Annotated in this window: 38 protein-coding genes, 2 tRNA genes, 3 rRNA genes and 1 pseudogene (2 of these 44 running past the window's edge); 14 read left to right on the forward strand and 30 right to left on the reverse strand. The window is 64.8% G+C overall.

Annotated elements, in window-relative coordinates; genetic code table 11:
• Both ACCQ12_RS19900 and ACCQ12_RS19905 read right to left on the reverse strand, forming a co-directional pair.
• Positions 1 to 707 carry the 5' portion of an endo-1,4-beta-xylanase gene (locus ACCQ12_RS19900; protein WP_372382547.1) on the reverse strand. It extends 286 nt beyond the left edge of the window, so 707 of the gene's 993 nt are visible here — the first part of the coding sequence; the start codon lies at positions 705 to 707; the stop codon falls past the left edge of the window.
• A gap of 9 nt (positions 708 to 716) precedes the next feature.
• Positions 717 to 2,033: an MFS transporter gene (locus tag ACCQ12_RS19905; protein WP_039408948.1), complete on the reverse strand. Its 1,317-nt coding sequence runs from the start codon at positions 2,031 to 2,033 to the stop codon at positions 717 to 719.
• A gap of 462 nt (positions 2,034 to 2,495) precedes the next feature.
• On the opposite strand from ACCQ12_RS19905, the gene ACCQ12_RS19910 reads away from it, so the two are divergent.
• From ACCQ12_RS19910 to ACCQ12_RS19925, 4 genes are all read left to right on the forward strand, one after another.
• A complete protein-coding gene (locus ACCQ12_RS19910; RefSeq protein WP_372382548.1) occupies positions 2,496 to 5,426 on the forward strand; it encodes a TonB-dependent receptor in 2,931 nt (976 codons plus the stop codon).
• 241 nt (positions 5,427 to 5,667) lie between these two features.
• Complete coding sequence (locus tag ACCQ12_RS19915; RefSeq protein WP_372382549.1) at positions 5,668 to 7,155, forward strand: MFS transporter; 1,488 nt, start codon at positions 5,668 to 5,670, stop codon at positions 7,153 to 7,155.
• A gap of 33 nt (positions 7,156 to 7,188) precedes the next feature.
• Complete coding sequence (locus ACCQ12_RS19920; protein WP_372382550.1) at positions 7,189 to 8,223, forward strand: glycoside hydrolase family 43 protein; 1,035 nt, start codon at positions 7,189 to 7,191, stop codon at positions 8,221 to 8,223.
• A gap of 347 nt (positions 8,224 to 8,570) precedes the next feature.
• A complete protein-coding gene (locus ACCQ12_RS19925) occupies positions 8,571 to 9,104 on the forward strand; it encodes a lipocalin family protein (protein WP_372382551.1) in 534 nt (177 codons plus the stop codon).
• Positions 9,105 to 9,347: 243 nt separating this feature from the next.
• Here the strand turns inward: ACCQ12_RS19925 and ACCQ12_RS19930 are convergent, their stop codons facing one another.
• The 4 genes from ACCQ12_RS19930 to ACCQ12_RS19945 all read right to left on the reverse strand — a co-directional run bounded on the left by ACCQ12_RS19930 (position 9,348) and on the right by ACCQ12_RS19945 (position 11,327).
• Positions 9,348 to 9,731, reverse strand: coding sequence for a YbjQ family protein (locus ACCQ12_RS19930; protein ID WP_372382552.1), 384 nt, complete (start codon positions 9,729 to 9,731; stop codon positions 9,348 to 9,350).
• Positions 9,732 to 9,815: 84 nt separating this feature from the next.
• Entirely contained in the window at positions 9,816 to 10,157 is a 342-nt protein-coding gene (locus tag ACCQ12_RS19935) for a ribonuclease E inhibitor RraB (RefSeq protein ID WP_166750848.1), read from the reverse strand.
• A 209-nt stretch (positions 10,158 to 10,366) separates the two neighbouring features.
• Positions 10,367 to 10,666, reverse strand: a complete 300-nt coding sequence (locus ACCQ12_RS19940; RefSeq protein ID WP_081422367.1) for a DUF5076 domain-containing protein — start codon at positions 10,664 to 10,666, stop codon at positions 10,367 to 10,369.
• An 88-nt stretch (positions 10,667 to 10,754) separates the two neighbouring features.
• Positions 10,755 to 11,327 (reverse strand): hypothetical protein, encoded by a 573-nt coding sequence (locus tag ACCQ12_RS19945; RefSeq protein WP_104581700.1) that lies wholly within the window; start codon positions 11,325 to 11,327, stop codon positions 10,755 to 10,757.
• Positions 11,328 to 11,481: 154 nt separating this feature from the next.
• On the opposite strand from ACCQ12_RS19945, the gene ACCQ12_RS19950 reads away from it, so the two are divergent.
• Complete coding sequence (locus ACCQ12_RS19950) at positions 11,482 to 11,685, forward strand: YdcH family protein (protein WP_039408929.1); 204 nt, start codon at positions 11,482 to 11,484, stop codon at positions 11,683 to 11,685.
• 771 nt (positions 11,686 to 12,456) lie between these two features.
• On the opposite strand, the gene ACCQ12_RS19955 is transcribed toward ACCQ12_RS19950, so the two are convergent.
• The 3 genes from ACCQ12_RS19955 to ACCQ12_RS19965 all read right to left on the reverse strand — a co-directional run bounded on the left by ACCQ12_RS19955 (position 12,457) and on the right by ACCQ12_RS19965 (position 17,382).
• Positions 12,457 to 13,437, reverse strand: a complete 981-nt coding sequence (locus ACCQ12_RS19955; protein WP_372382553.1) for a zinc-binding dehydrogenase — start codon at positions 13,435 to 13,437, stop codon at positions 12,457 to 12,459.
• Positions 13,438 to 13,744: 307 nt separating this feature from the next.
• Positions 13,745 to 16,408 (reverse strand): glycerol-3-phosphate 1-O-acyltransferase PlsB, encoded by a 2,664-nt coding sequence (gene plsB, locus ACCQ12_RS19960; RefSeq protein ID WP_372382554.1) that lies wholly within the window; start codon positions 16,406 to 16,408, stop codon positions 13,745 to 13,747.
• A complete protein-coding gene (locus ACCQ12_RS19965; RefSeq protein ID WP_184372370.1) occupies positions 16,408 to 17,382 on the reverse strand; it encodes a hypothetical protein in 975 nt (324 codons plus the stop codon). Before ACCQ12_RS19965 ends, plsB begins: the two co-directional genes overlap by 1 nt.
• Positions 17,383 to 17,788: 406 nt before the next feature.
• On the opposite strand from ACCQ12_RS19965, the gene ACCQ12_RS19970 reads away from it, so the two are divergent.
• The 4 genes from ACCQ12_RS19970 (at position 17,789) to ACCQ12_RS19985 (ending at position 27,031) form a co-directional block, all read left to right on the forward strand.
• Positions 17,789 to 18,841, forward strand: coding sequence for a LacI family DNA-binding transcriptional regulator (locus ACCQ12_RS19970; RefSeq protein WP_047694035.1), 1,053 nt, complete (start codon positions 17,789 to 17,791; stop codon positions 18,839 to 18,841).
• 164 nt (positions 18,842 to 19,005) lie between these two features.
• The gene (locus tag ACCQ12_RS19975; RefSeq protein ID WP_184376282.1) at positions 19,006 to 22,044 is read left to right on the forward strand and encodes a TonB-dependent receptor; all 3,039 of its coding nucleotides are present in this window, start codon (positions 19,006 to 19,008) and stop codon (positions 22,042 to 22,044) included.
• A 325-nt stretch (positions 22,045 to 22,369) separates the two neighbouring features.
• A complete protein-coding gene (locus ACCQ12_RS19980; RefSeq protein WP_372382555.1) occupies positions 22,370 to 25,405 on the forward strand; it encodes a TonB-dependent receptor in 3,036 nt (1,011 codons plus the stop codon).
• A 105-nt stretch (positions 25,406 to 25,510) separates the two neighbouring features.
• The gene (locus tag ACCQ12_RS19985; protein ID WP_372382556.1) at positions 25,511 to 27,031 is read left to right on the forward strand and encodes a tryptophan halogenase family protein; all 1,521 of its coding nucleotides are present in this window, start codon (positions 25,511 to 25,513) and stop codon (positions 27,029 to 27,031) included.
• 296 nt (positions 27,032 to 27,327) lie between these two features.
• Here ACCQ12_RS19985 and pyrF read toward each other — a convergent pair whose 3' ends face one another.
• A complete protein-coding gene (gene pyrF, locus ACCQ12_RS19990) occupies positions 27,328 to 28,059 on the reverse strand; it encodes an orotidine-5'-phosphate decarboxylase (RefSeq protein WP_372382557.1) in 732 nt (243 codons plus the stop codon).
• Complete coding sequence (locus ACCQ12_RS19995) at positions 28,056 to 29,015, reverse strand: HAD family acid phosphatase (protein WP_338121489.1); 960 nt, start codon at positions 29,013 to 29,015, stop codon at positions 28,056 to 28,058. Before ACCQ12_RS19995 ends, pyrF begins: the two co-directional genes overlap by 4 nt.
• 320 nt (positions 29,016 to 29,335) lie before the next feature.
• Here ACCQ12_RS19995 and ACCQ12_RS20000 point away from each other — a divergent pair, with 320 nt between their 5' ends.
• A complete protein-coding gene (locus ACCQ12_RS20000; RefSeq protein ID WP_166752916.1) occupies positions 29,336 to 30,004 on the forward strand; it encodes a YceH family protein in 669 nt (222 codons plus the stop codon).
• Between the two features lie 157 nt (positions 30,005 to 30,161).
• On the opposite strand, the pseudogene ACCQ12_RS20005 reads toward ACCQ12_RS20000, so the two are convergent.
• The 3 genes and pseudogenes from ACCQ12_RS20005 to rep all read right to left on the reverse strand — a co-directional run.
• Positions 30,162 to 30,236: pseudogene (locus tag ACCQ12_RS20005) on the reverse strand (DUF4272 domain-containing protein); the annotation flags it as partial.
• A gap of 376 nt (positions 30,237 to 30,612) precedes the next feature.
• Entirely contained in the window at positions 30,613 to 31,164 is a 552-nt protein-coding gene (locus ACCQ12_RS20010) for a GNAT family N-acetyltransferase (RefSeq protein ID WP_047693879.1), read from the reverse strand.
• Between the two features lie 87 nt (positions 31,165 to 31,251).
• Positions 31,252 to 33,228, reverse strand: a complete 1,977-nt coding sequence (gene rep, locus ACCQ12_RS20015; RefSeq protein WP_104581689.1) for a DNA helicase Rep — start codon at positions 33,226 to 33,228, stop codon at positions 31,252 to 31,254.
• Positions 33,229 to 33,440: 212 nt separating this feature from the next.
• On the opposite strand from rep, the gene ACCQ12_RS20020 reads away from it, so the two are divergent.
• Together ACCQ12_RS20020 and ACCQ12_RS20025 are read left to right on the forward strand one after the other, a co-directional pair.
• Entirely contained in the window at positions 33,441 to 34,070 is a 630-nt protein-coding gene (locus ACCQ12_RS20020; protein WP_372382558.1) for a thymidine kinase, read from the forward strand.
• Positions 34,071 to 34,511: 441 nt separating this feature from the next.
• The gene (locus ACCQ12_RS20025) at positions 34,512 to 35,756 is read left to right on the forward strand and encodes a GAF domain-containing sensor histidine kinase (RefSeq protein WP_039413568.1); all 1,245 of its coding nucleotides are present in this window, start codon (positions 34,512 to 34,514) and stop codon (positions 35,754 to 35,756) included.
• 381 nt (positions 35,757 to 36,137) lie between these two features.
• Here ACCQ12_RS20025 and ACCQ12_RS20030 read toward each other — a convergent pair whose 3' ends face one another.
• The 8 genes from ACCQ12_RS20030 to ACCQ12_RS20065 all read right to left on the reverse strand — a co-directional run bounded on the left by ACCQ12_RS20030 (position 36,138) and on the right by ACCQ12_RS20065 (position 45,630).
• Positions 36,138 to 37,739 (reverse strand): OpgD/OpgG family glucan biosynthesis protein, encoded by a 1,602-nt coding sequence (locus ACCQ12_RS20030; protein WP_104581716.1) that lies wholly within the window; start codon positions 37,737 to 37,739, stop codon positions 36,138 to 36,140.
• 68 nt (positions 37,740 to 37,807) lie between these two features.
• On the reverse strand, positions 37,808 to 38,911 hold the full coding sequence (locus tag ACCQ12_RS20035; RefSeq protein ID WP_372382559.1) for a DUF4380 domain-containing protein: 1,104 nt from the start codon (positions 38,909 to 38,911) through the stop codon (positions 37,808 to 37,810).
• 282 nt (positions 38,912 to 39,193) lie between these two features.
• Positions 39,194 to 40,009: a bifunctional DNA-formamidopyrimidine glycosylase/DNA-(apurinic or apyrimidinic site) lyase gene (gene mutM / locus ACCQ12_RS20040; RefSeq protein ID WP_372382560.1), complete on the reverse strand. Its 816-nt coding sequence runs from the start codon at positions 40,007 to 40,009 to the stop codon at positions 39,194 to 39,196.
• A gap of 457 nt (positions 40,010 to 40,466) precedes the next feature.
• Positions 40,467 to 40,581: ribosomal RNA gene (rrf, locus tag ACCQ12_RS20045) — 5S ribosomal RNA — on the reverse strand.
• A gap of 127 nt (positions 40,582 to 40,708) precedes the next feature.
• Positions 40,709 to 43,589, reverse strand: a 23S ribosomal RNA gene (locus tag ACCQ12_RS20050).
• Positions 43,590 to 43,817: 228 nt separating this feature from the next.
• A tRNA-Ile gene (locus ACCQ12_RS20055) sits at positions 43,818 to 43,894 on the reverse strand.
• Positions 43,895 to 43,913: 19 nt separating this feature from the next.
• Positions 43,914 to 43,989 (reverse strand) — tRNA-Ala (locus ACCQ12_RS20060).
• 94 nt (positions 43,990 to 44,083) lie between these two features.
• Positions 44,084 to 45,630, reverse strand: a 16S ribosomal RNA gene (locus tag ACCQ12_RS20065).
• Together the 16S, 23S and 5S rRNA genes with 2 tRNA genes alongside form the textbook arrangement of a ribosomal RNA operon.
• A gap of 713 nt (positions 45,631 to 46,343) precedes the next feature.
• Here ACCQ12_RS20065 and ACCQ12_RS20070 point away from each other — a divergent pair.
• The gene (locus ACCQ12_RS20070; protein WP_372382561.1) at positions 46,344 to 47,519 is read left to right on the forward strand and encodes a benzoate/H(+) symporter BenE family transporter; all 1,176 of its coding nucleotides are present in this window, start codon (positions 46,344 to 46,346) and stop codon (positions 47,517 to 47,519) included.
• 321 nt (positions 47,520 to 47,840) lie between these two features.
• Here ACCQ12_RS20070 and bphP read toward each other — a convergent pair whose 3' ends face one another.
• The 6 genes from bphP to ACCQ12_RS20100 form a co-directional block, all read right to left on the reverse strand.
• Entirely contained in the window at positions 47,841 to 49,745 is a 1,905-nt protein-coding gene (gene bphP, locus ACCQ12_RS20075; RefSeq protein ID WP_047696398.1) for a bacteriophytochrome BphP, read from the reverse strand.
• Entirely contained in the window at positions 49,742 to 50,335 is a 594-nt protein-coding gene (locus ACCQ12_RS20080) for a biliverdin-producing heme oxygenase (protein ID WP_104581848.1), read from the reverse strand. The genes bphP and ACCQ12_RS20080 overlap by 4 nt, the downstream gene beginning before the upstream one ends.
• A 99-nt stretch (positions 50,336 to 50,434) precedes the next feature.
• Positions 50,435 to 51,700, reverse strand: a complete 1,266-nt coding sequence (locus ACCQ12_RS20085; RefSeq protein WP_104581847.1) for a TCR/Tet family MFS transporter — start codon at positions 51,698 to 51,700, stop codon at positions 50,435 to 50,437.
• A 385-nt stretch (positions 51,701 to 52,085) separates the two neighbouring features.
• Positions 52,086 to 54,248 carry a lytic murein transglycosylase gene (locus tag ACCQ12_RS20090; RefSeq protein WP_372382562.1) on the reverse strand — a complete coding sequence of 721 codons (2,163 nt, stop codon included), beginning with the start codon at positions 54,246 to 54,248 and terminating at the stop codon, positions 52,086 to 52,088.
• A 180-nt stretch (positions 54,249 to 54,428) separates the two neighbouring features.
• Positions 54,429 to 54,635: a hypothetical protein gene (locus ACCQ12_RS20095; protein WP_166744647.1), complete on the reverse strand. Its 207-nt coding sequence runs from the start codon at positions 54,633 to 54,635 to the stop codon at positions 54,429 to 54,431.
• A 219-nt stretch (positions 54,636 to 54,854) separates the two neighbouring features.
• Positions 54,855 to 55,244, reverse strand: a complete 390-nt coding sequence (locus tag ACCQ12_RS20100) for a YchJ family protein (protein ID WP_372382563.1) — start codon at positions 55,242 to 55,244, stop codon at positions 54,855 to 54,857.
• Between the two features lie 313 nt (positions 55,245 to 55,557).
• On the opposite strand from ACCQ12_RS20100, the gene ACCQ12_RS20105 reads away from it, so the two are divergent.
• Positions 55,558 to 56,337 (forward strand): sulfite exporter TauE/SafE family protein, encoded by a 780-nt coding sequence (locus ACCQ12_RS20105; protein WP_372383668.1) that lies wholly within the window; start codon positions 55,558 to 55,560, stop codon positions 56,335 to 56,337.
• Between the two features lie 17 nt (positions 56,338 to 56,354).
• Here ACCQ12_RS20105 and ACCQ12_RS20110 read toward each other — a convergent pair whose 3' ends face one another.
• Together ACCQ12_RS20110 and ACCQ12_RS20115 are read right to left on the reverse strand one after the other, a co-directional pair.
• The gene (locus tag ACCQ12_RS20110) at positions 56,355 to 57,548 is read right to left on the reverse strand and encodes a Wadjet anti-phage system protein JetD domain-containing protein (protein ID WP_372382564.1); all 1,194 of its coding nucleotides are present in this window, start codon (positions 57,546 to 57,548) and stop codon (positions 56,355 to 56,357) included.
• A 4-nt stretch (positions 57,549 to 57,552) separates the two neighbouring features.
• Positions 57,553 to 57,671: the 3' portion of an ATP-binding protein gene (locus ACCQ12_RS20115; protein ID WP_184374345.1), read on the reverse strand. It continues 3,271 nt past the right edge of the window; 119 of the gene's 3,390 nt are visible here — the last part of the coding sequence; the start codon falls outside the window, past its right edge; it ends in the stop codon at positions 57,553 to 57,555.

The following is a 57,671-nucleotide window of genomic DNA, read 5'->3' on the forward strand; positions in this document are numbered from 1 at the left end:
TGCACCGACATCGCCACGTTCGGCGTGGTCTCGAAGGCGTGCTCCTGGATGCCGATCGCATCCACCAGGCGCTCGCGCTGCAGCAGCTGCACGATGTGCAGGTACTTCTGCGTGGCCTGCGCGCTGTTGGTGATGCTGTAGTCATTGATCATCAGCTTGGTCTGCGGAAAGTGCTGGCGCGCAAGCCGGAACGACTGCAGCACCCATTCCCAGCCGCTGTCGCCAGTGCCGCCGAGCGCCTGCAGATAATTGCCGCCGCCGGTATCGGCCTTGCTTGGCGGGTCGTTGAGCGGCTCATTGACCACTTCCAGCAGATCGATCTCCGGGTAGCGCTGCGCCACGGCGGCAAACCACTGCTCGATCTCGCGCCGCTGTTCGGCCGGGCGCAGGGTCTTGATCCATTCCGGCTGCTGGTTGCCCCACACCATCACATGCATCTGGAATGGCAGGCCGTTGGCCTTTGCGAACCGGTACGCGGTGTCCAGTGCACTCCAGTCCATCTGGTCGCGCACCGCTTCCACCGTGCCCCATTTACCGCCGTTCTCCGGAGTGAGCTTGTTCCAGTACTGTGCAAACCCCGCAGCCTGTTGCGGCCCATAGGCGCTGCCCAGAAACTTGGATGCACCGGCCGCCAATGGCGCGGCCTGCGCGGTCGGTGCGAGGCTTGCCGCCAACAACAGGGCCAGGGTGAACGGGCGCAGATGCATGATGATTCCTCAGGACGAAGAAGGCGTGGCAGTGGTCGCCGGCAGCTGCGCCGGGTCCAGTCGCGGTACCAGAGAGTGCACCACTGCCAGCGCCAGCAGATAGGCCGACCCTGCCATCAGGAACACCGGCACATAACTTCCGGTCGCCTGTAGCAAAAAGCCGATGAAGGTGGCAATGAGCATGCCGCCCACCGCGCCGGCAAACCCGCCGATGCCCACCACGGTGGCCACCGCATGCCGCGGAAACATGTCCGAGGGCAGCGTGAACAGATTGGCCGACCAGCCCTGGTGCGCAGCGGTTGCCAGGCCGATCAACGCTACCGCCAGCCACAGGTTGTCGGCACGTGCGGCAAACACGATCGGCACCACTGACACCGCGCAGATCAGCATGGCGGTCTTGCGCGCGCGATTGACGCTCCAGCCGCGCGCGATGAAGCGCCCGGCCACCCATCCGCCGGCGATGCTGCCGATATCGGCCAGCACGAAGATCACGATCAATGGCGCGCCCAGTTGCAGCAGGCTCAAACCATATTCGGCATGCAGGAACTTGGGCAGCCAGAACAGGAAGAACCACCAGATCGGGTCGGTGATGAACTTGCCCAGCACGAACGCCCAGGCCTGCCGATGCCGCAGCACCTGCAACCACGACAGCCGTGCCTGCACCGGCTCGTGGACATCGCTGCGGATATGCGCCAGTTCCGCTGGCGACAGGCCGGGCTGCTGTTCGGGCGGGTGATAGGTGAGCCACCACACCACCAGCCAGGTGGCACTCAACACGCCGGTGAACAGGAACGCTGCCTGCCAGCCCCACGCGGTGGCGATCACCGGCACCAGCAATGGCGCAACGATGGCACCGATGTTGGAGCCGGAATTGAAGATGCCGGTGGCCAGCGCGCGTTCGCGCCGGGGGAACCATTCGGCCACCGTCTTGAGCGCAGCAGGAAAATTGCCCGACTCCCCCAACCCCAGGAAAAACCGCGCAATCGCAAAGCCCACCACGCTGGTCGCCAATGCATGGCCCATTGCCGCCAGGCTCCACACCCCGATCGCCAACGCATACCCGAGCCGCGTGCCGAAACGGTCGATCACCGCGCCGCTGCACAACAGCCCCAACGCATAGGCAGCCTGGAACGCGGTGACGATGTAGCCGTACTGGATCTCGTTCCAGCCGATCTGGGTCTGCAAGAATGGCGCCAGCACGCCCAGCACCTGGCGATCCACATAGTTGATGGTGGTGGCCGCCAGCAGCAAGGCGCACACGCGCCAGCGCACCCGGCCCAGCCGTGCCGACGCAGTGACAGGCGCAACGGTGGGCAGCTCGCTCATGCGTGTGGCCTGCACCACCGCAGCGGACCGCCTGCGGCCTGCACAGGGTGCAGGGCGCTGTGCATGCGTAAGCCAGCCAGCTGCCAGCCGGGCGTATCGCTGCCGCGTTCTTCGGTTCGATTCATCGGCCACTGCACCTGCACGAAGGTGGCCTTGCGCCACCGGTGATAGCGCTACCATTACCACGGCATTGCGATAAATCCATCGCGCAGTGCAGCACTGCGCCACCGTATGCATGCGCCTGGGCGCTGGCTTTCGTGCGCGCGCGGGCTGCTTGCGGCCATGCCCCCGCAACTATGCTGCCCTGCAGCGTGATGTTCTGAATTTGGTAGCGCTAACATCCAGCGCCACTGATCGCCCGTCTCCCCACCGCACCATCGCCGCGCCGATTCCAGGCAGCGGCACTCCCTGCGCCGGGGCGATGCGTGGGACATCTGCTCACCTGTTAGGGAAGGGATTACGGTGAAGAACAGCTACGCACATACCGCGTTGTCCTGCGCGTTGGGGTCCATCCTGCTGGGCATGACCAGCGCTGCCGCCTGGGCACAATCCACCGATGCCACCGCCGCGTCACCGCCGCCGGACCCGGCAGGCAGCAACGACGCGGTGACCCAGCTCGACACCGTCACCGTCTCCGGCTACCGACGCAGCATCCAGTTTTCCACCGACGCCAAGCGCGATTCGGTTGGCTTTGCCGATACCGTGTTTGCCGAAGACATCGGCAAATTTCCGGACATGAACATCGCCGAGTCGCTCAACCGTATTCCCGGTGTGCAGCTGGCGCGCGACGTCAACGGCGAAGGCCTCAATATCGCCATCCGCGGCCTGGGCACCAGCTTCACCAAGACCACGCTCAACGGCTCCAGCATCGCCACCGCCTCGATCGGCCTGAACGCGCAGAACCAAAATCGCGAAGTCGATCTGAACCTGTTTCCCACCGAATTCTTCACCCAGCTCACCGTGAGCAAGACGCCCACCGCGAGCATGCTCGAAGGCGGCGTCTCCGGTGTGGTGGACATGCGCAGCGCGCGCCCGTTCGATCGCCCCGGTGTGCACTTCACCTACCAGGCGCAGGCCGACTGGAACAGCACCAGCGAGAAGACCACCCCGCGTGGCGCCTTCATGGGCAGTTGGACCAACGAGGCAGGCACGCTCGGCGCGTTGTTCGGCGTGGCCTCGGTGCGCAGCAAGCTCGGCGTGCGCGGCTTCGAGAGCGTGGGCTGGACCAACCCCGGCCTGACCTACACCCAGTGCGGCCTCACCCCGCCGGCGGGCACGCCGGCCACCAATCAACCGGCCGCCTGCAACGTCAACGGCGGCGGCAACTGGCGCATTCCCGACCGCGTGCCGGCCACCGCCGGCAACGGCCTCACCACCGGCGAAACCATCGATGCCGCGTGGCTGCTGGCACGCAACCCGGGCCTGAGCATCGACCAGATCAGCGATGCCTTGATTCCGCGGTTGGGCCGCCAGGTCTACATGGATGGCGATCGCGACCGCGATGCCTCGGTGATGTCGCTGGAATGGCGCCCTTCCGACAGCATGCATTTCTATCTGGACACGCTGTATTCCGAAGCCAAGCGCACCACCGAGCGGATCAGCATGAATCTGATCGGCCGCAACGGCAACATGATTCCGCTGGGCATGCAGCTGGACCAGAACAACGTGGTCACCAGCGCCACCTTTGCCAATGCGCAGTACTTTCTGGAAGCGCGCCCGTATCGCGAGAACGTCAAGTTCTGGAGCGTCAATCCCGGCGCAGAGCTGCTGTTCGGTGCCGAGCAGGACATCAAGCTCAACGTGCAGGCCAACGCCACGCGCAGCTGGCTGGACCGCGAATCGCCCAGCATCCTGGTCACCTCGCCGTTCACCACCGTGGACTATCGCAACCAGGGCGGCGACCGCCCCTCGATCAGCAGCCCGCTGGATCTCAACGACCCCAACCTGGGCTGGGGCTGGAGCGGTGGCCGGGTCAATATCCAGAACGAAAAACGCGTGACCGAAACGCGTGGCGCACGCGCCGACCTGCAGTTCGGCGAAGACAAGCGCAACATCAAGATCGGCGCCGCCTACGACCAGGCCGAGCGCACCATTCGCGGCTTCGACAACAGCGTGGCCTGGGAACAGGTGGTGTGCCGCGGCGGTGGCGGCAATGTCTGCAATGGCGGGCCTGGCTCGGCGGTGCCGAGTTCGGTGCTGGCCACGTATCTGACGCCCGGCCCGGACGGTTTCATCACCGCCGACTTCGACCGCTTCCTGCGCGACACCAACTACTACCCGCTGCGCGATTCCGCACCGGAAACCAACTCTGCCAACACCGGCGCCTCGGCCGGCGGCATCCGCGAGAAGAACCTGGGGTTCTACATCGAAACCAATGCCGAGACCGAAGTGTGGAACCGCACCCTGCGCATCAACGCCGGCGTGCGTTACGTCACCACCGACCAGACCATCACCGGCCCGGTCACCATCAACGGCATCCGCCGTATCCAGGTGCTGGACTCGGATTACAAGGAAACCCTGCCCTCGTTCAACGCGGCCTGGGATGTGGCCGACAATGTGGTGCTGCGCCTGTCCAGCTCGCGCACGCTCACCCGCCCGGACCCGAGCGCGATGTTGCCCAATACCAACTTCAGCGACCCCTCCGCACAGACCGCAACGCAGGGTAATCCAAACCTGGCGCCGTACCTGTCCACCAATGTGGATTTCGGCGGCGAGTGGTACACCGGCGGCGAGGGCTATGTGGGCCTGACGCTGTTCAACAAGCGCATCAGCGGCTTCACCGTCAATGGCGTGCGGCGCATTCCGTTCAACGACCTGGGCGTGCCGTACGAGAGCCTGCTGCCGATCCAGCAGGCCGGCCTGGACCAGCGCGGTGGCCCGAACGCCGCCACGGTGGACGTGCAGACCCAGGTCAATGCCGAGGGCGTGCTCAATATCCGCGGCACCGAGGCGATCTGGGTGCAGCCGCTGGACAAGCTGGTCGATGGCATGGGCTTCAGCGTCAACTACACGCATGTCACCCAATCCTCCGAGGGCGAAGGCATCCCGGCCGTTGCCGTCGGCGTGGCGCCGAACCTGTGGAACGGCACCGTGTACTGGGAAAAGAACGCGGCCTCGGTACGCCTGTCCTACACCTGGAACGACGACATGGTGATCTCCGGCGCCAACCAGAACGGCATTCCGTACGCACGCCTCAACGCCGATGCACGCGGCCAGCTGGATCTGTCGGCCAGCTATGCGCTGGACTGGCTGCCATCCAAGCCGCAGATCACCCTCAACGTCACCAACATCACCGACGAGCCGCTGCGCACCACCTACGCCTGGCCCAACGCAACCTACGATCTGTACGAGCCCGGGCGCACGGTGATGCTCGGCATCCGCGGTACGTTCTGAGCGTGCGCCTCGCCATGACGACGCGGGTGCCGGGCCGGTGCGGCCGCTCCACCGCACGCGCGTGGCCTTGCCGCAGGCTCCGCGCAGCGCCCGCCGTCGCCTCCTCCCTGGCGACGGCGCGTACGGTTTTGCTGGACACTTCAGCCGCCATGCCTGCTGCCGCGATCCGGCTGGATCGCGGCCGGCGGCATCGCGCGCGCCGCGGCGTTTTCCGCAGCACTCTTCGAGCCCGCCTCACCTCATGAACGATCGGTCACAGCAGCTCTCCGTCCGCGAAAAGATCGGCTACAGCCTGGGCGACCTGGCGGCCAATCTGATCTTCCAGACGCTGGTCACCTTCCTGGCGTTCTTCTACACCGATGTGTTCCGCATCCCGGCGAGCGCGGCGGCCACGTTGATCTTCGTGGTCGGCCTGCTCGGCGCGTTCGTGTTCACGCCCATCATCGGCATCCTGGCCGATCGCACCCGTACCCGCTGGGGCAAGTTCCGTCCGTGGATCCTGTGGACGGCACTGCCCTTCGGCGCATTGTCGCTGGCGGCGTTCAACACGCCCGACCTCGGCGAGCACGGCAAGATCACCTACGCGTTCGCCACCTACACCTTGCTGATGCTGGTCTACGTGGCCAACAACCTGCCCTATTCGGCGTTGAGCGGCGTGCTCACCGGCAGCATGGAGCAGCGCAACAGCTTGTCGGCGTATCGTTTTCTGGCGGTGACCTTTGCGCAGTTCGTCATCCAGGTGTTGCTGCTGCCGCTGGTGCTGATCCTGGGCAATGGCGACAAGGCGCAAGGCTTTCGCAACACCATGGCGCTGTTCGCCGCGGTCGGCACGCTGTGCTTTCTGATCACCTTCTTCACCACGCGCGAGCGCGTGCTGCCGATCACCGAACACCGCAGCAGCGTGCGCCAGGACCTGACCGACCTGGTCCGCAACAAACCCTGGCTGGTGATGCTGGCACTCACCATCCTGGTGTTCATCAATCTCGCCATGAAGGGCGGGATGTACATCTACTACTTCAAGTACTACCTCGACGCCGGTGCGCTGACCCACTTTCTCGACGCCGCCGGCTTCAACCGCTTCATCGCTGCCATCAACAGCGTGCTGACCGGCGCCGGCATGAGCGCCTTGCAATGGCCGCAGGACGCACCGACCTCGGCCTTCAGCGTGTTCAGTGCCGGCGGCATCCTGGCGATGATCGTGGGCATCGGCTTTTCCAAGCGCCTGGCGGATCGCTACGGCAAGCGCAACGTCTTCGGCGGCGCGCTGCTGATTTCCACGCTGTTTTTGCTGGCGTTCTACGTGTATCCGCCGGATGCGATTGGCTGGGTATTCGCCTCCTACGTGCTGCACGGATTTTTCTACGGCATCACCATCCCGCTGCTGTGGGCGATGATTGCCGACGTGGCCGACTACTCGGAGTGGAAGAACCACCGCCGCGCCACCGCGATCATCTTTTCGGCGATGTTGTGCGGCCTGAAGATCGGCCTGAGCGTGGGCGGCGCGCTGGTCGCCGGCATCCTGGCGTTTTACGGCTATGACGCAGCACTGCCCCAGCAAAGCGCGGCGGTCACCGACGGCATCCGTCTGGCCATCAGCGTGTATGCCTCCCTCCCGTTCCTGCTCGGCACTGCGCTTCTGGCGCTGTACGAAATCGACAAACCGCTGGAAACCCGCATCGAACACGAGCTGGGCGTGCGCCGCCAGGCCACCCCATCCGTTTCGCCATGATCTCTCTCTCCCACCTCATGCACAGGTACGCGCATGTCCGATGAACTGGAAGCCGCTGCACTGCAGGCGCTGACGCGCACCGCCATTTCCGCACCGCTGGTCACCCACCTCTACACCGCCGACCCGTCTGCGCATGTGTTCGACGGCGCGTTGTATATCTATCCCTCGCACGACATCGATGCCGGCGTGGCCTTCAGCGACGACGGCTCGCATTTCGACATGGCCGACTACCACGTGTTGCGCATGGCGCATCCCGATGCAGCGGTCGAGGACCTGGGCCAAGTGCTGCATGTGCGCGACGTGCCCTGGGCACAGCGCCAGATGTGGGCACCGGATGCCGCGCAACGCAACGGCAAGACCTACCTGTATTTCCCGGCCAAGCGCGCCGACGGCATCTTCCAGATCGGCGTGGCGATAGGCGACCAGCCGCAAGGCCCGTTTGTCGCCGAACCCGAACCGATCGAAGGCACCTACTCGATCGACCCGGCCGTGTTCGCCGACGACGATGGCACGCATTACCTGTATTTCGGCGGCATCTGGGGCGGCCAACTGCAGCACTACCGCAACAACGCCTATGCGGATACGCATCAGGAACCGATGGGCGACGCGCCCGCACTCGGCCCACGCGTGGCGCGCCTCCATGACAGCATGACTGAACTGGCCGAGCCCACCCGCGAGATCGTCATCCTCGACGAGCACGGCGCCCCACTTCGCGCCGACGACCACGCCCACCGCTTCTTCGAAGGCCCCTGGGTCCATCGTCACGCCGGCCGGTATTACCTGTCGTATTCCACCGGCGACACCCACCGGATCTGCTACGCCACCAGCGATTCACCCTATGGCCCATTCGTCTACCAAGGCGTGCTGCTCGCACCGGTGGTCGGCTGGACCACGCATCACTCCATTTGCGCCTTTGACGACCAGTGGTATCTGTTCTATCACGACGCCAGCCTGTCGCAAGGCCAGACGCATCTGCGCAGCATCAAGATGACCCCGCTGCAGCACGACGCCGATGGCAAGATCGCGACAATTTATCCCTACGGCGCCGATGCAGTGTCGCCGTGGTGAGTGCTCCTCGGGAAACCGCGTCCTGCGATTCACTGAGCCCGTCATCGCTCGACACCAGCAGCGGAGGACGGTCTCTTCACCTCGACGGCTTCACGGTGCTTGGTGGTCCTCACTGCGGCTGGTCGTCGAATCCAGCGCTCGCCGCCTCAGATCGCGCGTTTCTTGCGCTCTGCACGACGCTTCGGTTTCGCCCCTCAACGCTGTCGTGACTTCTTGACCAGTACCGTCGTGTCACTGGCACAGAGAGCCGTCTTGCACCTTGGGGCGGAACTGCATCGCATGGGATTGCATCCGGACGCATTGCAGCTACGTAGCCTGTTTTACGTGCTCTTCTGGTGGAGGTTTCCATGCGACATCGTTCGACGCTGTTGTTACTCACACTCGCGGTCTACGGCAGTGCTAGCGCAACCGATTCACACGCGGCCCTGCCTCGCGCAGACACCGTTGATGTGCCGCGCTTCATGGGCGATTGGTATGTGATCGCGCATATTCCTACCAGGCCGGAACGCAAGGCCTACGATGCCGTAGAGAGCTACGCGCTGCGGCCGGACGGACGCATCCAGACCACCTTCACGTTTCGCAAGGGCAGCTTTCAGGCGCCCCTCAAGTCCATGCATCCAGTCGGCCAGGTGGCAAAAGAGGGCAATGGCGCACTGTGGAGCATGCAATTCTTCTGGCCGTTCAAGGCTGAGTACGTGATCGCCTGGCGAGATGCAGACTATGCGCAGACCATCGTGGCACGCAGCAAGCGCGATTACGTCTGGTATATGGCGCGTACCCCGCAGGTTTCAGAGGCCGACTATCAACAGGCCGTTCAACGTATTGCCGCAATGGGTTACGACGTCTCGCAGCTGCGACGCGTGCCGCAGTCAGCACGCTGATGCGGAAGCGTTTTCCATCGCACCGGCGTTACCAACGCCATCCGTATCTCTTCTTTCGTTCTTCATGGACTGGCTTATCGTCAAGGATGTCGTACTTTCGGTAGCCTCGTCCGTAAATCCCCCAGTGGACGAAGAAAGGGAACCAATATACCCATCAGGCAACTCTATTCGGTCAGCGTGTCCATCCATAAGGAAGTCGGCATCTGACCTTATTCTTTCCCGGCCAATGTACGTAGCGCGTTTTCAGTTGTCTTGTGCTTCCACCACAACCGCAGTGCCATAACAAAGCACTTCAGTCAGCCCTGCCATTAACTCGGTCGCGTCATACCGAACAGCGATGATGCCGTTCGCGCCCAACTGCCGTGCATGCTGCACCATGTCGCGATACGTTTCCGATCGCGCCTGCTCGCACAGTTCGGTGTAGATGGTGATGTTGCCGCCGAACAGTGTCTGCAGACTGCCGAAGAAATTGCCCACGATGGAGCGCGACCTCACGGTGATACCGCGCACCAAGCCCAGATTGCGGATGATTCGATGTCCAGGGAGCTCCAACGCCGTGGTCACCATGGTGTCATTGAGGGAGGAAATTGCTGAGTGGACCGGCGAAGAATCGTATGGATTTGTCACGAACGCCTCTCTCGACAGGATGAAAACGCGCTTGCCTTCTATGCCGGAGGCATGCAGGCGTGGGGAAGCTGCAACCGCTGCGTTCTACTGCTCCGAAAATCCCCAGCCATCGTTATAGCCGCCCAACGGCGTGGCCTGTGACGCCAGCTCCTCTTCGAACGCAACGATGGCCTTGTACGTCGGCACCATGGTCGGGTACACGGTGACGTCCATGGGGAAGGCGGTGTTTTCCGGGTAATGACGACAGCACACCTTTTGCTCGCAGCGGAGCATGGCTACCGAGAACTCCAGTGCCGATTCCTTGGTGGGGAAGACGACCGAAAAATCGATCTCCCTGGGTTTGGTCAGGTCCACTCCCTGCTGGGCGATGTGCCACAGGGTGTCGCCGTTGTCGTCTTTGGGATATAGAACGGTATCTCTCTGCATGGCGCTCTCTTGAAGGTGGTGGCTAGGGCAACCCATGACGTCGGCATCTGCGCCGCGCATCGGCAAACGGGGTGCGAGACGTACCAGCAGGCCCCATGACGAGACGCCAGGATGCGCTTTGCAGCTGATGGATCACCGACACGCTGGGGCAGGGCCGACGGTGGCGAGGCTGGCGCCCACCCTGCACCGCGCGGGCGTCAACGACACTGCTAATGCTCCGGGGGAATGGCTCCCTCCCGGCTACCGGTTGGATCGGCGACGCGCCGCAGGAAATCGTCCAGCATCAATGTGCGGCACTGGGCCAGCGGCATACGGTCGCGCTGGGCGAACATGCGCGAGGCATGCTCAAACAGGTCGGCCAGCAGTTCGCCAAAATCCTCTGCCCCGCCGCCCAGACTGCTGTCGATGCTGACGTGCAGTTGCTCGTGCGCGGCCCATAGCCGCAGGATCTCGAACGCATCCGGGTCGGCCAGTGCATCAGGCGGGATGATCAACTCTGCTTTGTGCATGGCGTGCCTTCTCCCAGGCGTTGAACCGTGCGTCGAGACGCTGCCGGCAGCAACGGCGCTGCCGGGTGGCGTTTGCGCTCGTTGCGCCTCACTGTACCCAGATCAGGTTCATCAACTGCGGATCGGCGGTCACCTTGACCAGCTTGCCGCTGGGGCCGAACTGCACCTGGTACTCGGAGAAGCTGTCGCGCCAGTAGCGCCACAGCGAGGCTTCCAGGTTGGGGTTCTCGCTGCTGATCGGGTAGCCGACCGCCATCAGCACCTGCTCGCGGGTCATGCCGCCGGTGAGCTTGCCGTCCACGATGGCCTGGCGGATCTTGGGCGGGAAGGTGGCGAGCTTGAGCTTGGGGTCGGCGGTGACGACATAGCGGGCGGCGAAGGCGGTGTTGTCCAGGTCGCGGCTGTAGTCGTTGCCGATGGACTGCTTTTCGCCGGCGATCTTGAGGTTGACGCGGTTGCGGCCAAAGCCGGTGACGCTGACCGGGGTGCCCACCGGGAGCACGCGCTTGCCGTCTTCGGCGTAGTTGCTGTCGCTGATCCAGCTACCGTCGGTGCGCAGGTTGCAGCACAAAAAGCCGTCGTACTTGGCGACTTCGGCGGCGCTGGCCAGGTTGGCGGCGGTGAGCAGGCCCAGGGCCAGCAGGGACGAATACAGACGCATCGTAAGACTCCTTTCTCGACGGCCGTAGCCGCGCGGCAATGATGGAATGAGGTGCGCCGCCGTTTCCCCGAGGGCGCGCGGGCATTGTCGCAGCCTGCAGCCGCTTGGCAAGCGCGGGTGACGCGCGTCGCCGCAGGTTGTGTATGCTCGGGGCGTGGACACCCTCTTACCCGCCGAGATCGTCGAGCAGATCGCCGAGTTGCGACGCGCCCACCGCGCGTTGGACGAGGAGATCCAGCGCATGCCTGCAAATCTGGAAGACGAGCTGCAGATGAAGCGGTTGAAGAAGCGCAAGCTGCAGATCAAGGACTGCATCATCCGGCTGGAAATGGAGCTGGTGCCCGACGAGCCGGCATAAGGCCGCCTTGCGCTTGGGTCTGGTTGTTTGCGTGCGTGCGCTTGGCGGGGTGACCGCCTGACCCCGTGCGGGACGCCCGACTGAACTGCGGTATACAGGCGTGCGTCGTCGGCAGGGTAACGGCATGGACCCATGGGGCGCTGCCTTGCGGCTGTGGCGGGCTGATTGGCGATTCGCGACGTGCGTCTGCTTGGGCGACGCCGCGTTTCCCCCATCCGCCCTTCGGGCACCTTCCCCCGCAAGCGGGAGAAGGGAGGACCATTGGACTAGCGTGTGCGGGTGCGCAGCCGGCGTGCATCAGGATCTTGCCGCCGCGCCTTGGTTTGCGCCTGGCGATGCGCGACGTGCATCTGTTTGGGCGACGCCGCGTTCCCCCATCCGCCCTTCGGGCACCTTCCCCGCAGGCGGGAGAAGGGAGGACTATTGGACTAGCGTGTGCGGGTGTGCAGCCGGCGCGCATCAGGATCTTGCCGCCGCGCCTTGGTTTGCGCCTGGCGATGCGCGACGTGCATCTGTTTGGGCGACGCCGCGTTCCCCCATCCGCCCTTCGGGCACCTTCCCCCGCAGGCGGGAGAAGGGAGGACTATTGGACTAGCGTGTGCGGTTGCGCAGCCGGCGCGCAACCGGATCTTGCCGCCGCGCCTTGGTTGGCGCCTGGCGATGCACGACGTGCGTCTGTCTGGGCGACGCCGCTTTCCCCCATCCGCCCTTCGGGCACCTTCCCCCGCAAGCGGGAGAAGGGAGAACTATTGGACTACCGTGTGCGGCTGCTCAGCCGGCGCGCAACAGGATCTTGCCGCCGCGTCCCGGCTCGGCGCTGGCGGCGGCTGCCTTGGCCGCATCGGCCAGGTCGAACACGGCCTCCACCGGCAGTGCCAGCGTACCGTCGACAGCGGCCTTGAGCAGTTCGCCGATCATGCGGCGCTTGTCCTCGGGTTTGGTGGCCTGCATGACCTTGCTGCCCCAGAAGCCGCGGACCGTGGCCTGCTTGAAGATGACATCGCCGCTGGAAATCTGCAGCGGTTCGCCGGTCATCGAGCCGAAGGAAATCAGCTCGCCGCCTTCGGCCAGCAGGCCCATCAGCTCGCCTGCCGCCTTGCCGGCGACCGAGTCGATGGCGCGCACGATGGGCGCGTCGCCGGCCAGCGCGCGAACGGTGTCTCGCCAACCGTCCTGCGCAGTCGACACCGCGTTCCCGATGCCCAGCGCCTTCAGTTCATCCACGCCGGCATCGCGACGCACCAGATTGATCACGTTGATGCCGCGCGCCGCAGCGAGCATGGCGACCGTCTTGCCGACCGCGCCGTTGGCGGTGTTCTGCACGATCCAGTCGCCTTTTTCGACCTGCAAAAACTCGATCAACATCAACGCGCTCAGCGGCATGGCGATCAGCTGGCAGCCGCGATCGTCGTCTAGTGCGTCGGGCAGCGGGACAACGCCGCTTGCATCGGCCAGAAAGAACTCCGCCCAGCTTTCGTGCACGCCGGCCGCAACCACGCGCTGGCCAACCTGCAGGCCTTCAACGCCTTCGCCGAGTGCGTCGATCACGCCGGCCGCTTCGCTGCCGCCGATCGCCGGGAGTTCGGGCTTGTAGCCGTAGTTGCCGCGCACCGTCCACAGGTCGTGGTTGTGGATTGGCGAGCGCCGCATCGCAATGCGGACCTGGCCCTTGCCTGGCTGCGGCGTGGGGCGTTCTGCGAGTTCAAGCACCTCGGCCGGGTCGCCGAACTGGGTGTGGATGGCTGCGCGCATGAAAGTCTCCTGCCGGGCACGCCCATCAGTGCAACGCGCCCGATCACTATGAAAGGTAGCGCGATGCTAGCGGCACGGCTGCAAGAGAGGGATGAAGCGGGCAGAACCGTTGTGTGAAGTTGGTGAGACTTGTGCAGCGCGCCAGCGGTGGATCTGGTTGAGGGCGGAGCTGGGTCATTTGCTTGCTGACCGGCCCTCATCCGCCCTTCAGGCACCTTCTCCCGAAGAGAGAAGGGAGCGTCGTCGGCGTCGGGCAGCGCCGCTTTGCTCCGCCGCTGCCCTGCTGCCGCCCCGCTGCAACGCCCCGTTACTCAGCCGGTGGCAGCACCACATCCGGCTTGACCGCTTCGGGGCTGACCCGCTCGATGGTGTGGCGCAGCTCGCGGCCCAGGATGAACTTGGCATCCTTGGCCCAGGCATCCAGGCGCTCGTCGAACACCAACTTGCTGTTCTCGTCCGGCCACACCAGACGCAACTCGCGCAGTTTCTGGATGAAGCTGCGGAACAGCGTCTTGTCGAAGAATTCCGGCGCGGCCGGTGCGTACAACAGGCTCAGGCGTTGCGCGGCCTGTTGGCACAGGCTTTCCAGTTCGCCGGCACCGAGCACGCCGGGGCCGTTCTTCACCAGCACCGAGATGGCGATGTAATAGCGCTCGAAGGCCTGTTGCAGCGAATGACCGATCGCACGCAGACGGAACACTTCGTCGGTCTGCCCGGTGTTGCGCGCCAGGATGCCGCCGTCGTCGTCGGTGACGTTGAGCAGCAGGCCTTCGCGCACGAACATGTCGATGGTCTGTTCGATGCGTTCGGCAAAGCGGTCTTCGCTCCACGGCAGGAACAACTCGGCCTGCAGGAACGGGTACACCGTACGCCCCAGCCGCAACAGACCGGCACGGCTCATGCGGCGGTTGTTCTGGAAGCAGCACGCCACCCACGAGGAGGCGGTAAACAGGTGCAGCACGTTGTTGCGGAAGTAGCTCAGCAACACCGCGGTGTCGCCGCTGACGCTCAGCACATCGCCCAGCGGATGCGACACGCGCGTAAGCACGTTGATCTCTTCGGCGTGGGTGATGATGCGCGCCGGGGTGTGCGGGGTGACGGTAACGCGGTCCGAGTACGGCATTTCGGCCAGCAGCTTCTTGCACAACTCGATCTGCGCGATCAGGTCGGCTTCGCCCATCGCGTGCTTGGGCGTGGACAGCAGCGCCAGCGCCAGCAGGTTGATCGGGTTGACGTCGGCGGCGCAGTTGATGCGGGTCTGGATCTGGGTGGACAGCGTGTCCACCGCCGGTGCCAGCCAGGTGGGTTTTTCGTCTTCCGGCAGCGGCTGGCCGTCCCAATCGGGCGCGTGCTTGGCCAGCACGTCGTTGAGCGCGATCGGCTCGCCGAAGTTCACCACCACCTGGCCGTAGTTCTGCTTGAGCACCTTGGGGATGGACCACAGCAGGCCCCAGATGGATTCCTTTTCCTTGGGCCGGCCGGTGAGTTCGTCCAGGTAACTGTTGCCTTCCATCAGCTTCTCGTAGCCGATGTACACCGGCTGGAACAGCACCGGCTTGCGCGGCTGGCGCAGGTAGGCGCGCAGCGTCATCGCGATCATGCCGCCCTTGGGCTGCAGCAACCGCCCGGTGCGCGAACGCCCGCCTTCGACAAAGTATTCGATCGAGTACCCGCCAGCCACCAGCTGCGCGACGTATTCGCTGAGCACTGCCGAATACAGCGCATTGCCCTTGATCGAGCGGCGGATGAAGAACGCACCGCCCTTGCGCAGCAGCGTGCCGACCACCGGCAGGTTGAGGTTGATGCCGGCCACGATGTGCGGCGGCACGATGCCGCGTTCGTACAGCAGGTAGCTCAGCAGCAGGTAGTCCATGTGGCTGCGGTGGCTGGGCACGTAGACCACTTCATGCCCGGGCGCGGCCTGCTTGAGCTTGTCCAGGTGGTGCACCAGCACGCCGGCGTAGATGCGGTTCCATACGTGGGTGAGCAGGAAGCTGGCCGAACGCACCACCGGGCTGGAATAGTCGGCGGCGATTTCCCAGGCATAGGCATGCGCCTTGCGCCAGGCATCGACCGGCTTGGAGTTGTCGCGCTTGGCCTGGGTGGCGATGGCCTCGCGCACCGAATCGGCGGCCAGCACCTGGTCCACCAGCAGGCGGCGGGTGGACAGGTCCGGCCCGATCACCGCCTCGCGGATGCGCCGGAAGTGCGTGCGCAATACGCGCTGCAGCTTGCGCAAGGTGCGCTCGGGCGGCAGCCCTTCGGCCATGGTCTGGCGCAGCGAGATCGGCGGGGCAAACCGCACGATGGTGGTACGGCCGTTGAGCAGCACCGACAGCAGGCGGCGGAAGCGGCCGACCAGCGCCCAGTTTTCCGAGAACAGCACCGCGAACCAGCCGCTCTGCTTGTCCGGCGCGCGGCCGACGAAGATCGACACCGGCACCAGATGCACGTCCAGGTCGGCGCGCACGCGGTGGGCCTGCAGCAACTTGGCCAGCGAATCGGAATGGGTCTTGCCGCCGCGCTGCTCGGGAATCAGCGAATTGCTGCTGCTGCGGCGCGACAGGGCCAGATACGCGCGCTTGCGCTCCAGCGGGTCGCCCGGCAACGGCACCAGCGGCGACGGCAGGCCCACTTCGCGGCAGGCCTTGTCCAGGATCAGCGCGTTGGACAGGCCGTAGTCTTCCAGCACGTACACCACCGGGCGGCCATCGTCGTAGCGGCCGGGTTGATCCGGCTCGATGGTCAGGCTCAGCCAGGGGTCGGCCAGCCGGCCGAGCAAGCGCGCCCACCACGGGCGCTTGGCGCTACGGGCAGTGGCAACGCCGGGCGCGATCGCCGGCGCGACCTCCGCAGGCAGCGGCGCGGCAACCGGTAACGCCGCCTGGGCAGCGGGGTCGGCGGCAGCGTTGGAGGGAGCGGGCTGGCCGTCAGGAAACGGCAGGGGATTCTGTTCTGGCATCACGGGCATTATCGCCCAGCCGGGCGTTGCCCGGTGTCGGCGGGCGTGGCGGGCGGGACCGCCGGAGTATCGGACGCCGGCGCGGCGCCCGGCAAGGCCGGTGCCGGCGCGGCACTGAGCACGGCCTGCACCTCGTCCTGGGTCTGCTGCTGGTACCAATGGCCATCGCGCTTGATCAGCGCAACGCTCAGATCGATGTCGTGGGCGGCCAGCGGATAGCGCAGCCGGACCTGGGCGGTGTCGGCGTCCTGCTTGATCAAGCCGGTACGCAGTGCGTCCAGGCTGCTGTCGATCGACAGGCCGTAACGCTCCAGCACCTTCTTGCAGGTTTCCCAAAACGGCCCGAGCCGGCGCAGGCTTTCTTCCATGCCCAGCTGCTGCAGGTCGGCGTCGGAGGTAATGCCGGTGGCACGCGCGGCGGTCACCAGATCGGCGATGCTGGCCTTGGCACGCGGGCGGTCGGCCAGCGGCGCGGTGGCGGCCCAGGCGCTGAGCGCATCGACCAGCTGCACATAGTGGGCACGCTGCTCGGGCTGGTAGTCGTTGCGACTGCGCAGGTACTGCACGCCGAACTGGCCCAGCGATTGCGCGGCCTGGGCAATGCCCCGCGACTGCCCGGCCAGCTGCGCATCGAAGGCCTGCTGCAGGCGGCGCTCGGCGTCCGGGGCCGACAGCGACCCCAGCAAGGCGCCCACCTCGTTGGGCAGCGGCAACTCGGTCAACGGCCACCGGCTGGCACCGCTGCGCCAGGCCGCTTCCAGTTGCGTGTACTGCGCGGGGGTAACCCGGATGCGCGCATAGGCAACCAGGTCGTTACGCCGCAGCGGCAGGGTCATCGACTGCATCGCGGCGGCCGGCTCGGCCTTGGCGCCGGGCAACGGCGCGGCGGTGTCGGTGCGCTGGCAGCCTCCCACGCACAGTGCCGCCAGCAGCCCCCACGCAATGAACTGGAACCGGCCGGCGCGGACGGTAGATGGCGACATGCGCACGCTGTTCCCCTGATCGATCGGCGCATCTTGCTGTCTGAATGCACCGGCGGCAAGGCGCGCTTCACACCGTGCGCCACGGTATGGGCCAAAGATGTTACGTTTTCGTCGCTACCCAGGCGTTGTCAGTCGGTGTCTACCGTTGACGCGCGTTGTCTCGCCGGACAAATTTGTCCACTCACCAGGTCGCAGCCCTTGTCCCAGCGATGTTTGGCCCGATGCTGCATCGCATCATGTAAGCGCTTGCAGATCCTGCTAGCGTGCGCGCCATCTCGCTTCGAGGTCGCCATCGGATGGGGCCGATGACCTTCATGTGCCTGTGCGACACGAACGTTCTGCGCCCGCAGGCCGTGCGCCCTGCCCGGGCGCGTGGTCGCCACTGCCTTGTTTTGGAGAAAGCGCCATGAGTCGGCCACGTTCGGAAGGCGGCAGCGTCACCATCAAGGATGTCGCGCGCCAGGCGCAGGTGTCGGTGGCCACGGTGTCGCGCACCATGAACGGCCATCAGCACGTGGCCGAGTCGGTGCGCGAGCGCGTGCTGCAGGTGGCGCGTGCGCTCAATTACATCCCGCACCACGCTGCGCGCAGCCTCAGCAGCCGGCGCACCCACACCATCGGGGTGGTGCTGCCGGACCTGCACGGCGAGTTCTTTTCCGAATTGATCCGCGGCATCGACCAGGTGGCGCGCGACCAGGGGTATCACCTGCTGGTGTCCAGCTCGCACGGCGACCCGCAGGCGCAGCGACGGGCGCTGGAGCGCCTGCCCGGGCGCGTGGACGGAGTGGTGGTGATGTCGCCCTCGCTGGGCGACACCGGCGTGCACGAGGACGCGCTGCCCGGCGGGCTGCCGGCGGTGCTGCTCAACTGCGCCGGCAGCGCCAGCCAGCGGCCGGTGCTCAATGTGGACAACTACGGCGGTGCGCGGGTGATGACGCGGCATCTGCGTGACAGCGGCCACCGCCGCATCGCCTTCATCGCCGGGCCGGCCGACAACTTCGATGCGCACGAGCGTCTGCGCGGCTACCGCGACGAGCTGGCGCTGGATGCGGACGCGCAGCCGTGGGTGTTGCCGGGCAACTTCGATGAGGAGTCCGGGTACCGCGCCGGCCAGGCGCTGGCGCAGGACGCGCGCCCCGACGCGGTGTTCGCCGCCAACGACATGATGGCGCTGGGCTGCCTGTTCGCGCTGGGCCATGCCGGGCTGAAGGTGCCGCAGGACATCGCGCTGGCCGGGTTCGACGATGTGCCGATGGCACGCTACGTGTTGCCGGCGCTGACCACCATGCGGGTGGACATCGCCGGTCTGGGTGCGCGTGCCTTGCGCCTGCTGCTGGGCCAGCAGTTGGTGGATGCGCCCGCGCCGCCTGCCGACGCTGCACCTCCGGCGTTTTCGGAAATGGTGCCGGAGCTGATCGTGCGCGCGTCCAGCGCCGCGCGCGGCTCGCCCGGCGGCTGATCCGGCACTCCATCGCATCTTCACGAAATCTTTGCGCTTTCTTATGCTTTTTATAACGCCTGTCCGTTGCCTGCCGCTGTTCTGCCGTCGTTGAAACAACGCACCATCCGCGCCACGCCGACCATCTCCGCCGGTACGCGCCTGACCCCTGGGAGGGGGACGTCATGAAGACCTACCGTACCGTTTCCACCCTGCCGGCGCGCAGCCTGCTGTGCTGCGCCCTGGCCGCTTCGTTGCTGGCCGCCGCTCCGGCCATGGCCCAGTCCAGCAATGCCACGTTGCGCGGGCAGGTGGCCGCGTCGCAGGCCGGCACCACCGTGACCGCCACCAATGTCACCAGCGGCGCGGTGCGACGGGTGACCACGGGTGCGGACGGCAGCTATGCGTTGGTCGGCCTGCCGCCGGGCACCTACAAGGTCGATGCCGGTCCCGGCACCGAGCAGACGGTGACCCTGTCGGTGGCCTCGTCGGTCAGCCTGAACCTGGGTAGCGGCGGTGAGGCGGCCGCACCGGCCGCCGATGGCACGGCCACCACCCTGGACACGGTCAAGGTCACCGCCACCACGTTGCAGGAGGTCAAGACCTCCGAAGTCGGCACCACCATCTCGCTCAAGCAGATCAACACGGTGCCGCAGCTGACGCGCAACTTCCTGGAGTTTGCCGACACCGTCCCGGGCATGCAGTTCGAGACCGACTCCAACGGCAACAGCCGGGTGCGCGGCGGCGCGCAGGCCAGTTCGGCGGTCAATGTGTACATCGACGGCGTGGGCCAGAAGAGCTATCTGTTCGGTGGCGTCTCCGGCCAGCAGCAGAGCGCGGGCAACCCGTTCCCGCAGCTGGCGATCGGCGAATACAAGGTCATCACCTCCAACTACAAGGCCGAGTTCGACCAGGTGGGGTCGGCGGCGATCGTGGCGTCCACCAAGTCCGGTGGCAACGAATTCCATGGCGAGATCTTCGGGCGCACCACCAATACGGATTTCCGCGCGCGCCAGGCCGACGAACGCGCCGGCGCGCCCAATGCCGATGGCAACAAGCGCCAGACGCACCAGGACGAATACGGTGCGGCGTTCAGCGGGCCGATCGTCAAGGACAAGGCGCACTTCTTCGTCAGCTACGAAGGCAAGGGCTTTGAGGTGTCGGCCAACCCGGTCGCGGTGCCGGACCGTTTCAGCGCACTGAGCGACGATCTGCCGGCCGGCGTGCAGAGCCGCCTGGGCTCGGTCACCCGTCCGTTCAAGGAAGACCTGTACTTCGGCAAGATCGATTGGGACATCGGCGACAACGACCGCCTGGAGCTTACCGCCAAGGTCCGCGACGAAGAAAGCCGCGACAGCGTTGGCGACCAGAACACCGCCATCGCCGCCAAGATCAACCTCAATTCCGAAGAGCGCTACGACCTGCGTTGGCAGCACTTCGGCGAGCGCTACATCAACGAGGCACGGCTGTCGTACGAAGACGTGCTGTTCAACCCTACCGCCTACACCATCGGCAGCCAGACCGTGTACACGCGCGGCATCGCCGAAGACGACGTGCTGCTCAACGACGACGCCACCAGTGGCCTGGCGATCCAGCGCAAGGGACAGAAGGGCCCCAGCTTCCAGAACGACCTGACCTTCAACAACATCGAGTGGCATGGCAACCACGTCATCAAGATGGGCGTGAAGTACAAGGAAGTGGAGCTGACCCAGAGCGAGAACTCTGCGGCCAATCCGTCGTTCTACTACGCGGTGAACGATGGCGCGGGGACCGCGCCCATTCCGTACCAGGTCCGCTTCAATCTGCCGTTTGCCGGCGCCGCGCCGTCGGTGACCACCACCAGCAAGCAGCTGGGCCTGTACATCCAGGACGATTGGGACGTCAACGACAAGCTGCAGTTGAATCTGGGCGTGCGCTGGGATGGCGAAAAGATTCCGTCTTACCTGGACAACGTGACCCCGCCGGAAGTGATCGCCGCCTTGAACGGCCCCGGCACCGACCCGGCGGTCAGCGCCACCTATGCCGAGCAGCTGGCCAAGGGCGGCGTCGATATCAACGACTACATCAGCAACGGCCGCAATCGCAAACAGGACAACAACAACTTCGCACCGCGTCTGGGGTTCTCCTATGACTTCCGCGGCGACGAATCGCTGGTGCTGTTCGGCGGTGCCGGGCGCAGCTACGACCGCAACCTGTTCGACATCATGGGCCTGGAACAGGTCAAGTCGGCGCTGTCGCAGTACACCATCCGCTTTGTCGAATCCTCCGGCTGCACGCCGGCGCCGGGCACCTGCACCAACTTCAATCCGGCCTTTGTCAGCAATCCGGACAGCCTGGGCGGCCTGGTCAATGCGCGCGTGCGCAATGGCGAGATCGACCTGCTCAACAACGATCTGAAGACGCCGTATTCGGACCAGTATTCCATCGGCCTGCGCACGCGCGTGGGCGAGTGGAGCAACTCGGGCACGGTGTCGTATATCCACAGCAAGGACGGTTTGATCCTGACCCTGGGCAACCGCTATCCCAATGGCGATTTCTTCCAGAATGGCGGACAGCCGTGGACCCAGTCACCGGCGGGGTTCGGCAACCTGATCATCGGCAACAATGGTGTGGAGACCAAGACCACGCAGTTGCTGTTGTCCACCGACAAGGCCTACACCAAGGAAAGCGGCTGGGGCCTGACCGCGGCGTACACGTTCTCGCGCGCACGCGGCAATCGCGGCAACGACGAGCAGTACGGATTCGATGCGGCCACCATCGCCAGCTATCCGTTCCTGGACCTGAACTCGGTGCCGCGCCATCGCCTGGTGGTCACCGGCATCTACGACCTGTTCTGGGGCATCAGCGCCTCGGCCAAGCTGACCCTGGCCACGGTGCCGCCGCGTAACGAAGCGGTCTCCTTCGATCAGTACGGTGGCCCGCCGTCGGACAATATCCGCATCGTCTCGGTGGATGCGCCGGGCGGCAAGTTCCTGGCCGGTGGCGACATCTTCGGCACGCGGCAGCTGGATCTGTCGCTGTCCAAGGACATGCATGTCACCGATGCGCTCACCGTGCAGGTGCGCGGCGATCTGATCAATGCGCTGAACTTCCGCAACTACGATCAGTACGCCATCGACTGGGGCAACGGCGGGGTGTTCAGCCCGCGCGCCAGCATCAACCAGTACGGCGCGCTGTCCACGCCGCCGCGCACGCTGTTCCTGAGCGCGCGCATCATCTGGTAATTCGATAAGAAAACGCCAGCTCGGCCTGCGGCGCCAGCAACCGGCGATCGCCCGTGCTGGCAGCGCACATGGACGCACGCCGGCGCATCGCCAGCGTGTGCATTGCCTGTTGAACGCCGATGCGCTGCATCGGCCACGCGCCGCCAGTGTTCACCCGTCTCGACCCGTGCCTGAAGGAGCAGCCGCCCGTCACCGCAGACCTTTGTCGTTCTTGCAGCCATTGCGGCTGTTGTTGCCTGCCGTTCCGTGTTTCACCCCAAAAGCACCAACCCAACGCGCCAGTCACTCCACTGCGTCGCGCTTTACCCCTGGGAGGGGGAAAGTCATGAAGACCCACCGTACCGTCTCCACCCTGCCGGCGCGCAGCCTGTTGTGCTGCGCCCTGGCCGCTTCGTTGTTCGCCACCACCCCGGCCATGGCCCAGTCCAGCAACGCTACCTTGCGCGGCCAGGTCGCCTCCGCGCAGAGCGGCAGCGAAGTGGTCGTCACCAATGTCGCCACCGGCTCGGTGCGACGCGCACCGGTCAATGCGAACGGCAACTACACCATCGTCGGGCTGCAGCCGGGCACCTACAAGGTCGAATCCAACGGCATCAGCCGCACGGTGACCTTGTCGGTGGCCTCCAGTGCCACGGTGGATCTTGGCAACGACGCGCCTGCCGCGCCGGCAGGCGCTGCGACCACGCTGGACACGGTCACGGTCAGCGCGCCGATGATTCGCGATGTCAAGACGTCTGAGGTGGGTAACACCATTTCCGCGCGGCAGATCCAGCAGTTGCCGCAGGCCACGCGCAACTTCCTGGAGTTTGCCGACACCGTGCCGGGCATGGTGTTTCAGGTCGACGGCAACGGCAACACCAAGCTGCGCGGCGGTGCATCCAACGCCAGCGCCGGCAATCTGTACATCGATGGCGTCGGCCAGAAGAGCTACGTGCGCAGCGGCGGCGTTGCCGGCCAGAGCGATACGCAGGGCAACCCGTTCCCGCAGCTCGCCATCGGCGAGTACAAGGTGATCACCTCCAACTACAAGGCCGAATACGGCCAGATCAGTGGTGCGGCGATCACTGCGGCCACCAAGTCCGGCACCAACGAGTTGCACGGCGAGGTGTTCTACCGCTACACCGATCAGGACCTGCGCGACAAGCGGCCCGACGAAGAAGAAAACGGCAAGATCGATTCGCAGACCAAGGAATACGGGTTTGCGTTGGGCGGACCTATCATCCAGGACCGCATGCATTTCTTCGTCGCCTACGAAGGCAAGGAGAACGTGGCGCCCAAGAGCGTGCAGCCGAGCGCCGAGGCAGCCGCCTTCGTCAACCAGCTGCCGTCCAACCTGGCCAGCCAGTACGGCCCGGCCAACATGCCGTTCGAAGAAGACCTGTTCTTCGGCAAGATCGATTTCGAGCCCACCGACCGCGATCGCATCGAGCTGAGCACGATTTATCGCGATGAAACCCAGACCGCGAACGTGGGCGGCACCAACACGCTGGCGCAGGCCACCGACAAGATCAACAAGGACAAGCGCACCAACCTGCGTTGGCAGCACAGCGCCGACAACTGGTTCAACGAGGTCATCGTCGGCACCGAGAACTCGGAGAACAACCCCACCCCGCGCACGCTTGGCAACGGCATCGTCTACAAGTATTTCCAGCCACGCGCCGGCTCGGCCGATATCGATGAGCGCACCTTCCTGACCACCGGCTCGGCGGGCGGTCTCAATGCGCAGCGCAAGAGTCAGAAGGGCTGGTTCATCCAGAACGATCTGACCTTCACCAGCTTCCAGTGGCATGGCGAACACACCATCAAGATGGGCGTGAACTACAAGGACGTCGAGCTGACCTCGCAGGATGCGGCGGCGGTGAATCCGCAATTCAGCTATCGGGTCAACGGTGGCAGCGTGGAGGCTACGCCATATCGCGTCGACTTCGTGGCGCCCTACACCACGCCCGGCCAGCGCGCGACGGTGGTGTCGCCGTCCAAGCAGTACGGCATCTACCTGCAGGACGATTGGGCCGCCACCGACAAGCTGATGATCAACATCGGCGTGCGCTACGACTACGAAGACACACCGGCCTACACCGACTTCGTCACCTCGCAGCCCTTCGTGGACGCGTTGTACGCAAACGATGCGGAAAACCCGGGCCAGCCGTGGGCCAACCGCCTGCTGCCCAGCGGCATCAACGTGGCCGATTACATCAGCACCGGCAACAACCGCAAGAACTTCAAGGACGCCTGGGCGCCGCGCTTCGGCTTCTCGTATGACTTCTTCGGCGACGAAGCCGCCATCCTGCACGGTGGTGCGGCGCGCTCGTACGACCGCAACCTGTTCGAGCAGTTGGCACTGGAAACCAGTAAGGCGGCGTTGTCGCCGGTGGCGGTGTATTTCGAAAATCCCGCGACCCAACAGTGCTATCGCGCCGACCGCACCTGCGTTGCGTTCGACCCGCGCTATCTCAACGGCATCGATCAGCTCAATACCATTCCCGGTGTCAGCGGCAGCGCCGAGCTGTTCATGTTCAACAACAAGCTCAAGACGCCCTACAGCGACCAGTACAGCATCGGTATCACCAACCAGGTGGGCGAGTGGCTGACCGATGTCACCTTCCAGCGCATCCTCAGCTACGACGGCTTTGCGATGGGCTTGATCAACCGTTATCCAGATGGTTCGTACTTCCAGAACGGTAATGTGCCGTGGGGCGAACCGGTGCCGGGCTACCAGAACACCATCCTGGGCACCAATGGTCTGGAACAGCGCAACAGCCAGGTCCTGCTGTCGGCCGACAAGCCCTACACCAAAGAATCCGGTTGGGGCCTGACCTTGTCCTACACCCACACCAGCGCGCGCCAGAACCGCAACATCGATGAGCCATACGGCTTCGACAAGGCGACCATCCGTGGCTATCCATTTGTGAAGTCCGACGCGGTGGCCGCGCATCGCTTCGTGGCCTCTGGCTCGATCGATATCCCGTGGGGGGTGACATTGGGCGCCAAGTTGGTGCTGGCAACGCCCGAGCCGATCAACACGATTGCCTGCTTCGGCTTTACCGATCCCGATGGGGCGACCTGCCAGCAAGTGGGTGTCACGCCGCCGGGCAGCGGCAAGTTCCTGGTGGGCGGCGATATCTGGGGCTACCGCACGGTGGACTTCCAGGCCACCAAGGAGTTCACCGTGGTTGGCGACTTCAAGATGTCGGCACGCGTGAACCTGCTCAACGCGTTCAACTTCAAGAACTACAGTGCGTACGCCTACAACGGCTTCGGCAGCAATGGGCAGTTTGATCCGGACATCGCGATCAATACCAGCGGCGAAATCAACTATGTGCCGCGTAGCGTGGTGTTGGAACTCGGCGCCAAGTTCTGAGTGATCGTCATCGCCACACGCGTGCGGCTGCGCGTGTGGTCCTTCGCGACGGGGCCAACTGGCCCCGTTCGTGTGTCCGTCCCTAATGATCAGGAACGTGCAGACATGATTCCCGCTCCACTCCGCAACATCGTCATCGTCGGCGGCGGCACCGCCGGCTGGATGGCCGCTGCCGCCTTCGCGCGCGTGCTTGGCCCCACCTTCAACGTGCAGCTGATCGAATCCGAGCAGCTCGGCACCGTCGGTGTGGGCGAAGCCACCGTGCCGCATATCAAGGCCTTCAATAACCTGCTCGGTATCGACGAGGCCGAGTTCGTGCGGCAGACCCAGGGCAGTTTCAAACTCGGTATCGAGTTCGTCGATTGGCAACGCCCCGGCACTTCATACATCCATGGCTTCGGCACCCAGATCGGCCACCCGCTCGGGCTGCTGCCGTTCCACCAGTACTGGGTCAAGCAGCACGCGCGCGGCAAGGCGCAGCCGCTGGGCGCCTATACGCTCAACACCGTGGCCGCGGTGCGCGGCAAGTTCATGACCTCGGCCGGCGATGTGCCTGCCAATTCGCCGCTGGCCAATATCGCCTACGCGTATCACTTCGATGCCGCGCTATACGCGCGCTTCCTGCGCGGGTTTGCCGAGGCACGCGGCGTCACGCGTATCGAAGGCATGGTGGAGCAGGTGCAGCTGCATCCGGAATCGGGCAACGTGGTGGCGCTGCACCTGGCGTCGGGCCAGGTAATCGCCGGCGACCTGTTTATCGATTGCTCGGGCTTTCGCGGGCTGTTGATCGAAGACGCGCTGCACACCGGCTACCACGACTTCACCCACTGGCTGCCCTGCGATCGCGCGCTCGCGGTGCCCTGCGAAAAGGTCGGCCCACCTACACCGTACACGCGCTGCACCGCGCGCGCGGCCGGTTGGCAATGGCGCATTCCGCTGCAGCACCGCACCGGCAACGGCTATGTGTATTGCAGCGCACACATCAGCGACGACGAAGCCGCCGCCACCTTGCTGGCCAATCTGGATGGCAAGCCGCTGGCCGACCCACGCCCGCTGCGCTTTACCACCGGCCGGCGCAAGCAGTGCTGGAACCGCAACGTCGTCGCGCTGGGCCTGGCCAGCGGTTTTCTGGAGCCGCTGGAATCGACCAGCATCCATCTCATCCAGTCCGGCATTTCCAAGTTGCTGGAGCTGTTTCCGCGCGAGGGCATCAGCCCGGTGCTGGTGCAGCGCTACAGCGACCGGCTGGCATTCGAGTTCGACCGCATCCGCGATTTCCTGTTGCTGCACTACCACGCCACCGAGCGCGACGACAGCGCGTTCTGGCGGCATTGCCGCCAGATGCCGATCACCCCGGAGCTTCAGGCCACGCTGGACCTGTTCCTCGACAGCGGGCGGTTCTATCGCAATGCCGAGGAGATGTTTGCCGAGATCAGCTGGGTGCAGGTAATGGTCGGCCAAGGCATCGTGCCGACCGGCTATCACCCACTGGTGGACCAGGTCCCCGACCGCGACGCCGAAGGCTTCCTGGCCAGTGTGGCGCAGACCATCGCGCACTGCGTGGACGTGATGCCCACCCACCAGCAATTCATCGACCGCTTCTGCAAGGCGCCCGCGACACGCTGAGCGGAGCCCAGGCGATGGTGGCGAGGCAGGCACTCCTGCGGCGGGCAGGCGGGAGACCACCAGGCAGAGGCGGCGCTGCGCCTGCCGGGCAATCCAGCGGGCAAAAAAAAAAGGATCGGGCACAAGGCCCGATCCCTTCGAAAACCGGGACAAGCCCGGTGGACAATGAGTGGCACAGCTTCCGACTGACATCGGACGCCGGCATGTTAACGAGACTTTCACATTAAAGCAATGCTTTAATTTTCATGGCTTAACTCTTTGATTCTATTGGCTAGACGCTAGCAACAGCTGGGCGATCAGTCCTTGTGCTGCACCACCGCCGCACGGATCTCGGCCTGCATCGCAGCCGCCGCGGCGGCCGGATCGACCGCCAGGCGGATCGGCCGACCGACGACGATCGCGTCGGCGCCGTCGGTGAAGGCCTCGGCCACGCCCACGGTACGTTGCTGGTCATCGCCAACCGGGCCGCCGGGGCGGATGCCGGGGCAGACGATCGAGAATGCCGGGCCGGTGGCGCGCCGGATCGGGCCCGCTTCCTGGCCGGAGGCAATGACGCCATCGATGCCGGCGGCCTGGGCGGCCAGCGCGCGCTCCACCACCACCTCCACCGGCTCGCGGTCGATGCCCATCGCCGCCAGGTCCGGGCGGCCCATCGAGGTCAGCACGGTCACCGCCAGCAGGCGCATGTCGCCCTGGTTGGCTTCGGCGGCGGCTTGCAGCATGCCGGCATGCCAGCCGTGCACGGTGCAATAGCTCACCGGCCACTGCGCCAGGCGGCGGATGGTGCCGGCCACCGTGGCGGGGATGTCGAAGAACTTCAGGTCCACGAACACCCGCTTGTTGCGCTTGGCCAGCGCATCGAGCACATGGAAGTACTCGCCCGACGCCAGCAGCTCCATGCCGATCTTGTAGAAAGACACCGACTCGCCCAGGCGGTCCACCCAGGCGATCGCCTCGTCATGGCCGGGGACGTCCAGCGCAAAGATCAGCCGCTCGTGCGCGGCCAGGGCTAACGGGGGACGGTTCATCGGGCGATCTCCAATGCGGCGCGCTTGGCGTCGTGGCGTGCTTTCCAGGGTTGCGCATAATCGTTGTTGAACTGCGCCGGCTCCCAGCCGCCGTAGCTGGGGTTGGGCAGCATCCACCAGCGCTCGCCGAACCAGTCGTGGTACTGCTGCAGCAGCGCGCCACGCGCCTGCCCGGTGTTGGCGCTGACCTGCACGAAGTCGCCCAGCTGGTCACCGAACTGCATCAGCACGCGGTACGTCTGCCCGGCCAGCTGGCGGCGGCAATTCTTCTCGCTGCCGTTCTGCTCGCACCCGGGCACCACCGTGCCCAGGCCCAGGAACACGCTGTCGTCGGCCACCGGCAACCCCACGCTGCGCAGATTGGCCAGCGTGGCGTCCTTCAGGTGCACGGCGCGGTTGGAAATGTAGATCAGGGTGACGCCGCGGGCGTTGGCGGCCTTGGCGAAATCCACCACCCCCGGGATCGCGGTGGCCTTCTTCTCGGCCACCCACTGGTCCCAACTGAGCTCGTCGTATTCCTTGCCGTCGCGCAGCAGGCGTGCCTGGTAGGGCGAGTTATCCAGCACGGTCTCGTCCACATCCAGCACCACCGCCGGCTTCAGGCCGGTGGCAGCGTTGGCGCGCTCTTCCGGGACCAGCGCATCCCAGTTGGGCTGTTTGAGCGCGGTGTCGAGCTTGTCGGCGGCGGCGCGATAGGTCTGCTCGGCCACGGCGCGGTATTCCTCCGAGCGCTGCATCCACAGCACCGCGTTGAGGTTGTCGTCGCCGGCCGGCGCGGTGGTCGCCGACGTTGCGGCCTTGGTGACCGCGGCGCTGGCATCGGCATGGGCGGTTGCAGCGGCAGCCTGCGCAGGCTGGGCCGGTTGCGTGTCGCCGGGCTTGCAGGCGCTCAGGGCCAGCGCGGTGCAGGCGAGCAGGGACAACGGTGCGTAAAGCGAGGGGCGCATGGCATCCACCAGAACAGGAACGGCAATGAAGCGCGCAATTTTAGCGGGTTCGCGCCAGTCCGCTCGCGGTTGCCGCTGCCAGGAGGCGAGCCGTGCGCGCCACCCGTGCGACGCGGCTTGTAGGGCAGCCTGGCCGGACGGGGTTTCGGCACGATGCGCATGCGGATGCGGGCCTGCGCCTGTTCCTGCAGGCGCAGGCCTGTTTCGCCGCACCACGCAGACCGGCGCCATCCGGAGTTCGCTGCCGCCGCCGCGCATGTTCGCCGCATCGAAAGAACGCTGGCAGCAGATCGGCATATCCTTGTGCGCTGATTGCCCCGGAGTCACCGATGACCGAACTCTCGTCCCCGCCCGTTCTCGACACCGCCCAGGCCCGCGTGCTCGGCTGTCTGATCGAAAAGGAAGCGACCACCCCGGATGCGTATCCGCTCACCGTCAACGCCGCCCAGGTCGCCGCCAACCAGAAGACCGCGCGCGAGCCGGTATTGAACCTGCAGACCGGGGTGGTGCACCACGCGTTGCGCCAGCTGGAAACCCTGGGTCTGGTGCGCCAGCAGTTCTCTTCGCGTGCCGAGCGCTACGAACACCGCCTGGGCAATGTGCTGGACCTGACCCGCCAACAGGTGGCCCTGATCGGCCTGCTGCTGTTGCGCGGCCCACAGACGCTGGGCGAGCTGTTTGCGCGCAGCGAGCGGCTGGCGCGTTTCAACGATGCCGACGACGTGCGCCATCACCTGGACCGCTTGATCCAGCGCGGCCTGGCGGCGCAACTGCCCCGCGCCAGCGGCCAGCGCGAAGACCGCTACGCGCATCTGCTCAGCGGCGAGCTGGATATCGACGCCTTGCAGGCCGCCGCTGCGCGTGCCGCACCGAGCACACGCAGCGGCAGCGACACCAGCGAACTGGACGCGCGCGTGCAGACCCTGGAAGCCACGGTCGCCGAGCTGCAGGAGGCGCTGGCCGCGGTGCAGGCGCGGCTGGACGCGGCCGGCGCCTGATCCGATGGTCGGCAGCCGACAGCTGTGATATCGGCGCTGTGGCCGGTCTGCAGCGCTGCCGCCTCTCGCCTTGGGTCGAGGCCAAGGGCGGCTAACGAAACGCATCGTCATTGCCGGCGCTACACCCGCGCTTGGGCGCCGGGATCGGAGCACTGGCTCAGGTCGGCGTATCCACCTCGTCCCATTCGGCATCTTCGAAGTGCAGCAGCCAGTTGAGCGCGTAATGCCGCTCGTTACGCCACGCCCGGCATGCCGGCCGCGGGACACGCCGTGAACCCATCTAGAAACTCGATGGCGGCACCCATGCCGCGAACGGCCCGCAATCGGAGAGAACACCGCGACAGACCGCATGCTGGCTGCCTCGTTGCAAACTCTGCGAAACAACCAAATCGACTGGTCCTTGCCCGCTCGCCGTCGCGGGACCTTGCGCGGCATGGATGCCGCGCCAGGGCTTACAAGGATGTACTCGCAGCGTGTCCTGCGAGGGTGGGCGGGCAAGGGCCCCGCAGCCGAACCTGAGATCGGCTGCTCATGCATTGGACCGCATGAAGTCGTCTATCAGACGCCATCGCGCTTGCATCAGCGAATGAGCCGATATCGCTGGCCGCTCAGCCCGACCTACCGGCAGGCACAAGATCGATTGCGTAATACAGCACTGCAGGGGTGTCGGGACTCAATACCCGCAGGCCCTCGCGTTGCAAGCCCAATGCCTCCAGCGCGCGGATCGACGCGGCGTTGTCCGGCGACACGATTGCGCACAGCTGCATCAGTCCCAACACGTCGCGCGCATGCTCGAGCACCGCCCGCCCGGCCTCGGTCACATAGCCCTTGCCGCGGTGCGCGGGCAACAGCGCAAAACCGAGATGCGGTACCGGCAAGGGATCGCGGCACAACAGCCCCAACGTACCGATAAACGCGGCATCCTCACGCGTTTCCACTGCCCAGTGCGCGAACCCATACCGCGCATGGTGCGCCTGCGCCCATTCGCACAGATGCGCTCGCGCCTGCTCGCGGGTGCGGATGCCACGGTCGTTGATGCCGGCGATAAATCCGGGGTCGTTGACCAGCGCCAACATCGCATCGGCGTCGCGCTCGGGATCGAGCAGACGCAAGCGCAGACGCGGGGTTTCGATCACGACGGTCACGGCGCACTCCGGCATCGGGGGAAACCAGACTGCCGTGCGGCCGCGTCACTGGCAAGCGATGCAATGCGTGCTGCGGGTTGCGGTGCAACCGCGCACCACGCGTCAGTCGAACAAGGCCTGGATTGCGGCCAACCCCGCGCTGGCGCGCTCCTTCTTGCGCTCGGCATCGGCCACCGGGTCGGCACCGTCGCGCTGCAATTCCTCGGCCGGAATCTCGTCGAAGAAGCGGCTCGGCTTGAGCCGCACATGCTCGCCGAACTTGCGCGTCAATTTGCTGTGGCTCATCCACAACTGTTCCTTGGCGCGGGTGATACCCACATACAGCAAGCGGCGTTCTTCCTGCAGATTGCCTTCTTCAAGGCTCACTTCGTGCGGCAGCACACCGTCCTCGCAGCCGACGATGAACACGTAGCGGAATTCCAGCCCCTTGGACGCATGCATGGTCATCATGCGCACCTGGTTGCCGCCATCGTCCTTGTCGTTGCGCGACAGCAGCGCCAGCTGCGCGGCCAGATCGCTGGCACTCGCACCGCGCGGACCACCTTCGAACCACTCGGCCAGCTCGTCCAGATTGCGCTTGCGCCGCTGGAAGCCGGTCTCGTCCTTGGACTGGTTGCGCAGATCGTTGAGCAGGCCAGACTTGTCGGCCAGCATGCGTACCAGTTCCCCCGCTGGCAGCCTGGTCGAATGCTCGCGCATCTCACGCAGGATGTCGGTGAAGGCACTCAGGCCGTTGGCCGCACGCGGCGGCAGATGCTGCAACGCGCCCATCGACTCGGCCGCGCGCGACATCGGCACCGACTTGCCGCTGGCCAGTTCCGCCAGGCGCGCCAGCGAGGTGGCACCCACTTCGCGCTTGGGCGATTGCACCGCCCGCAAAAACGCCGCGTCATCGTCGGGGTTGACGATCAGGCGCAGCCACGACAGCAGGTCCTTGACCTCCTGTCGCTCCAGAAATGCGGTCCCACCCGTCAGGTGGTACGGCACGCGCAGCAGCTGCAAGGCTTTTTCCAGCGGCCGCGATTGGAAATTGCCACGGAACAGGATGCAGAAATCGCTCCACGGCACCTGCTTGGCCGTGCCCAGGAACGAAATCTCGGCCGCGACCTTTTCCGCTTCGTGCTCGCTGTCGCGGCACTCCCACACGCGGATGCGCTCGCCGTCGGCCTGGTCGCTCCACAATGTCTTCAAGTGCTCGTGCGGGTTATGCGCGATCAACGCATTGGCCGCGCGCAGCACGCGGTTGGAGCAACGGTAGTTCTGCTCCAGCTTGATGATTTCCAGCGCCGGATAGTCGCGCGCCATCTGCTGCAGGTTTTCCGGGTTGGCGCCGCGCCAGGCGTAGATGCTCTGGTCGTCGTCGCCCACGCAGGTGAAGTTGCCGCGCGGCCCGGCCAGCATCTTGAGCAGCCGGTACTGCGCATCGTTGGTGTCCTGGCACTCGTCCACCAGCAGGTAGCCGATGCGCTCGCGCCAGCCCAGCACGATCTCTTCGTTGGCTTCCAGGATCTGCACCGGCAGGCGGATCAGGTCATCGAAATCCACCGCATTGAAGGTGGTCAGCCGCGCCTGGTAGCGCTCATACAAGCTGGCGGCTTCTTTCTCGCGGTTGCTGCGCGCCGCTGCCATCGCCTGTTCCGGCGACAGGCCGGCATTCTTGGCGCGCGAGATCAGGTTCTTGGCATCTTCGATCGCATCGGGCTTGGCGCCATGCATCAGGTCCTTGATCTGGGCGGCGGCATCGTCCGAATCGAAGATCGAAAAGCCGCGCTTCAACCCGGCCGCCGCATGCTCGATCTGCAGGAACTTCAGCCCCAGCGCATGGAAGGTACAGATGGTCAGCCCATCGGCGCCATCGCCGCGGATGCGTTTGGCCACACGCTCGCGCATTTCCTTGGCCGACTTGTTGGTGAAGGTGATCGCCGCGATACGCTTGGCCGGATAGCGGCCGGTGGCGATCAGGTGGGCGATCTTCTCCACGATCACGCGCGTCTTGCCGCTGCCGGCACCGGCCAGCACCAACAAGGGACCTTCGCAGTGCAACACTGCAGCGCTTTGCGGGGGATTGAGACCGTGCATAGGAGCTTCCGACAGAGCGCGCCATTGTACCGGGGCGGCCTGCCGCTGGCCGGCGCGACGGGTTCATCTGGTCAGGCAGGCGCGTGTTCGCGCTGGGCCAGCGATGCGGGCCGCGCAGCGCGGCGTTGAAGCTGGGCAGCGCGCAGGCCCCGGCATGGCCATCTGGCAGCACGCGCCCCGCAATCAGCCGCCCGGCCCGGTAAAATCGACCGATGGCCAAGCTCTACTTCTACTATTCGGCGATGAATGCCGGCAAGACCACCACCTTGCTGCAGTCGGCGCACAACTACCGCGAGCGCGGCATGCGCACGCTGATCCTCACCCCCAAGCTCGACCACCGCGCCGGCAGCGGCGTGGTCGCCTCGCGGATCGGCCTGCGCGCGGACGGGCGTATCTTCGAGCGCGACACCGAGTTGCAACAGCTGGTCGAACGCGACATCCACAACGATGGCGCGTTGCACTGCGTGCTGGTGGACGAAGCGCAATTCCTCAGCCGGGCACAGGTCTGGCAACTGAGCGAAGTGGTCGACCGCCTGCGCATCCCGGTGCTGTGCTACGGCCTGCGCACCGACTTTCGCGGCGAGCTGTTCGAAGGCAGCCAGTTCCTGCTGGCCTGGGCCGACGAACTGGAAGAGATCAAGACCATCTGCCATAGCGGCAGCAAGGCCACCATGACCGTGCGCGTGGATGCGCAAGGGCATGCCGTGCAGGATGGCCCGCAGGTGGAGATCGGCGGCAACGAGCGCTATGTGTCGGTCAGCCGCGCCGAGTTCAAGAAGATCATGCGCGGCGAAGGCCGCATCGACCCGCTGCAGATCGCCCTGCCGCTGCCGTCTGCGTAGACGTAGGCGAGGGCTGACCTCGACGCTTCGGCCCTCCTTCGCAGGATCGACGCCGGAGTGGCAACAGCGATCGATTCCAGCGCATGCAACGCCCTCACTGTGCCGCCCACGCAACCAGCGCGTCACAGCCGCTTGCGAGCAGCTGTGACGTTGTGCGACAGCCCAGCCCAAACGGCCCTCTGATTCAGCGTCGCCGCTGGCGACACGCAGGTTGCTCGGCAAGGATCCACTGGTGGATCCATGCACGGTCGACACCATCCGTCCTGGTCGACCTATACGTTCCCTCTGCACCGCTAGACCTGTTCGGGCATGGGGCCGTTGCGGCATCGTCCACGCCCGCCGACAGGCGTATTGTTGGGCGCGTGACGCCGCACCGTTGCGCACAACCAGGCCCATCCGCAGTCCTGTAGACTGCGCTCCATCCACTGTCGGGAGGCACCCATGGATTCGCTTCCTGCCGAGTTACGCGCCGATATCGCGCGGGTGGGCCGGCTATCGTCGGTTCCCGATGTTCTGAGCATCCTGACGCGGCTGACCGGCATGGGGTTTGCTGCCGTGGCGCGGGTGACCGAAGCGCGCTGGATCACCTGCCAGGTGCGCGACGACCTGTCCTTCGGCCTGCTGCCCGGCGACGAGCTACCGCTGGCGACCACCTTCTGCGACAGCGTGCGGGTCAAGGGCAATGCCGTGTGGTTCGGGCATGCCTCGGACGACCCGGTCTACCGCGACCACCCGTCGCCGCGGCTGTATGGCTTTGAAAGCTATGTCTCGGTGCCGATCCGCTTCGACGATGGCAGCGTGTTCGGCACCTTGTGTGCACTGGATCCGCTGCCACGCGCGATGGACCAGCAACTGGTCGAGAAGGTCGAATTGCTCGCGCAACTGCTGGCCGCGCAGATCCAGGCCGAACAGCGCGCCGAAGAAAGCGCACAGGAATCGCGCCGCGCACGCAGCGAACTGGGCCGCGCCGGCGCCTCGGCACGATTGCGCGAAGAGTTCATCGGCATTCTCGGCCACGACCTGCGCAACCCGCTGCAATCCATGCACGCGGTGGTGGACATGCTGTCCATCGACCAGCTCAGCCAGCGCCAGGGCGGGGCCATCCGCTCGATGCAGCGCAGCCTGCAGCGCATGGAAGAACTGATCGATTTCGCCTGTGATTTTGCCCGCGGCATCGAACGCGACTGGCTGCAGCTGGACTACGGCAACGGCAGCGACCTGCTCGACGCACTGTCGCAGGTCGTGGATGAAACCCGCGCCGCGTATCCCAACCAGGTGCTGTCCACGCATGTGGCGATCGACGAGCCGGTGCATGGCGACGCGGTGCGCCTGGCGCAGATGTTCGGCAGCATGATGATCAACGCGGTGGTGCAAGGTCAGCAGAGTTCGCTGATCAAGGCGGTCGCCGTCACCGAGCAGGGCCGGCTCCGCATCGAGGTCTGCAACCTCGATGGCATCGACCCGCGCCGGCTGGATGTCCTGCATGCCTCCACCCATGTGCACAGCGCCGGCCGGCCAGCGCCGGAAGTGGACCTGGGCCTGCATATGGCCGCGCAGATTGCGCAGGCGCATCAGGGCGAGCTGCGCATCACCAGCGGCAAGAACGGCACCTGCTTCCGCGTGGAGCTGTCCTGCGCCCGCCCACGCGCACGCATGCAGCTGGTCAAGGGCACGACGTCGGCCTGAGCTTGCCGGCCGACAACTGCGCTTGCTCGCAGCGTGATCCAACCCGCGTGCCGAGCAACCCACCTCGCTCATCTGCCAGCCGCGCCCAGCAGCGGTAGGCGCATGACCGGTGCCGCATGCATGCGATGCACGCGATGCACGCCATCCCTGCCACGCACATAGGCGCACGTGCGTCGCCGATGGCTGCGCCGGCAACCGGTGCAGTGCATACCTGTTCGGGCGAGCTGTCATGGTCACGGCGCGGCTGACCGCACCCGTAAAGGTGCGGGCCTGCGCAGCCCGAGGATCAGCGACGACATGCCGGCAGCGGCACCCCGCCAGCCAGGCATGCCGTGCATGCCGGCCCTGGCAGCGCCGGCATGCACGACGCGTTGCACACGCTCAGTAGAGTTTGCGCTCGCTCGCCGGCGGCGGCGTCCATTGGTAAAGCCAGGTTTCGGTGAGCGGCTTGCCGTTGGCGCGCAGGTACAGGCGGATATCGATCTGCTGGGTACCTTCGTCCGGCGGCACCAGATCGAACATCGCCCGATAGCCCTTGAGCTCATGCAGCGGCCGCGCCGACACGATCTCGGTGGTGCCGCGCGACACCTGGATCACCGCCTCGACCTTGGTCTTGGCGTCCTTGACCAGGCCAGGCAACTCGCCACCGGCGAAGTCCACCGCAAACCGCCACGAGAAATGACCGCGCTTCTGCCCGACAACGCCGCCCAGACCGGTGCGCGTCGCCACGCAGTGCGCCAACGGCGAACTGGCCGGCGGCTGCGCGCCCCAATACAACCGGTAGCCCATCAGCAGTTCCTGCCCTGGCTGCGGCTTGGCCTGCGGGTTCCAGAACGCCACGATATTGTCGAAGGTCTCATCCACGGTCGGGATCTCGACCAGTTGCACCGAGCCCTTACCCCAACCGCTCTTGGGCTCCACCCACAGACAAGGGCGCTTCTCGTAAAACACCCCGTCGTCCTGGTAATGGTCGAAATTGCGGTCGCGCTGCAGCAGCCCGAACCCGCGCGGGTTCTCGTCGACAAACATGTTGAAGCGCAGCTGCGGCGGGTTGCACAACGGGCGCCAGATCCATTCGCCGCCACCGGTCCACATTGCCAGGCCATCGGTATCGTGGATTTCCGGGCGCCAGTCCCAGTCCATGCGGTTATCGTTTTCGCCAACCTGGTACATGCTGGTGCACGGGCCGATCCCCAGCCGCTCGATCGCCTTGCGCGGGTACAGCGCACTGTCGATGTCCATCACCAACACCTCGCCATTGGTGATGGCAAAGCGGTAGGCACCGGCGACGCTGGGCGAGTCCAGCAGGCCGTAGACCACCACCGTGTTCGAATCGTCGGCGGGCTGCTCGAGGTAGTAGGCAATGAAGTCCGGAAACTCCTCCGGGCCACCGGTGCCGGTGTCGATGGCCAACCCACGCGCCGACTGCCCGTACTGGCCTTCCTTGCCCACCGCGCGGAAATAGCTCGCCCCCAGAAACGCCGAAAAATCGCGGTCGGTGTCCTTGCGGGTATTGAGCCGGAAGCCGGCAAAGCCCAGATCCTTGGGCAATTGCTTGCCGCCCAGCCCGCTGCTGCCGTAATCGAACGCAGCCGGGTCATAGGCCAACTGCTGCGCCTTGCCATCGACGATGTCGTAGATGTGCACCGGGGTGTGGAAGTACAACCCCAGGTGGAAGAACTTCGCCTGGAACTTGCCGTTGCCATCGGCCCATAGCGCGTGGTCCTGACGGTAGCGGATCGACTGGTACTGATCCCAGTTCAATGCTTCCAGCGGGCCTGGCAGGATCTGCTTGTGACTCTTGTACGGCGCGGCGGCCAGCGCACGTGCCTGCCCCTTGAGCCAGGCATAGTCGAACGGCTGCGGCTGACCCAACCGACGCAACCCCACGGCCTTGGCAGCCAATGCCCACTGCGGCACTGCCGGTAAACCGAGCGCAGCCAGGGCGGCAGCAGCATTCTTCAGGAAATGGCGTCGTTGCATGCGCATCGATCTGGTCAGGGAATGGGCGACATCATAGCCACAGCCTGACGTGGACGCGCGTACCGGACTCAACGCGCTGCGGCATCCGCTACACAGGCGTGCTCCAGCGCCAGTTCCTTCGCCTTGCCGCACAGGAACTGTCGCTGTGCCTGCTCCTCGTCCGGCCCGGTGTATTGCAGCAAGGTCCACTGCTCCATGGCCTGCATTTGCGCGCCCGGCGCCAGCTGGCGGTAAGGCGCATGCACTTCCATTTCCAGCAGGCCATCTGCTACATGCCGGGCTGGCGCATCCATGTACAACTCCACCTGCCCCTGCTCGGGATGGATGGCCGCCCGTTGCTCATGCGCAAAGCGAATGACCAGCACCTGCGCACCGGCAAAACCCGCCATCCAGCCTGCCGATGGCTGCAGCAGCAGCTTGCCACGCTGGATCAGCCCGTCTTCGCGCGCGTCCGCGCGCAGAGCAAGAAGGCCGGCGCGGTGCCGGTAGGCCGGCGGTACGGTACCCGCCTCACTCGGCGGCTGCACGCGGATATCGGCAGCCGCTGCCACCGGCACGAACACACGGGTGCTTGCTGCAACGCGCGTGTTGAACCATAGATCCCAGGCAACCGCCTGCTTGCGGATATTGCGTGCAGCAGCATGCACCTCAACCGTGTCCGCCCGTGTGCTGGACAGCGCGATGCGCTTGGTCAGCTGCACCCCCGTCACCGGACTGGGCACGCCTTCCAACGTCAGCTGGCCCGCATCACGCGCGGCCACACGCGTGGTGGCCAATGACAGATACGGATCAGGCGGCCATACCGCTGCCGCGGCCTTGCGCTCGGGGTTGACCTGCTGGTGCAGCCACCACTGGCTCTGCGGCCCCACCCATACGTCGTGGCCCAGATACGGAACATCCCCCGACCGCGCCGACACTTCAGCCACGGGTGAGCGGTCCACGGCGCGACCGATCTTCAACACACTGGGCTGCACGCGCAGCTGAAACGACAGGATGCGTCCGCCAAAGGACGGCGTTGCACTCAGCTGCACTACATCGTTGCTCAGCTGGATGCGCTGCGCGGCAGCTGCCTGTTCTTTTGCGGGCTCATCGGCATGTGCGCCACTGACGCACAGCACCGCCAACGCAGTGACAACAACCTGCGATAGGCGCAGAGACGGTGAGGTAGGCATGCAGCACTTCCAGATGCAGGACGCAGGGATTGTGGCGCGGTGTCACGCTGGAAACTAGCGGCACGGTGTTGGCCGCTATAGAGCGGTGACGCAATGCTCCCTGCTCAGCCGTTGAGTCCTCATGACATGGCGCCGCGGCTGTGGAAAGCCCGGACGCGCTGGAAGCGATCTTCCGCGACACTGTGCGCGGATTGGATACCGGCGAGCTGAAAAACTCCAGGCTTTCTCGCACGATTCGCGGTAACGGGCTTGCTTTAGTCGCCCGCAATACCCGCGCCTTGCTTATCGCTGACAGCTCCCACACCACACAGTGGCGCGTTGCCCGATGGTGGCATGTTTCAACGCACGCCCGCACTGCTTGCAGGGCTCGCCTTCGCGCCCGTACACCGTCAATTCCTGCTCGAAATAGCCGGGTGCACCATCGGGACTGATAAAGTCCCGTAGCGTGGTCCCGCCGCGCTTGATCGCGTAGTCGAGAATCTCCTTTACGGCGGCAACCAGGACGCGATACCGGTCAAGCGAGACCTTTCCGGCTTCACGCAATGGACTGATGCCTGCACGATGCAGGCTCTCGGCCGCATAAATATTGCCGACGCCAACCACAACCGCCTGATCCATCAAGAATGTCTTGACCGCCGCGCGACGACCTCGCGAGAGCGCATAGAGATAATCGGCAGTAAATGCCTCCGACAATGGCTCAGGACCGAGTGCGGCAAGCAATTCATGCGTTTGTGCATCGGTTTGCCACAACAGACAACCAAACCGACGCGGGTCGTTGAACCGCAAGACGCGCCCATTCTGCAGGCTGATATCCACATGATCGTGCGCGCGCGGCAGGGTATCGCCTGGCAACACACGCAGGCTCCCCGACATGCCAAGATGCAGCAACGCGCTGCCACCTGCATCGGTATCCACCAGCAGATATTTCGCACGTCGCCGTACCTGCGTGATGGTGGCTCCAGGCAACAGGCGCTCGATCTGCTCGGCAATCGGCCACCGCAAATCCGGACGACGCAGGATCACGCCATGGATGCGTTGCCCAACCAGGTGTGGCGCAAGCCCACGCATGGTCGTTTCGACTTCGGGCAGCTCAGGCATCGAGGTTTCCAGATCAATCGGTCAGGCACCGGCAGACATCGATATGGAGTCCTGACTGCCGAAAAGCAATCAAGTGCAAACATGCGCTGCGTTGATCCAGGCGCGATTACCGATGTCGCATAACGCCGCCTTCAACATCAGCCCGTTGGAGTGCCCACGGAGGCGGCTGTCGCTGTTTTAGCGGAAATAGCCCCACCGGGCGAAGCATCGTAGATGCGTATCAGCGTGCTGCAATTGCCGCTGTCTGAGAGGCGGCCTGGCCGAAGAGGCGGCATGCCGCGGTATGCGCGGAGCAGGCGATGCGCAGGCAATCAGGCACCGTTGGACGTTGCGGGCGGCGTCGACTTGATGGCTCACATACCGCAGCCGCCGCAGTGCGCTACAAACTCAGGCTGTGCCCAATATCCGGGCAAAAAGAAACCCTCAGTCCTGTTGGACTGAGGGTTTCGGGTAAAGCCCCTGGCGATGACCTACTCTCGCATGGCTTGAGCCACACTACCATCGGCGCAGCTGCGTTTCACTTCCGAGTTCGGGATGGGATCGGGTGGTTCCACAGCGCTAATTTCACCAGGGAGACGGTTGGAGCGTCGCCATCCAAGAAACGGATTAAGGCGCCCAGTCTCGCATAGTTAACTTGTGACGTAGCTTGCATTTGATGATCTACCAACGTTCGTTGGGACCAAGGCAACTTGAGGTTATATGGTCAAGCCGCACGGATCATTAGTATCAGTTAGCTCAATACATTGCTGTACTTACACACCTGACCTATCAACCACGTAGTCTACATGGTTCCTTTAGGGGGCTTGTGCCCCGGGAAGTCTCATCTTGAGGCGCGCTTCCCGCTTAGATGCTTTCAGCGGTTATCGCTTCCGAACATAGCTACCCGGCAATGCCACTGGCGTGACAACCGGAACACCAGAGGTTCGTCCACTCCGGTCCTCTCGTACTAGGAGCAGCCCCTCTCAAACTTCCAACGCCCATGGCAGATAGGGACCGAACTGTCTCACGACGTTCTGAACCCAGCTCGCGTACCACTTTAAATGGCGAACAGCCATACCCTTGGGACCGACTACAGCCCCAGGATGTGATGAGCCGACATCGAGGTGCCAAACACCGCCGTCGATATGAACTCTTGGGCGGTATCAGCCTGTTATCCCCGGAGTACCTTTTATCCGTTGAGCGATGGCCCTTCCATACAGAACCACCGGATCACTAAGACCTACTTTCGTACCTGCTTGATCCGTCGATCTTGCAGTCAAGCACGCTTATGCCTTTGCACACAGTGCGCGATGTCCGACCGCGCTGAGCGTACCTTCGTGCTCCTCCGTTACTCTTTAGGAGGAGACCGCCCCAGTCAAACTACCCACCATACACGGTCCCTGATCCGGATAACGGACCTAGGTTAGAACGTCAAGCACGACAGGGTGGTATTTCAAGGATGGCTCCACTGCAGCTAGCGCCACAGTTTCATAGCCTCCCACCTATCCTACACAGACGAACTCAACGTTCAGTGTAAAGCTATAGTAAAGGTTCACGGGGTCTTTCCGTCTTGCCACGGGAACGCTGCATCTTCACAGCGATTTCAATTTCACTGAGTCTCGGGTGGAGACAGCGCCGCTGTCGTTACGCCATTCGTGCAGGTCGGAACTTACCCGACAAGGAATTTCGCTACCTTAGGACCGTTATAGTTACGGCCGCCGTTTACTGGGGCTTCGATCAAGAGCTTCGCCTTGCGGCTGACCCCATCAATTAACCTTCCAGCACCGGGCAGGCGTCACACCCTATACGTCCACTTTCGTGTTTGCAGAGTGCTGTGTTTTTGATAAACAGTCGCAGCGGCCTGGTTTCTGCGACCCTCTTCAGCTATAGCTCGCATGAGCCACCAAAAAGGGTGCACCTTCTCCCGAAGTTACGGTGCCATGTTGCCTAGTTCCTTCACCCGAGTTCTCTCAAGCGCCTGAGAATTCTCATCCTACCCACCTGTGTCGGTTTACGGTACGGTCTTCGTGAGCTGAAGCTTAGGAGCTTTTCCTGGAAGCGTGGTATCAGTGACTTCGCCATAAAGGCTCGTCTCGGTGCTCGGTCTTAAAGAATCCCGGATTTGCCAAAGATTCAAACCTACCGCCTTTCCCCGGGACAACCAACGCCCGGTACACCTAACCTTCTCCGTCCCTCCATCGCACTCACGCGAGGTGCAGGAATATTAACCTGCTTCCCATCGACTACGGCTTTCGCCCTCGCCTTAGGGACCGACTAACCCTGCGTCGATTAACGTTGCGCAAGGAAACCTTGGGCTTTCGGCGTGCGGGCTTTTCACCCGCATTATCGTTACTCATGTCAGCATTCGCACTTCCGATACCTCCAGCAGACTTCTCAATCCACCTTCGCAGGCTTACGGAACGCTCCTCTACCGCGCATAAAACAAGTTTTATGCACCCCAAGCTTCGGTTCACTGCTTAGCCCCGTTAAATCTTCCGCGCAGACCGACTCGACCAGTGAGCTATTACGCTTTCTTTAAAGGGTGGCTGCTTCTAAGCCAACCTCCTGGCTGTCTATGCCTTTCCACATCGTTTTCCACTTAGCAGTGAATTTGGGACCTTAGCTGTGGGTCTGGGTTGTTTCCCTTTTCACGACGGACGTTAGCACCCGCCGTGTGTCTCCCATACAGTCCGTCTCGGTATTCGGAGTTTGCAATGGTTTGGTAAGTCGCGATGACCCCCTAGCCATAACAGTGCTCTACCCCCGAGAGGATACATATGAGGCGCTACCTAAATAGCTTTCGAGGAGAACCAGCTATCTCCGGGTTCGATTAGCTTTTCACTCCTAATCACAGCTCATCCCCGTCTTTTGCAACAGACGTGGGTTCGGGCCTCCAGTACCTGTTACGGCACCTTCACCCTGGCCATGACTAGATCACCCGGTTTCGGGTCTACTGCCCGCGACTATGCGCCCTTATCAGACTCGGTTTCCCTTCGCCTCCCCTATACGGTTAAGCTTGCCACGAACAGTAAGTCGCTGACCCATTATACAAAAGGTACGCAGTCACTCTTGCGAGCTCCTACTGCTTGTACGCACACGGTTTCAGGATCTATTTCACTCCCCTCTCCGGGGTTCTTTTCGCCTTTCCCTCACGGTACTGGTTCACTATCGGTCGGTCAGGAGTATTTAGCCTTGGAGGATGGTCCCCCCATATTCAGACAGGGTTTCACGTGCCCCGCCCTACTCGTCTTCACTGGAGTGGCCCTTTTAAATACAGGGCTATCACCTTCTATGGCCAATCTTTCCAGATTGTTTTTCTAAAGCCATTCCAGCTTAAGGGCTGTTCCCCGTTCGCTCGTCACTACTCAGGGAATCTCGGTTGATTTCTTTTCCTCCGGTTACTTAGATATTTCAGTTTACCGGGTTCGCTTCCAGCAGCTATGAATTCACTGCAGGATACTGCCGAAGCAGTGGGTTTCCCCATTCGGATATTGCCGGATCAAAGCTTGTTGCCAGCTCCCCGACACTTTTCGCAGGCTACCACGTCCTTCATCGCCTCTGACCGCCTAGGCATCCACCGTGTGCGCTTATTCGCTTGACCATATAACCCCAAGTTGCCTCGGAGTTACATTTACGTGTTGTGTGGGGTACAAAGCCACCAACGCGAACATACGACTCAATTATTTAGGGACTCGAAGTCCCCGCCTTAGCCTCAACGACACGTTTAGATAGATATCTCAAACGCTCGCTACGTCACAAGTTATAAAAGAACATGTATCAGCCTCAACGCTGATCCATATAAATTCTTAAGTGTGCACTACATTCAGAGTGGTGGGTCTGGGTAGACTCGAACTACCGACCTCACCCTTATCAGGGGTGCGCTCTAACCACCTGAGCTACAGACCCGAAGTCTTTTCACTCAATATGGTGGAGCCTGTCGGGATCGAACCGACGACCCCCTGCTTGCAAAGCAGGTGCTCTCCCAGCTGAGCTAAGGCCCCAAAAGGGACTTCGCATACCGACCTGTGCCGGTATGAATCTCTGAATGCAGGTAATTTGTGAGGACGCCCGACAGGAACAATGACGTCATGCTCAAAAGGAGGTGATCCAGCCGCACCTTCCGATACGGCTACCTTGTTACGACTTCACCCCAGTCATCGGCCACACCGTGGCAAGCGCCCTCCCGAAGGTTAAGCTACCTGCTTCTGGTGCAACAAACTCCCATGGTGTGACGGGCGGTGTGTACAAGGCCCGGGAACGTATTCACCGCAGCAATGCTGATCTGCGATTACTAGCGATTCCGACTTCATGGAGTCGAGTTGCAGACTCCAATCCGGACTGAGATAGGGTTTCTGGGATTGGCTTACCCTCGCGGGTTTGCAGCCCTCTGTCCCTACCATTGTAGTACGTGTGTAGCCCTGGTCGTAAGGGCCATGATGACTTGACGTCATCCCCACCTTCCTCCGGTTTGTCACCGGCGGTCTCCTTAGAGTTCCCACCATTACGTGCTGGCAACTAAGGACAAGGGTTGCGCTCGTTGCGGGACTTAACCCAACATCTCACGACACGAGCTGACGACAGCCATGCAGCACCTGTCTCACGGTTCCCGAAGGCACCAATCCATCTCTGGAAAGTTCCGTGGATGTCAAGACCAGGTAAGGTTCTTCGCGTTGCATCGAATTAAACCACATACTCCACCGCTTGTGCGGGCCCCCGTCAATTCCTTTGAGTTTCAGTCTTGCGACCGTACTCCCCAGGCGGCGAACTTAACGCGTTAGCTTCGATACTGCGTGCCAAATTGCACCCAACATCCAGTTCGCATCGTTTAGGGCGTGGACTACCAGGGTATCTAATCCTGTTTGCTCCCCACGCTTTCGTGCCTCAGTGTCAGTGTTGGTCCAGGTAGCCGCCTTCGCCACGGATGTTCCTCCCGATCTCTACGCATTTCACTGCTACACCGGGAATTCCGCTACCCTCTACCACACTCTAGTGACCCAGTATCCACTGCAATTCCCAGGTTGAGCCCAGGGCTTTCACAACAGACTTAAACCACCACCTACGCACGCTTTACGCCCAGTAATTCCGAGTAACGCTTGCACCCTTCGTATTACCGCGGCTGCTGGCACGAAGTTAGCCGGTGCTTATTCTTTGGGTACCGTCAGAACAATCGGGTATTAACCGACTGCTTTTCTTTCCCAACAAAAGGGCTTTACAACCCGAAGGCCTTCTTCACCCACGCGGCATGGCTGGATCAGGCTTGCGCCCATTGTCCAATATTCCCCACTGCTGCCTCCCGTAGGAGTCTGGACCGTGTCTCAGTTCCAGTGTGGCTGATCATCCTCTCAGACCAGCTACGGATCGTCGCCTTGGTGGGCCTTTACCCCGCCAACTAGCTAATCCGACATCGGCTCATTCAATCGCGCGAAGCCCGAAGGTCCTCCGCTTTCACCCGTAGGTCGTATGCGGTATTAGCGTAAGTTTCCCTACGTTATCCCCCACGAAAGAGTAGATTCCGATGTATTCCTCACCCGTCCGCCACTCGCCACCCGTAAGAGCAAGCTCTTACTGTGCTGCCGTTCGACTTGCATGTGTTAGGCCTGCCGCCAGCGTTCACTCTGAGCCAGGATCAAACTCTTCACTTAAAATTACATGTCCGAAGACAAATACTTTAGCTGCAGAAGTTCAACCACTGACAACTTATCGCTTGCAAAGCAATTAATATGTTGCTTTTTGATTAAACGTCTGCAAGATGGACAATCATCCTTCCTGCAGGCGTCCGCACAAATTACCTGCGCACACTGTCAAAGAACATTGGGAAGTGGCCTCAGCGCCGTTCCCGTCAGCTTCGTCGTTTCCGTCGAAGCGAGCCGCCCATTATAGCGGACTTTTTCTTGCCGTCAACACCTCATTTCGAAGTGGTTGACGCTGCTTCGTTTCGACCCGAAGGTTTTCTGCGAAGCGAGCCGACCATATTAGCAGGCTTTTCATCCTCGTCAACCCCTCGTGAAGAGGAAGTTGCCGCCGCTGCACTTCAATTCGCCGTAGCGTCTTTCCGTGTAGCGAGCCGCCCATCATAGCCGGCTTTTTCGTTTCGTCAACACCTTGTGATGTTTCCGATTCGCCTCGTTCGTTGGTGCGGTGCTTGGAGAAGCGCCGCCGTCGTGAGCGAGGACGCGCATCTTATCGAGCCTGCGCAGAAGTGCAAGCACTTTTTTGACACAGGCATGACATCGAGCGCTTTTCGGCGGCCTGGCTACTGCCCTGCGGCCTGATTCTTTCCGCATGGAATGACGCAGACCGATTCCGCTTGTTGATGCTCTCAGTGAGAATGCTCGCCTTAGTCAGGAGCCCCGCCATGCCGCCAGCCCGCAGCCTGTTCCGCGATCTGTCGCTGCCTGCGCTTGCCGCGGGATTTGTCACCGTGTTGGTGGGGTTTGCCAGCTCTGCGGTAATCGTGTTCGAGGCGGCGCGGCATCTGGGGGCCGACCAGGCGCAGATCGCATCGTGGATGTGGGCGCTCGGGATCGGCATGGGCGTGACCTGCATCGGCTTGTCGCTGCGGTATCGGGTGCCGGTGGTGACGGCGTGGTCCACGCCCGGCGCGGCGATGCTGATCGGCAGCGCGGCGGGTGTGCCGTTGCGCGAGGCGATCGGAGCCTTCGTGGTGGCAGCGGTCCTGGGAGTGGTGGCCGGGTTCTCGGGGATGTTCGAGCGTGCGATCAAGCGCATTCCCATCGCGTTGGCGTCGGGCATGCTGGCCGGGGTGCTGCTGCGCTTTGGCCTGGATCTATTCGTGGCCATGCAGCACCAGCGGGTGCTGGCGCTGGCGATGCTGGCGACCTATCTGGTGGGACGGCGCTGGTTTGCGCGCTATGCCGTGATTGCCACCTTGTTGGTCGGCGTCGGCATTGCCGCCGGCGGTGGGTTGCTGCACCTCGAAGCGGTGCGGCTGGAACTGGCAAGGCCGGTACTGGTGGTGCCGTCGTTGTCCTGGGCGGCGCTGTTCGGGCTGGCGATCCCGCTGTGGGTGGTCACCATGGCCTCGCAGAACGTACCCGGGGTGGCGGTGATCCGGGCGTCTGGCTACACGGTGCCTATCTCGCCGACGATCGGCTGGATCGGCGTGGTCAACAGCGTGCTGGCGCCGCTTGGTGGATATGCGTTGAATCTTGCGGCGATCACTGCCGCGATCTGCATGGGCCGCGAGGCGCATGAGGACCCGGCCCGTCGTTACACCGCAGCGGTGAGTGCAGGCGTGTTCTATGTGGTGATCGGGTTGTTCGGGGCGACCGTGGCCGCCGTGTTTGCGGCCTTTCCGCGCGAGCTGGTGATGGCCATCGCCGGGATCGCGCTGTTGGGCACGATCGGCAACAGCCTGGCGGCGGCGCTGCGCGAAGACAGCGAGCGCGAGGCGGCGTTGATCACGTTTCTGGTGACCGCGTCCGGGCTGACCCTGGGCGGGATCGGTGCTTCGTTCTGGGGACTGGTGGCCGGCACGGTCACCTTGCTGGTGCTGCGACCGCGACGTTAGCGGTAACCGACGCGGTTTGTATCTGCGCCTTGATGGGGCGGCGAGCCTTGGCTGGATGTGCGGATGCCCATGTCGCGCCTTGTACGGTCACGCGCTGCGGCCGCCCGCGGAGACTGCCGTGCGTATCACGCGCTGCATGTCGTAGTGTCAGGCGCTCTTGGTGCCTCGCTTCCGCGGCTAGCCAAGCGCGGTGCGACGATAAGGATGGAGCCAGCCGCCGCCGGTGCGGAGAACCGCGTCGGACCCGAGGTGCCCGCGCTGCCCGCGCGGCACTGCGATACCGGGCCGCAGCGTCAGCGTGGCCGCGCCCGGTGGCGGCGCTTATTCGGGGTCGCGCAGCTGCAGCAGCCAGTGCGCCGTCACGCCGCTGGGGCTGGGCAGCGGTTCGAGGTGGAACTGGCGATACACCGGCGAGCCGTCCAGGGCGCGTAGCGGCAAGGTGACGTAGGCGGCGCGTCCCAGGCGCAGGGCGTCTTCGAGCAACTCGACCTTGGAGCGGGCGGCATCGTCGGCGACCAGGGCGAGCATGTCGCGGCCGATCAGGTCGGCCACCTCGGCCTGGCTGAGCTCGGCGAATGCCGGGTTGACGAAGATCAGCCGGTGCGCGGCAGCGCTGGCGCCCCGTTCGATGATGGCCACGCCGTCGCGCAGACGCGACAGCGAGGCTTCGAGCAGGGTGAAATCCTGCTGGAAGCGCTTGCGTTCCATCAGCTCGATCAACACACGCAGGCTACGCGCGGACTCCAGATGCAGCGGCGACCAACGCCGTGCGCGGCCGCGCACGGTCTGCTGCCAGAGATCGAAGCTCTTGCGCGGCGACAAGCGTGAGTTGGGGATGTCCTGCAGCTTGGCCAGCTGCGGGTTGCCTGCCCACTTGACCTGTTGCACCTGCTCGCGCCGGGTCCACAGCAGGGCGCTGCGCGATTGCGGCATCAGCGGCACGAAGATGAAGCCGGCGGCCAGCGGAGCCAGGTCGGCCAGCTCCGGAAAGACCTCGCCAATGGCATCCACATGCAGGGCGCCGACGGCGTCCTCGCGCAGGGCGTCGTGGTGCTCGGATTCGAGATGGTCGCGGATGCGCCGCAGCGCCGCCACGTCCGGGGTACTGCCGTGACGGCTGATGTCTTCACCGTGGAAGACCGCTACGCCGTCGGCATCCACCACGTCCATCAGGTCCGGCGCCATGTCGGCGAGCATGTCCACGGTGAGGTGCTCGGCGTCGTTGAAGTCGGTGATCAGCTTTTCGCGGATGGTCAGCAACACCGATTCCAGCCGGGCACGCGCCACCGCCTGCAGCGCGCCGATGCGGCCGGCCAACGCGCGGGTCACCGCATCGGTGGCATCGCGCATGGTGTGGCTGGTGAAGTGCGGGCTGTAGTGATGGCAGGAAATCAGCCCCCACAGTGCGTCGTTGACCACGATGGAGGACACCAGCGTGGCGCTGACGCCCATGTTGGCCAGATATTCCAGGTGCACCGGCGAAACGCTGCGCAGGCTGACATCGCTCAGGTCCACCGGTGTGCCCAGGCGTGGATGCAGGGTGGGCTGGATCGGCGATGGCTGGTAGCCGACGTCGGCGATCTGGCGCACGCGGTTGCGCAGGTACAGCGCGCGCGCCTGCGCGGGGATGTCGCTGGCGGGGTAATGCAGGCCGAGATAGGCCTCCAGTTCGGGCTGGCGGGCCTCGGCGATGACATCGCCGTTCCACTCTTCGTCGAAGCGATAAATCATCACCCGGTCGAAGCCGATCATGTTGCGCAGGCCCTTGGCTGCGCGCACGGCCGCCTCGGCGATGCCCGGATCGCGCTCGATGCTGCGCAACAGCGGCAAGGCCTCGCGCAGGGTGACGTCCATCAGGCGCGCGTCACGCGGCTCGATTTCGATCAGCCACTGCTCCGGATACAGATGCCAGGCGGCCACCCAGGGGTGGTCGGGCGGCGCGCTGCGCTGCGGGAAGCGCACATCGGCATGCAACAGGTGCTGCGGTTGATCGTCCACCGCAGCCGGCAAGGTGTCGGGCAGCTCCAGCACCTGGGTGTAGGGCATGCCCAGCAAGGCGTCCATCGGCACGCCGAGCAACTCGGCGGCGGTGGTACTGGCCTGCACGATCCGACCGTCGGCAGGTTCGATCACCAGCAGCACGCCGTAGGGCTGGATCATGCCGGGAATGTGGATCGGCTCGCGCGCGCACTCGTCCATATCCAGGGGTTCGGTGTGCTGATTCACGGGCGCGGCTCCGCTGCGAGGCAGGTATGGAAATGGGCAAACATGGCATGCGCGCCGTCGATGGCGGCCGCGTGGGTCTGCGGCGAATCCAGGCGTTGATCGAGCACGGCCTGAAACCGGCGCCAGGCGGCCGGGTCTTCGTCGGCCAGTTCGAAATACTGCAGCGCACTGGCCAGCGCGGGCTGGTGCCTGCGCAGGCCGCGGGCAATCACCCGGCCGCCCAGCTGGGCGCCCTCGATGACGTACAACATGCCCCAGCGCGCGGCGTCGGTGCGCACGTCAGGCAGCGCGAGCGGGGGATCCGGCGGTTGGTTCAGCGTGCGCAAGTCCGCGCGCAAGGCCGGCACGCGGCGGCGATAGTGCCAGCCACTGCCGACCAGCGTGCCCAGCCAGCCGCTCAACTGCTCTTCGAAACCAGCCAGCAAAGCATGGTGGCGGCGCAGGATCTGCACGTACGCGGCGCGGTCGACCTGCCCCTGCCCCAGCGCCTGCATCAGCGGCACCGCTTCGACCCGGCGATGCGTGTCCTGGGTGGCGTGACGCAGCACGCGTGCGGCCGATGACGGAACAGCCTGGGTGTCAGGACACATAAGCAATCGAGGCAGTGCCGCGGCACGGAGTGCACCAGCCTAGCAGCGCGCGCGCAAATCAGATAAAGCGGACACGAGCGCTAAATGAATCCGTTGGCATCACCCTTGCGCAGCAGCGGCAATTCCACTGCCCCGCCCTGCACGCTTCCATGCCATCCACCACCCTGCAGCGAGCAACAGGCCGGCCAGCAACCAGGGCGCGCCGGGCAGATGCAGCGGTGCGCCAGCGCCGATGAACCAGGCAAACACATTGGCGAACAACAGCGGGCCCGCAATGCCGGCCAGGCTGACCAGGCCAGTCAAGGCGCCCTGCACACGCCCCTGCGCGTCGGCGCCGACCTCGCGGGTGATCAAGGCTTGCGCGGCGGGTGCGGCAACTGCCCACAACGCGCTGATCGGTACGCCGATCAGGAACATCGCGCCGCTGTCGGCCAGCCCGTAGATGACGAAGCCGATCACCCCGCAGCCCAGCCCCAGCAGCAAGGCGCGGCGTTCGCCGAGCCAGCGCACCAGGCGGCCGACCAGCAACGCATTGACGATGATGCTGCACACGCCAACCCCGGCCAGCACCCAGCTCACTTCGCGCGGGCCCCAGTGATATTGGTAGCCGGCGAACAGCACGAAGATGCTGGGATAGACGTAATGCGCCAGGTTGGCCAGGAACACCACCGAGGCCAGGCCGAACACCTGCGGATAGCGGCGCAGCAGCTTGAGCGCGCCGAGCGGATTGGCGTGCGACCACTCCAGGCGTGCAGTGCGACGTTCGGCGGGCAGCGATTCGGGCAGCACGAACCAGCCATACAGCACATTCAACAAGGCCAGCCCGGCGGCGAACCAGAATGGCCAACGCAACCCGATGCTGCCCAGCCAGCCACCGATCAAGGGGCCGGCGACAAAACCAATGCCGAACGCGGCGCCGAGCATGCCGAAGGCGCCGGCGCGTTTGTCGGCAGGTGTGACGTCGGCGATGTAGGCGTTGGCGGTGGAAAAGCTGGCCGAGCACATGCCGGAGATCACCCGGGCCAGCAGCAGCATCGGCAAGCTGTGGGCGATGGCCATCAGGATGAAATCCAGCCCCAGCCCCAGGCAGGAGAGCAGGATCACCGAGCGGCGGCCGAAGCGGTCGGACAAGGCGCCTTGCAGCGGCGAGCAGACGAACTGGATGGCGGCGAACAGGAAGCCGAACCAGCCGATCCAGCCGGCGGCCACCACGTAGTCGCCGCCGGTGAAATGCCGCACCAGATCGGGCAGCACCGGGATGATCACGCCGAAGGACAGCACGTCGATCAGGACGGTGATGAAGATGAAGATCAATGCGGCGCGGCGGCGCCCCGGAGCGGCAGCGGAATCGGCGGGGAGAGACATCGCGCGGCCCAGGGTGGCGAGGTGGGGAGTTTAGCTGCGGATGGAGCGTGGTGCCGGGGGTAGCGGGGCTGCGTGATCCGGTACTGCCTGGCGAGTGGCGTTGATGGTGGGTTGGCTGGGGTGCCCTCCCCTCATCCGCCCTTCGGGCACCTTCTCCCGCTAGCGGGAGAAGGGAGTGCGCCGCCGGGCGACCGGTGGTGGTTCTTGGACGCTGAGGGGCTGGGTCCCGGGCTGAGGGGCTGAGGCTGAGGCTGAGAGGCTGGGGCTGGGTGGGGCTGGTGGTGAGAGGGCGCGATGACGTCGGGGCCGGCGCTGGATGCTTCCAGATACCTGTCTTCTCCCGCTGGCGGAGAAGACAGCGTGCCGCCGGGCGACCGGTGGTTGGCTATTCGACGCTGATGGTCTGGGTCAGGGTGTGGCTGGCGCCGGGGGCGAGTTCGATGACGTCGGGGCCGGCGTTGGCCGCTTCGAGGCAGACGTAGTCGCGCCAGCCCTCGCCCACGTCGGCCATCTTCTTGCCGGCCTCTTCGCCCGGGTTCCAGGCCACCAGCGAGCGGCTGCCTTCGGTGGCGATGACGATGCAGCGGCCGAGTACCGGGTCGGTGAGGGTGTAGCGGCCGCCGGCGTTGGTGTAGATGCGGTCGCTGCGGCCGGGGTCGCGCGGGTCGCGCAGGCTCCAGTCGCCCTGCTGGCGGTGGGCGGTGGCGTAGTTTTCGTATTTATCGAGGTAATCCAGCCCGTCCAGGCCCTGCACGCTGACCTTGAGCGCATCGCCGACGCGGAAATAGTTGTGCAGCGCCTGGGTGAAACGCACCGCGGCGGCGCTGGTGTTTTCGGTGATCAGGCGTTGCTCCACGGTGCGGCCGATGCGCAGTGTCATGCGCAGGCGCAGCGCCAGGTCGTCGAAGCGCGGCGGGGTGAGCGTGAGCACCACGGTGCCGTCGTCCTCGCGGTGGCTCTCGGTGAGTTGCCACGCCACCGTGCGCACGAAGCCATGGGCGGGCACATCGCCGGTCTGGTCCTGGCGGCCGAAGTACGGCCAGCACACCGGCGCGCCGCCGCGGATCGGGGTGGGCGGCTGCTGGGCGCTGGGCGAGAGCCACATCACGTCCTGCCCGCCCTTGGGCACGAACGACAGCAGCTGGCCGCCAAACAGGCTGATGGCGGCGGTGGAGAACGGGGTGTCGATCAGCAACGATGGGAAACCATGGAAATCGCCTGTGGTCAGGCCGGTGGTGTCGGACATGGAGGATGCCTTGTGGACGATGGGGGATTGGGCGAAGGCGGGGTACGCGGCCGGCAGCTTGAATGCGGTGGCGCGTATTGCGGCCATGCCGGTGAGCGCCGGGGCGGCACGCAGTGCGGTGAGGATGCGCTGGCCGGGGCGACCGTCGGCCGGTTGCAGGCCCAGGCGGGTCTGTTCGACCTGGATGGCGCGGCGGGTGGCGCTGCCGACCATGCCGTCGGCTTCGCCGATCTGGTGACCGCGGGCGAGCAGCAACTGCTGCAGTTCGCGCCGTTCCGGGCGACCCAGGCCGGGGTCGTCGGTGGGCCACGCGGCGACCAGGCCGGGGCCGCCGCGCAGGCGGTCGGCCAGCAGCGCGATCGACAGCGCGTAACTTTCCGCGGCGTTGTAGGCGTAGATCGCATCGTAGTTGCGGAACACCAGGAACGCCGGGCCGGTGGCGCCGGCCGGCAGCAGCACGGCGGCGGGAGTGTCTGCCGGAAGGCCGGCCGGGGCGAGCGGTTTGCCATCGGTGCCGAGCAGGCCGGCGTTTTGCCAGGCTTGCAGCGGTTGGCGGCGGGTGCGGCCGGCCTTGCTGGCGTCGAAGCCGCGCGGCAGCGTGACTTCCATGCCCCAGGGGCGGGCACGCTCCCAGCCGGCCTTGACCAGATAGTTGGCGGTGGAGGCCAGTGCATCGGGAATGCTGGCGACCAGATCACGGCGGCCGTCGCCGTCGCCATCCACCGCGATGCGGGCGTAGGTCGAGGGCATGAACTGGGTCTGCCCGAACGCGCCGGCCCAGGAGCCGGTGAGCCCATCGGCGGACAGATCGCCTTGCTGCAGCAGGCCGAGCAAGGCGAGGAATTCGCCACGGAAGAACGGTTGGCGGCGGCCTTCGCACGCCAGCGTGGCCAGCGACACCAGCAGCGGGCGCTTGCCGGTAACGCGGCCGTAGTCGCTTTCCACGCCCCACACCGCGACGATGGTGGCCGGGTCCACGCCGGTCTGTTCGGACAGGCGGGTCAGCAGCTCATGGTGGGTGACCAGCATGGCCTGGCCGTCGGTGACACGCTGGCTGTCCACCAGGCTAGCCAGGTAATCCCAGATCGGTGTGGTGAACTCCGGTTGCGCGTCCAGCAGCGGCAGCACGCTGGGATCGGGCGCCAGGCCAGTGGTGAAGCGCTGGAAGCTGGCGGCGTCCACGCCCTTGGCCGCGGCCTGGGTCTGCAGGCTGGCCAGGCAACGGTCGAAGGCCGGGTCGGCATAGGCAGCCAGCGGCAGCAGTCCCATCAATAACGGCAGTGCGCGCCGGGGCAGCGTCATGGCGCGGTGGCCAGCGGATGGGCAGACGTCATGCGGTGGAGGGCTCCTGCGCGGCTGGTCGAGCCGCCGAGCATAGCCAACCTGACTGGTTGCGGGCGTGCAGGTGGTCGCGAGGGCATGCGTAGCGAGGTGGAGCCCGCAGCAGTCGAAGCCACCGGTATTGCCGTCGGCCCGACGGGCCTAGCTGCCGTCCCCGGTGACCCCGGTCAGCAGCGACAGGGCCGGCGCCGATGCGGCGCCATCGGCCACCCGGCGCGTACGGGCGCGGCGCGGGGCATCGTGGCGCGGGCCGAAGCGAATCAGTGCAGTGGCCACGCAGGCGGGCAACACAACCGCGAACACGACCGCCGCCAGGAGCACCCATTGCCAGAGATTGAAGGTTGCCATGATCCGAGTCCCACCCCGCGGCGGAGTTCGCCAGCGCGGCAAGCTTCCGGGATCGGCTGCGAACGTGGCGTCGACAAACGGCGGGTCTGGATGCCGTTCGTCGGGCTGAACCGGGCTTCTGGGCAACGCGTTGGGGTGCGGACGGGTCGGTTGGCTGCGCGGGTGTGCAGACGTGGTTGGGGTTGCTTGGGCTGCGTTAGCGACTGGCCCGGGTCGTGCTCAGCGCGCGTCGAGGTAGTACCAGTGGCCGGCTTCGCGCATGAAACGGCTGTGTTCGGTCATGCGCACCGCGCTGCCGCCACCGATGCGATAGCGCGCCAGAAAGATCACCTCGGCGGTGTCCAAGCCGGTCGCGAGGGCGCGCTGTACGGTCAGGCCGAGCCAGGTGGTGCGCCCGCCTTCGTCCAGCGACAGCTCCGGCGGGCGCGTGGACGGATGCCAGCTGGCCAGCAGGTAGGCGGTATCGCGGCGCACATAGGCGCTGTAGCGGGCGCGCATCAGGGTCTCGGCGTCGGGCGCGGCGGCGCCGGCGTGGTAAGGGCCGCAGCACTGCGCGTAGTTGGCGGGGCGGCCGCAGGGACAGGGGTCGGTGGGTGTGGAGGTTGGCATGCGGGGATTGTGCGGGATGGGATTGGGGATTGGGGCGTTGTTTAGCAGCCTCTGATCGAACAACGAGGCTCCGCCCCGTACCCTCACCCCAACCCCTCTCCCGCGGGGAGAGCGGCTTTGGATGCCGTGATCTGATGTTGCACGGTCTCCATTGGCGTTTGCGTGGGTGACACGGGGCAGGCATCGGCTCGCTACTGCTGATGCTGATACTGCAACTCCCGACGCGGCTACACCTGCCGCGATTCCGCGTAGCTTTTACTGCGGCGCGCGACTTCGGTGCACTCGCTATGCTGTGGCCCCTCTTGTGCGGAGCGTGGCCTTGCTGGAATTGATTCCCACCGAATTGCCCTGGCTGCTGTGCATCGCATTCGTTGCCGGGCTGGTGGATGCGGCGGTGGGTGGCGGTGGGTTGATCCAGTTGCCGGGCCTGTTTGCGACGCTGCCGCAGCAGGCGCCGTCGCTGATTCTGGGCACCAACAAGTTCAGCGCAATGTTCGGCACCGGTGCGTCGGCGTGGCGGTATGCGCGCACTGTGCGCTTTCCGTGGCGGCCGGTGCTGTATGCAACGGTGGCGGCGTTTACGTTTTCGTTTCTGGGCGCGACCGCCGTCAGCCTGATGCCCAAGCAGGCGGTACGGCCGCTGATTCTGGTGCTGCTGATCGCGATGTTGATCTACACACTGATCAAGAAGGACTTCGGCGCGCTGCATCGGCCACGCCGGATCGGCCGGCGCGAACTGGCCACCGCATTGGCGATGGGTGCCGCAATCGGCTTCTACGACGGGTTCTTCGGCCCGGGCACGGGCAGCTTTCTGATCTTCCTGTTCATCCGCTTTTTCGGGCTGGATTTCCTGCGTGCTTCGGCGGCGGCCAAGGTGATGAACCTGGCCACCAATCTGGCAGCGCTGTCGTTCTTTTTGCCCAGCGGGCAGGTGATGCTGGCCATCGGTATCCCGATGGCGGTAGCGAACGTGGCCGGCGCGGTGGCCGGCACGCGGATGGCGTTACGCGGTGGCACGCCGTTGATCCGCAAATTATTCCTGGTGCTGGTGATCGTGCTGATCGGCAAGATGGGCTGGGATCTGCTGCACTGAGGACCGACGCGCTGCGGCTACAACCGGGTTGGCGCAGTCAGCGCAGCCTGCACGCGCGGCCAGGCGTAGCTCCAGTCGATACGTTCCTGCTCCAACCTGGGTGCGGCGCCGAAACTGCCATCGCGCAGGCCGGTATAGAGCGCCTGCTCATCGGCCGTCAGCGCGGCCAGGCGGTGCGCACGGTGCGGCCGTGGTTCGTGGCCCCACAGCGCGCGAGGCGTGGCGCGCAAGGTGGCTTCATCCATCAACACGGCACGGGTCTGCGGGGCATGCAGGCGGAGCCGATGCAGGATCGCCAGGCCATGGGTGTCGATGTCACCCCAATAGAACAACGGCATTGCGCGCAGCCAGCCGACGCTGCGCACATAATCGAGCGCGTAACCTCGGGCCATCAGCACTGCGGTCCCTGGCAAGAATTCGCAGGCCAGGCCGGTTTCGAGATTTTCGACGATCAGCATGCGCGTGATCGGCAAGCGCAGCGCGGCCAGTTGATCGATCGGCACGGTCAGATCGTTCAAGCCGCCAACCTGGGCGCATAACGCAGGGTCGAGCAGACGCAGGCGCACGCGGTCGGGCGCCTTGCGCAAGCCGGACAGGCTGTCGAAGCTACGCGGTTCGGTCAATCCGCGCAGCCCGCCCAGCCAGTCGGCGATGATGCCGCGATGGGCATGCACCCATTTGCTGTCGATGCCGGCGATCGGCAGCTGACGCAGGAACAGGCCGCTGTCGCGGTGACGGTGCAGCCAGTCGACGACATCGGCCATCCGCTCGATCTCGGTCTGCGCACCGTCGGCCAGCAGATCGAACTGGCGACGCAGACGCGCAGCCAGCCCGACCGCGTCCGGCCAACGCTGCAACAGGCTGGCGCAACGTGCACTGGCACGCTGCCAGCGCTCGTGTTCCTGCAGCGCGGCGGCGGCCTCGGCCGGGGTAGCGCACACCCAGGTCTGCGGCAGCTGTTGCGGCCCCAATTGCGGCCAGGACACGTGCCGCATCTCCAAGCGCCCCGGCAGCCCGGCTCGCTGCCAGGCCCGCAACCATGCGCCGAAGGCATCGAACTGTGCGCTGGCCTGGGCCTGGGTGGGGGGATGCAGGGCGATCGGCCGCGGTGCCGCCGCGCCGATCAGCCAGTCGCCACGGTGGCGTTGCCATTGCCCGCGCAGGGCCTGCAGCGCGGCAGGCGGTAGCAGCATGCAGTGGGCGCGGGCCATCGGCTCAGTCCTGCCCGGTCACCGCATCGGTGTCAGCTGCGCCGCGACGGGTGCGCTCGGGCAACCTGAGCCGGCGCGACTGCTCGTCGTATTCGATCAGCAGCACGCCTGAATCGTGACGGC

The sequence above is a fragment of the Xanthomonas sp. NCPPB 1068 genome (assembly GCF_041479385.2).
Classification (GTDB): domain Bacteria; phylum Pseudomonadota; class Gammaproteobacteria; order Xanthomonadales; family Xanthomonadaceae; genus Xanthomonas; species Xanthomonas cannabis.

Excerpts from the sequence above, each read along its gene's own strand:
- ACCQ12_RS19905 (WP_039408948.1), bottom strand. The coding sequence starts at position 2,033 with ATGAGCGAGCTGCCCACCGTTGCGCCTGTCACTGCGTCGGCACGGCTG.
- ACCQ12_RS19915 (WP_372382549.1), top strand. The coding sequence starts at position 5,668 with ATGAACGATCGGTCACAGCAGCTCTCCGTCCGCGAAAAGATCGGCTAC.
- ACCQ12_RS19920 (WP_372382550.1), top strand. The coding sequence starts at position 7,189 with ATGTCCGATGAACTGGAAGCCGCTGCACTGCAGGCGCTGACGCGCACC.
- ACCQ12_RS19925 (WP_372382551.1), top strand. The coding sequence starts at position 8,571 with ATGCGACATCGTTCGACGCTGTTGTTACTCACACTCGCGGTCTACGGC.
- ACCQ12_RS19935 (WP_166750848.1), bottom strand. The coding sequence starts at position 10,157 with ATGCAGAGAGATACCGTTCTATATCCCAAAGACGACAACGGCGACACC.
- ACCQ12_RS19940 (WP_081422367.1), bottom strand. The coding sequence starts at position 10,666 with ATGCACAAAGCAGAGTTGATCATCCCGCCTGATGCACTGGCCGACCCG.
- ACCQ12_RS19945 (WP_104581700.1), bottom strand. The coding sequence starts at position 11,327 with ATGCGTCTGTATTCGTCCCTGCTGGCCCTGGGCCTGCTCACCGCCGCC.
- ACCQ12_RS19955 (WP_372382553.1), bottom strand. The coding sequence starts at position 13,437 with ATGCGCGCAGCCATCCACACCCAGTTCGGCGACCCGGCCGAGGTGCTT.
- plsB (WP_372382554.1), bottom strand. The coding sequence starts at position 16,408 with ATGCCCGTGATGCCAGAACAGAATCCCCTGCCGTTTCCTGACGGCCAG.
- ACCQ12_RS19965 (WP_184372370.1), bottom strand. The coding sequence starts at position 17,382 with ATGTCGCCATCTACCGTCCGCGCCGGCCGGTTCCAGTTCATTGCGTGG.
- ACCQ12_RS19970 (WP_047694035.1), top strand. The coding sequence starts at position 17,789 with ATGAGTCGGCCACGTTCGGAAGGCGGCAGCGTCACCATCAAGGATGTC.
- ACCQ12_RS19975 (WP_184376282.1), top strand. The coding sequence starts at position 19,006 with ATGAAGACCTACCGTACCGTTTCCACCCTGCCGGCGCGCAGCCTGCTG.
- ACCQ12_RS19980 (WP_372382555.1), top strand. The coding sequence starts at position 22,370 with ATGAAGACCCACCGTACCGTCTCCACCCTGCCGGCGCGCAGCCTGTTG.
- ACCQ12_RS19985 (WP_372382556.1), top strand. The coding sequence starts at position 25,511 with ATGATTCCCGCTCCACTCCGCAACATCGTCATCGTCGGCGGCGGCACC.
- pyrF (WP_372382557.1), bottom strand. The coding sequence starts at position 28,059 with ATGAACCGTCCCCCGTTAGCCCTGGCCGCGCACGAGCGGCTGATCTTT.
- ACCQ12_RS20000 (WP_166752916.1), top strand. The coding sequence starts at position 29,336 with ATGACCGAACTCTCGTCCCCGCCCGTTCTCGACACCGCCCAGGCCCGC.
- ACCQ12_RS20010 (WP_047693879.1), bottom strand. The coding sequence starts at position 31,164 with ATGCCGGAGTGCGCCGTGACCGTCGTGATCGAAACCCCGCGTCTGCGC.
- rep (WP_104581689.1), bottom strand. The coding sequence starts at position 33,228 with ATGCACGGTCTCAATCCCCCGCAAAGCGCTGCAGTGTTGCACTGCGAA.
- ACCQ12_RS20020 (WP_372382558.1), top strand. The coding sequence starts at position 33,441 with ATGGCCAAGCTCTACTTCTACTATTCGGCGATGAATGCCGGCAAGACC.
- ACCQ12_RS20025 (WP_039413568.1), top strand. The coding sequence starts at position 34,512 with ATGGATTCGCTTCCTGCCGAGTTACGCGCCGATATCGCGCGGGTGGGC.
- ACCQ12_RS20030 (WP_104581716.1), bottom strand. The coding sequence starts at position 37,739 with ATGCAACGACGCCATTTCCTGAAGAATGCTGCTGCCGCCCTGGCTGCG.
- ACCQ12_RS20035 (WP_372382559.1), bottom strand. The coding sequence starts at position 38,911 with ATGCCTACCTCACCGTCTCTGCGCCTATCGCAGGTTGTTGTCACTGCG.
- mutM (WP_372382560.1), bottom strand. The coding sequence starts at position 40,009 with ATGCCTGAGCTGCCCGAAGTCGAAACGACCATGCGTGGGCTTGCGCCA.
- ACCQ12_RS20070 (WP_372382561.1), top strand. The coding sequence starts at position 46,344 with ATGCCGCCAGCCCGCAGCCTGTTCCGCGATCTGTCGCTGCCTGCGCTT.
- ACCQ12_RS20080 (WP_104581848.1), bottom strand. The coding sequence starts at position 50,335 with ATGTGTCCTGACACCCAGGCTGTTCCGTCATCGGCCGCACGCGTGCTG.
- ACCQ12_RS20085 (WP_104581847.1), bottom strand. The coding sequence starts at position 51,700 with ATGTCTCTCCCCGCCGATTCCGCTGCCGCTCCGGGGCGCCGCCGCGCC.
- ACCQ12_RS20090 (WP_372382562.1), bottom strand. The coding sequence starts at position 54,248 with ATGACGCTGCCCCGGCGCGCACTGCCGTTATTGATGGGACTGCTGCCG.
- ACCQ12_RS20095 (WP_166744647.1), bottom strand. The coding sequence starts at position 54,635 with ATGGCAACCTTCAATCTCTGGCAATGGGTGCTCCTGGCGGCGGTCGTG.
- ACCQ12_RS20100 (WP_372382563.1), bottom strand. The coding sequence starts at position 55,244 with ATGCCAACCTCCACACCCACCGACCCCTGTCCCTGCGGCCGCCCCGCC.
- ACCQ12_RS20110 (WP_372382564.1), bottom strand. The coding sequence starts at position 57,548 with ATGGCCCGCGCCCACTGCATGCTGCTACCGCCTGCCGCGCTGCAGGCC.